At 62.1% G+C, this 54,687-nt stretch carries 57 protein-coding genes; 18 read left to right on the forward strand and 39 right to left on the reverse strand.

The genetic code is table 11. The features are described from left to right. Positions 1 to 196 precede the first annotated feature (196 nt). Both AC07VU_RS17845 and AC07VU_RS17850 read right to left on the reverse strand, forming a co-directional pair. Positions 197 to 1,333 (reverse strand): catalase family protein, encoded by a 1,137-nt coding sequence (locus AC07VU_RS17845; protein ID WP_457274607.1) that lies wholly within the window; start codon positions 1,331 to 1,333, stop codon positions 197 to 199. 28 nt (positions 1,334 to 1,361) lie between these two features. Continuing rightward, positions 1,362 to 3,170 (reverse strand): di-heme-cytochrome C peroxidase, encoded by a 1,809-nt coding sequence (locus AC07VU_RS17850; RefSeq protein WP_457274606.1) that lies wholly within the window; start codon positions 3,168 to 3,170, stop codon positions 1,362 to 1,364. 259 nt (positions 3,171 to 3,429) lie between these two features. On the opposite strand from AC07VU_RS17850, the gene bamJ reads away from it, so the two are divergent. From bamJ to AC07VU_RS17875, 5 genes are all read left to right on the forward strand, one after another. Then, positions 3,430 to 4,143, forward strand: a complete 714-nt coding sequence (gene bamJ / locus AC07VU_RS17855) for a BamJ family beta-barrel-assembly machinery protein (RefSeq protein WP_007927823.1) — start codon at positions 3,430 to 3,432, stop codon at positions 4,141 to 4,143. A 289-nt stretch (positions 4,144 to 4,432) separates the two neighbouring features. Beyond that, positions 4,433 to 4,888, forward strand: a complete 456-nt coding sequence (locus AC07VU_RS17860; RefSeq protein ID WP_007927824.1) for a YkvA family protein — start codon at positions 4,433 to 4,435, stop codon at positions 4,886 to 4,888. 106 nt (positions 4,889 to 4,994) lie between these two features. Next, positions 4,995 to 5,336, forward strand: coding sequence for a helix-turn-helix domain-containing protein (locus tag AC07VU_RS17865; protein WP_081002342.1), 342 nt, complete (start codon positions 4,995 to 4,997; stop codon positions 5,334 to 5,336). Beyond that, positions 5,333 to 5,704, forward strand: coding sequence for a hypothetical protein (locus AC07VU_RS17870; RefSeq protein WP_007927825.1), 372 nt, complete (start codon positions 5,333 to 5,335; stop codon positions 5,702 to 5,704). The genes AC07VU_RS17865 and AC07VU_RS17870 overlap by 4 nt, the downstream gene beginning before the upstream one ends. Next, a complete protein-coding gene (locus tag AC07VU_RS17875; RefSeq protein WP_495030205.1) occupies positions 5,705 to 6,136 on the forward strand; it encodes an SEL1-like repeat protein in 432 nt (143 codons plus the stop codon). Here the strand turns inward: AC07VU_RS17875 and AC07VU_RS17880 are convergent. Together AC07VU_RS17880 and AC07VU_RS17885 are read right to left on the reverse strand one after the other, a co-directional pair. Next, positions 6,072 to 7,898 (reverse strand): bifunctional diguanylate cyclase/phosphodiesterase, encoded by a 1,827-nt coding sequence (locus AC07VU_RS17880; RefSeq protein WP_277589400.1) that lies wholly within the window; start codon positions 7,896 to 7,898, stop codon positions 6,072 to 6,074. The genes AC07VU_RS17875 and AC07VU_RS17880 overlap by 65 nt on opposite strands. A gap of 133 nt (positions 7,899 to 8,031) precedes the next feature. Then, entirely contained in the window at positions 8,032 to 10,116 is a 2,085-nt protein-coding gene (locus tag AC07VU_RS17885) for a carboxy terminal-processing peptidase (RefSeq protein ID WP_274304325.1), read from the reverse strand. A gap of 138 nt (positions 10,117 to 10,254) precedes the next feature. Here AC07VU_RS17885 and AC07VU_RS17890 point away from each other — a divergent pair, with 138 nt between their 5' ends. After that, positions 10,255 to 11,217 carry a zinc-binding dehydrogenase gene (locus AC07VU_RS17890; RefSeq protein ID WP_062825001.1) on the forward strand — a complete coding sequence of 321 codons (963 nt, stop codon included), beginning with the start codon at positions 10,255 to 10,257 and terminating at the stop codon, positions 11,215 to 11,217. A 111-nt stretch (positions 11,218 to 11,328) separates the two neighbouring features. Here AC07VU_RS17890 and AC07VU_RS17895 read toward each other — a convergent pair whose 3' ends face one another. From AC07VU_RS17895 to AC07VU_RS17920, 6 genes are all read right to left on the reverse strand, one after another. Next, positions 11,329 to 11,982, reverse strand: a complete 654-nt coding sequence (locus AC07VU_RS17895; RefSeq protein WP_009045076.1) for an HAD family hydrolase — start codon at positions 11,980 to 11,982, stop codon at positions 11,329 to 11,331. 37 nt (positions 11,983 to 12,019) lie between these two features. After that, complete coding sequence (locus AC07VU_RS17900) at positions 12,020 to 13,009, reverse strand: ABC transporter ATP-binding protein (protein ID WP_007927837.1); 990 nt, start codon at positions 13,007 to 13,009, stop codon at positions 12,020 to 12,022. After that, entirely contained in the window at positions 13,006 to 13,806 is an 801-nt protein-coding gene (locus AC07VU_RS17905) for an ABC transporter permease (RefSeq protein ID WP_009045074.1), read from the reverse strand. The genes AC07VU_RS17900 and AC07VU_RS17905 overlap by 4 nt, the downstream gene beginning before the upstream one ends. Continuing rightward, the gene (locus AC07VU_RS17910; RefSeq protein ID WP_495030206.1) at positions 13,793 to 14,638 is read right to left on the reverse strand and encodes an ABC transporter permease; all 846 of its coding nucleotides are present in this window, start codon (positions 14,636 to 14,638) and stop codon (positions 13,793 to 13,795) included. The genes AC07VU_RS17905 and AC07VU_RS17910 overlap by 14 nt, the downstream gene beginning before the upstream one ends. Beyond that, entirely contained in the window at positions 14,635 to 15,441 is an 807-nt protein-coding gene (locus tag AC07VU_RS17915; protein ID WP_062825003.1) for an alkaline phosphatase family protein, read from the reverse strand. The genes AC07VU_RS17910 and AC07VU_RS17915 overlap by 4 nt, the downstream gene beginning before the upstream one ends. A gap of 126 nt (positions 15,442 to 15,567) precedes the next feature. Continuing rightward, the gene (locus AC07VU_RS17920; protein ID WP_009045072.1) at positions 15,568 to 16,635 is read right to left on the reverse strand and encodes an ABC transporter substrate-binding protein; all 1,068 of its coding nucleotides are present in this window, start codon (positions 16,633 to 16,635) and stop codon (positions 15,568 to 15,570) included. A gap of 352 nt (positions 16,636 to 16,987) precedes the next feature. Here AC07VU_RS17920 and phnR point away from each other — a divergent pair, with 352 nt between their 5' ends. After that, positions 16,988 to 17,701, forward strand: a complete 714-nt coding sequence (phnR, locus tag AC07VU_RS17925) for a phosphonate utilization transcriptional regulator PhnR (protein WP_102679077.1) — start codon at positions 16,988 to 16,990, stop codon at positions 17,699 to 17,701. 54 nt (positions 17,702 to 17,755) lie between these two features. Here the strand turns inward: phnR and AC07VU_RS17930 are convergent, their stop codons facing one another. The 9 genes from AC07VU_RS17930 to minC form a co-directional block, all read right to left on the reverse strand. After that, positions 17,756 to 19,102 carry an amidohydrolase gene (locus AC07VU_RS17930; RefSeq protein WP_277589396.1) on the reverse strand — a complete coding sequence of 449 codons (1,347 nt, stop codon included), beginning with the start codon at positions 19,100 to 19,102 and terminating at the stop codon, positions 17,756 to 17,758. A 109-nt stretch (positions 19,103 to 19,211) separates the two neighbouring features. Continuing rightward, positions 19,212 to 21,368: a mechanosensitive ion channel family protein gene (locus AC07VU_RS17935; RefSeq protein WP_123362055.1), complete on the reverse strand. Its 2,157-nt coding sequence runs from the start codon at positions 21,366 to 21,368 to the stop codon at positions 19,212 to 19,214. A gap of 78 nt (positions 21,369 to 21,446) precedes the next feature. Next, positions 21,447 to 21,623: a hypothetical protein gene (locus AC07VU_RS17940; RefSeq protein ID WP_007927853.1), complete on the reverse strand. Its 177-nt coding sequence runs from the start codon at positions 21,621 to 21,623 to the stop codon at positions 21,447 to 21,449. A gap of 198 nt (positions 21,624 to 21,821) precedes the next feature. After that, the gene (locus AC07VU_RS17945) at positions 21,822 to 23,111 is read right to left on the reverse strand and encodes a M18 family aminopeptidase (protein WP_007928670.1); all 1,290 of its coding nucleotides are present in this window, start codon (positions 23,109 to 23,111) and stop codon (positions 21,822 to 21,824) included. A 105-nt stretch (positions 23,112 to 23,216) separates the two neighbouring features. Next, positions 23,217 to 24,053: a hypothetical protein gene (locus AC07VU_RS17950; RefSeq protein ID WP_007928668.1), complete on the reverse strand. Its 837-nt coding sequence runs from the start codon at positions 24,051 to 24,053 to the stop codon at positions 23,217 to 23,219. Positions 24,054 to 24,210: 157 nt separating this feature from the next. Further along, entirely contained in the window at positions 24,211 to 24,846 is a 636-nt protein-coding gene (locus AC07VU_RS17955) for an RluA family pseudouridine synthase (RefSeq protein WP_007928667.1), read from the reverse strand. 117 nt (positions 24,847 to 24,963) lie between these two features. Next, positions 24,964 to 25,218, reverse strand: a complete 255-nt coding sequence (gene minE, locus AC07VU_RS17960; RefSeq protein ID WP_007928666.1) for a cell division topological specificity factor MinE — start codon at positions 25,216 to 25,218, stop codon at positions 24,964 to 24,966. Continuing rightward, a complete protein-coding gene (minD, locus tag AC07VU_RS17965; RefSeq protein ID WP_007928664.1) occupies positions 25,218 to 26,030 on the reverse strand; it encodes a septum site-determining protein MinD in 813 nt (270 codons plus the stop codon). The genes minE and minD overlap by 1 nt, the downstream gene beginning before the upstream one ends. A 166-nt stretch (positions 26,031 to 26,196) precedes the next feature. Next, a complete protein-coding gene (gene minC / locus AC07VU_RS17970; RefSeq protein ID WP_009045065.1) occupies positions 26,197 to 26,934 on the reverse strand; it encodes a septum site-determining protein MinC in 738 nt (245 codons plus the stop codon). Positions 26,935 to 27,055: 121 nt separating this feature from the next. Between minC and AC07VU_RS17975 the strand changes: the two genes are divergently transcribed. Beyond that, the gene (locus AC07VU_RS17975; protein WP_457274601.1) at positions 27,056 to 27,988 is read left to right on the forward strand and encodes a lipid A biosynthesis lauroyl acyltransferase; all 933 of its coding nucleotides are present in this window, start codon (positions 27,056 to 27,058) and stop codon (positions 27,986 to 27,988) included. Between the two features lie 231 nt (positions 27,989 to 28,219). After that, a complete protein-coding gene (locus AC07VU_RS17980) occupies positions 28,220 to 29,392 on the forward strand; it encodes a patatin-like phospholipase family protein (RefSeq protein WP_009045063.1) in 1,173 nt (390 codons plus the stop codon). Between the two features lie 88 nt (positions 29,393 to 29,480). On the opposite strand, the gene AC07VU_RS17985 is transcribed toward AC07VU_RS17980, so the two are convergent. From AC07VU_RS17985 to puuE, 10 genes are all read right to left on the reverse strand, one after another. Further along, positions 29,481 to 30,335 carry a pirin family protein gene (locus tag AC07VU_RS17985; RefSeq protein ID WP_495030207.1) on the reverse strand — a complete coding sequence of 285 codons (855 nt, stop codon included), beginning with the start codon at positions 30,333 to 30,335 and terminating at the stop codon, positions 29,481 to 29,483. A 142-nt stretch (positions 30,336 to 30,477) separates the two neighbouring features. After that, a complete protein-coding gene (locus AC07VU_RS17990; RefSeq protein WP_092417423.1) occupies positions 30,478 to 31,263 on the reverse strand; it encodes an outer membrane protein OmpK in 786 nt (261 codons plus the stop codon). Further along, entirely contained in the window at positions 31,260 to 31,646 is a 387-nt protein-coding gene (locus tag AC07VU_RS17995; RefSeq protein ID WP_274299999.1) for a hypothetical protein, read from the reverse strand. Before AC07VU_RS17995 ends, AC07VU_RS17990 begins: the two co-directional genes overlap by 4 nt. Before the next feature lies 1 nt (position 31,647). Continuing rightward, the gene (locus AC07VU_RS18000; RefSeq protein WP_274304317.1) at positions 31,648 to 32,433 is read right to left on the reverse strand and encodes an outer membrane protein OmpK; all 786 of its coding nucleotides are present in this window, start codon (positions 32,431 to 32,433) and stop codon (positions 31,648 to 31,650) included. Between the two features lie 145 nt (positions 32,434 to 32,578). Continuing rightward, positions 32,579 to 33,937, reverse strand: a complete 1,359-nt coding sequence (locus tag AC07VU_RS18005) for a nucleobase:cation symporter-2 family protein (RefSeq protein WP_495030208.1) — start codon at positions 33,935 to 33,937, stop codon at positions 32,579 to 32,581. Between the two features lie 179 nt (positions 33,938 to 34,116). Then, the gene (locus AC07VU_RS18010) at positions 34,117 to 35,436 is read right to left on the reverse strand and encodes a urate hydroxylase PuuD (protein WP_367602550.1); all 1,320 of its coding nucleotides are present in this window, start codon (positions 35,434 to 35,436) and stop codon (positions 34,117 to 34,119) included. Between the two features lie 51 nt (positions 35,437 to 35,487). Beyond that, a complete protein-coding gene (locus tag AC07VU_RS18015) occupies positions 35,488 to 35,991 on the reverse strand; it encodes an ureidoglycolate lyase (RefSeq protein WP_495030209.1) in 504 nt (167 codons plus the stop codon). A gap of 150 nt (positions 35,992 to 36,141) precedes the next feature. Beyond that, the gene (gene alc / locus AC07VU_RS18020; RefSeq protein WP_007921784.1) at positions 36,142 to 37,137 is read right to left on the reverse strand and encodes an allantoicase; all 996 of its coding nucleotides are present in this window, start codon (positions 37,135 to 37,137) and stop codon (positions 36,142 to 36,144) included. A 77-nt stretch (positions 37,138 to 37,214) separates the two neighbouring features. Next, positions 37,215 to 37,730, reverse strand: coding sequence for a 2-oxo-4-hydroxy-4-carboxy-5-ureidoimidazoline decarboxylase (uraD, locus tag AC07VU_RS18025; protein ID WP_007921783.1), 516 nt, complete (start codon positions 37,728 to 37,730; stop codon positions 37,215 to 37,217). Beyond that, complete coding sequence (gene puuE / locus AC07VU_RS18030; RefSeq protein WP_007921782.1) at positions 37,727 to 38,653, reverse strand: allantoinase PuuE; 927 nt, start codon at positions 38,651 to 38,653, stop codon at positions 37,727 to 37,729. Before puuE ends, uraD begins: the two co-directional genes overlap by 4 nt. A gap of 420 nt (positions 38,654 to 39,073) precedes the next feature. On the opposite strand from puuE, the gene uraH reads away from it, so the two are divergent. Beyond that, on the forward strand, positions 39,074 to 39,427 hold the full coding sequence (gene uraH / locus AC07VU_RS18035) for a hydroxyisourate hydrolase (protein ID WP_023966464.1): 354 nt from the start codon (positions 39,074 to 39,076) through the stop codon (positions 39,425 to 39,427). Between the two features lie 184 nt (positions 39,428 to 39,611). Here the strand turns inward: uraH and AC07VU_RS18040 are convergent, their stop codons facing one another. From AC07VU_RS18040 to AC07VU_RS18050, 3 genes are all read right to left on the reverse strand, one after another. Beyond that, entirely contained in the window at positions 39,612 to 40,238 is a 627-nt protein-coding gene (locus AC07VU_RS18040) for a LysE family translocator (protein WP_092417419.1), read from the reverse strand. Positions 40,239 to 40,301: 63 nt separating this feature from the next. Beyond that, positions 40,302 to 41,651, reverse strand: a complete 1,350-nt coding sequence (locus tag AC07VU_RS18045) for an NCS2 family permease (protein ID WP_495030210.1) — start codon at positions 41,649 to 41,651, stop codon at positions 40,302 to 40,304. 328 nt (positions 41,652 to 41,979) lie between these two features. Then, complete coding sequence (locus AC07VU_RS18050) at positions 41,980 to 42,414, reverse strand: MarR family transcriptional regulator (protein WP_007932281.1); 435 nt, start codon at positions 42,412 to 42,414, stop codon at positions 41,980 to 41,982. Positions 42,415 to 42,495: 81 nt separating this feature from the next. On the opposite strand from AC07VU_RS18050, the gene AC07VU_RS18055 reads away from it, so the two are divergent. Further along, a complete protein-coding gene (locus AC07VU_RS18055; RefSeq protein WP_274304315.1) occupies positions 42,496 to 43,662 on the forward strand; it encodes an aminotransferase-like domain-containing protein in 1,167 nt (388 codons plus the stop codon). A gap of 12 nt (positions 43,663 to 43,674) precedes the next feature. After that, positions 43,675 to 44,277: a glutathione S-transferase family protein gene (locus AC07VU_RS18060; protein WP_007932276.1), complete on the forward strand. Its 603-nt coding sequence runs from the start codon at positions 43,675 to 43,677 to the stop codon at positions 44,275 to 44,277. Positions 44,278 to 44,384: 107 nt separating this feature from the next. On the opposite strand, the gene AC07VU_RS18065 is transcribed toward AC07VU_RS18060, so the two are convergent. The 5 genes from AC07VU_RS18065 to AC07VU_RS18085 form a co-directional block, all read right to left on the reverse strand. Beyond that, positions 44,385 to 44,756 (reverse strand): glutathione S-transferase N-terminal domain-containing protein, encoded by a 372-nt coding sequence (locus tag AC07VU_RS18065; RefSeq protein ID WP_009050204.1) that lies wholly within the window; start codon positions 44,754 to 44,756, stop codon positions 44,385 to 44,387. A 100-nt stretch (positions 44,757 to 44,856) separates the two neighbouring features. Further along, the gene (gene folE / locus AC07VU_RS18070; protein WP_003204506.1) at positions 44,857 to 45,402 is read right to left on the reverse strand and encodes a GTP cyclohydrolase I FolE; all 546 of its coding nucleotides are present in this window, start codon (positions 45,400 to 45,402) and stop codon (positions 44,857 to 44,859) included. 77 nt (positions 45,403 to 45,479) lie between these two features. Continuing rightward, on the reverse strand, positions 45,480 to 46,037 hold the full coding sequence (locus AC07VU_RS18075; RefSeq protein ID WP_085531819.1) for a Smr/MutS family protein: 558 nt from the start codon (positions 46,035 to 46,037) through the stop codon (positions 45,480 to 45,482). Between the two features lie 75 nt (positions 46,038 to 46,112). Further along, complete coding sequence (locus AC07VU_RS18080) at positions 46,113 to 46,433, reverse strand: hypothetical protein (protein WP_007932271.1); 321 nt, start codon at positions 46,431 to 46,433, stop codon at positions 46,113 to 46,115. A 141-nt stretch (positions 46,434 to 46,574) separates the two neighbouring features. After that, positions 46,575 to 47,165 carry a cysteine hydrolase family protein gene (locus AC07VU_RS18085; protein ID WP_053262217.1) on the reverse strand — a complete coding sequence of 197 codons (591 nt, stop codon included), beginning with the start codon at positions 47,163 to 47,165 and terminating at the stop codon, positions 46,575 to 46,577. Between the two features lie 237 nt (positions 47,166 to 47,402). Here AC07VU_RS18085 and prmB point away from each other — a divergent pair, with 237 nt between their 5' ends. Then, positions 47,403 to 48,311: a 50S ribosomal protein L3 N(5)-glutamine methyltransferase gene (gene prmB, locus AC07VU_RS18090; RefSeq protein ID WP_087092396.1), complete on the forward strand. Its 909-nt coding sequence runs from the start codon at positions 47,403 to 47,405 to the stop codon at positions 48,309 to 48,311. A gap of 128 nt (positions 48,312 to 48,439) precedes the next feature. Here the strand turns inward: prmB and AC07VU_RS18095 are convergent, their stop codons facing one another. Next, positions 48,440 to 49,228, reverse strand: coding sequence for a hypothetical protein (locus AC07VU_RS18095; RefSeq protein WP_087092395.1), 789 nt, complete (start codon positions 49,226 to 49,228; stop codon positions 48,440 to 48,442). A gap of 98 nt (positions 49,229 to 49,326) precedes the next feature. Further along, positions 49,327 to 50,280 carry an alpha/beta hydrolase gene (locus AC07VU_RS18100; protein WP_274304313.1) on the reverse strand — a complete coding sequence of 318 codons (954 nt, stop codon included), beginning with the start codon at positions 50,278 to 50,280 and terminating at the stop codon, positions 49,327 to 49,329. A 141-nt stretch (positions 50,281 to 50,421) separates the two neighbouring features. On the opposite strand from AC07VU_RS18100, the gene aroC reads away from it, so the two are divergent. The 5 genes from aroC (at position 50,422) to mtnC (ending at position 54,646) form a co-directional block, all read left to right on the forward strand. Then, positions 50,422 to 51,513 (forward strand): chorismate synthase, encoded by a 1,092-nt coding sequence (gene aroC, locus AC07VU_RS18105; protein WP_007932265.1) that lies wholly within the window; start codon positions 50,422 to 50,424, stop codon positions 51,511 to 51,513. 34 nt (positions 51,514 to 51,547) lie between these two features. Continuing rightward, positions 51,548 to 52,696, forward strand: coding sequence for an MFS transporter (locus AC07VU_RS18110; protein WP_007932264.1), 1,149 nt, complete (start codon positions 51,548 to 51,550; stop codon positions 52,694 to 52,696). Then, positions 52,693 to 53,313: a methylthioribulose 1-phosphate dehydratase gene (locus tag AC07VU_RS18115; protein WP_007932262.1), complete on the forward strand. Its 621-nt coding sequence runs from the start codon at positions 52,693 to 52,695 to the stop codon at positions 53,311 to 53,313. Before AC07VU_RS18110 ends, AC07VU_RS18115 begins: the two co-directional genes overlap by 4 nt. A 99-nt stretch (positions 53,314 to 53,412) precedes the next feature. After that, positions 53,413 to 53,958 (forward strand): 1,2-dihydroxy-3-keto-5-methylthiopentene dioxygenase, encoded by a 546-nt coding sequence (locus AC07VU_RS18120; protein ID WP_495030211.1) that lies wholly within the window; start codon positions 53,413 to 53,415, stop codon positions 53,956 to 53,958. Positions 53,959 to 53,962: 4 nt separating this feature from the next. After that, positions 53,963 to 54,646: an acireductone synthase gene (mtnC, locus tag AC07VU_RS18125; protein ID WP_495030212.1), complete on the forward strand. Its 684-nt coding sequence runs from the start codon at positions 53,963 to 53,965 to the stop codon at positions 54,644 to 54,646. Positions 54,647 to 54,687 lie beyond the last annotated feature (41 nt).

Consider the following 54,687-nt stretch of genomic DNA (forward strand, 5'->3'; position numbering starts at 1 on the left):
TTCAGTCGGTTAGAATACCGGCCTGTCACGCCGGGGGTCGCGGGTTCGAGTCCCGTCCGCTGCGCCATATTCGATGAGCTGGAACACTGAACGCCAGCTCATCACAGAAAGCCCGCTAACGCGGGATTTTTGCTATCTGGAGTATGTAAATGTTCCCCAAAAAAGCGGCCCGCGGGCCGCTTTTTTCGTTTCTGGATCACTGCTCGGCGTTGCGGCTGTGCCGGTAGTCACTGACCGCTTCGTACACCGCCTTGCGCAGGCGGTTGATGCCGCCGATGGGGCGGTGCGCTTCCAGCCCGAACCAGGGGTTGAAGGACAGGTTGTCGCATTGCAGGTTCTGCCGCGGGGTGTCGAAGTCCTGGGCAGGAATTTTGATCCGCGCCACGGTTTCGAAAGGCGCATCGCTTTCCCGCCATTCGATGCTGGTGTCTTCGATGGGCATGTAGTGGCTTGGGTCCTGGCGCTGCACCTGCAATACCAAGCAGGCCGGCACGCGGTCGGTCGACAGCTGCTGGTTCAGGGCGTTGCGTAGAAAGTTGGGCAGGGCCTGGTTCTGTGGGGGCAGGTTGTACACCGGGCAGCTGTCGGGGTCCGGCGCGACGCGGAACTTGGCGTTGGCGCTGCCGAACTTGTAGGGCGAAACCGAAAAATAGCGGGTTTGCGTCGGGCTGGCCGGGGGCGGTGACAGGGTGGCCAAGGCAATGAACAGGTGGCGGACCTGCCAGGTGCGTGGGTCCCAGCCGGGGAAAAAGGCTCCGACCTTTTTTCCGTCCGCCTGCGCGGCGACATTCTGCCGGTACTCGGCGACATCGCTGACGAAGAAGTTCGGATGGTTGAACATCACGAAATCCTGCTCGCCACGGCTCTGCTGTTCCTTCAATAGCTGGGTGCCGGGCACATTCAACAACTTGATCGCCATCCCGCGCGCGTCACGAATGCTGTCGAACTGTGGATAAGCATTGCCGTTGGACAGCCGCACCATGGCTTGCCAGGTCTTGCCGGGTTCGGCGAACACGCCCTGGCGCAACGGCGGCGCCAGTTGCTCGAGCACCTGGACCTCGGCCTTTACGCAGCCATGGGCCTTGGCGTGGGCGTCGCGCAGGTAACGGGTGTTATCCCGGTGCTGATCGACGATGCGCACGGCGGTCTGGATGATGTCCTGGGTCATGGTGGCTTCGCCGGGCGGGACCTGTTCTTCGGTCGAAACCGGCCCCTGGTAGCGCCAGATCGACCAGGCGCTGCTCAGCGCCCAGCCGAGCAGGGCGATCAGCACCAGCAGCAGAAGTGTCTTGAGCAGCAGCGCCCCTATGCGCAGCCATAAGGTGATCAGCATGAAACCGTCCTTTCGATGAGGGCCAGGGTCATGGCAGTTGCGCCTCCAGCGGTCCGCCCAGCACTTTCAAGTATTCCAGCAGGGCCCAGCGTTCCTCGGGTTGCAGCAGGCGGCCGATCACCCCGTCGCCACGCTTGCCCGAACGGAATTCATGGCCGCTGTTGTGATTGCCGCTGATCCTGGTATCGAACAGGAAGCCGTTCTTGAACGGCTCGGTACGATAGCCCAGATGCTTCGGATCGTATTCGAAGGTGCCTTTATAGAAGGTGCTGGCGCGTTCGTCCTGAGGCGAAAGCAACTGATACAGGCTAGGCACCGAGCCGTTATGCAGAAAGGGCGGGGTAGCCCATACCCCGGCCAGCGGCCGGGCCTTGTAGGCGCGCAGTTCGCGGACGCCGATCGGCAAGCCGTAGCCATCGAGTCGCGGGCGTTCCGCCGGGGTCACCTGGGCGTCCCGGTAGGCGCGCTCCTCAACGAAGGCGGTGACATAGGCCAGGCCCTTGGCCGCTGACAGCTGGCGCATGTCCAGCGGCTCAGTGGGCGTGGGGTGCAGCTGGACATTTGATTGCGCCAGTTCGGCGGCGTCCCATTGCAGCGCGCTCAGGTCGTAACGCTGATCGGCAATATTGTTGGCCGTATTCGGGTCGGTACCGATCACAGCAACCGGCAGCATCTTCAGTTGTTGTACCGGGCGCCCATTGACCTCGGTGACCGGCGGGACATGGCAACCTGCGCAGTTTTCCGCGAACAGCACTCGCCCCTTGGCCGCCAGGGGCTTGTCGATGCTGCCGAACAAATCTTCGGGCCAGGTCGGCGGTTTCAGTCGTTGCAGGGTTTCTTCGATGCGGTTGAGGTCGCGCACCCGAACGCTCGACGCGTATCGGGCATCGCCCTTGAGCGGCTGGCCCTGGGCATCGAAGAAGTTCAGGGTGGCGCCTACACCCAGCGCCTCGCCGATATTGCGGGCCATGGGTTGCTGGGCCGAGCCGTTCCACTGCACCCAGTCGAAGGTCCAGATGTCCCATAGCTGCGGATAGTCCACCGGTGCGTTGGCTACCCGATAGTTGTCGGGGGAAATGGCGTCGCCGAAGCTGGCATTGGCGATCCGGCCAAAGGCATCGGTACGTCCGGGGCCTTCCTCGGTGGGATAGAGGCCGCGGTGAGTGTCGTTCCAGGCGACGTGCAGGAAGGTGTCCAGCGACGCCTTGAAGTCCTTGCGCAGTTGTTCATGCTCGGCGTCGTAGTTCTGGCCCAGCACGTTGCGGGCGAAGCGCTCGAATTTCCACGGGTTGTAATAGGTCGACGCCAGGCTGGCGACCAGCGCCTGGCCAAAGCTGCCGCCGCGCAGGGTGGGCACGCTGGAGGGCAATACATGTTGCGCCGAACCGCCGTCGACCCGCAGGGCCTGCTGGTTGTAGCGCAGCTCGCCGGTGTGGCAGGCGGCACAGGTGATGTCCAGGTACTGCTGCGGGCTGCCAGGGTTCTGATGGCGGGTGAAGCCGACCGGCAGGTTCGCCGGGTTATCGGCGCTGGCCTGTTGCGCCGGATCCACCAGGAAGCCGAAGCGGGCCAGGTACTGCGGCGCGGCGAAGCGTTGCGTGGAGAAGGGCAGTTCCAGGGCGGCGAACCACTTATAACGCAGGCCCTTCACCTGAGTGCCCTGGGGGGTGAAGTAATAGGTCTGGCGGTCGGCGGCGCTCCATTGATCCTGATAGTGCACCTGCCGGGCGGGCATATAGTCGGGCAATTTCGGATTGGCCACGTAATACAGGACCACGGCCAGGGCGACGCCGATCAGGGCGAGGATCAAGAGCAAAACACGGGATAAGAGGCGCAAGATAAACATCCTTGTCGAGTTGTGGCTCTCTTATGCCTCAAGGGCAAACTGCCGGGCAAGTGGCCATTACGTCCGCTGTCGTTACTTTGCGGTCGGGGTGTTCTTTCCCGCGCTCGTTGTAATGGCTGGCGAAATGCTTTTAAACACGTGAACTTATCGGGCTAATCCGGCTCTCATGCCGGTAGCCATTGGTCGTGGCCGCCTGATAAGCTCGCGGCTTTACTCGATTGCCCTTTAGGCGCATGAACAAGGAAATAGCATGAAACAGCATCGGTTAGCGGCGGCGGTAGCCCTGGTTAGCCTGGTACTCGCGGGTTGTGACTCGCAGACCAGCGTGGAGCTGAAAACCCCGGCGCAGAAAGCTTCCTATGGTATCGGCCTGAACATGGGCAAAAGCCTTGCCCAGGAAGGTATGGATGACCTGGATTCCAAAGCGGTAGCCCAGGGCATCGAAGATGCCATCGGCAAGAAAGAACAGAAGCTGAAAGACGACGAGCTGGTCGAAGCCTTCGCCGCGCTGCAAAAGCGTGCTGAAGAGCGCATGGCCAAGATCAGCGAAGAATCGGCAGCAGCCGGCAAGAAATTCCTCGAAGAAAACGGCAAGAAGGCTGGCGTGACCACTACCGCCTCCGGCCTGCAGTACGAAGTGCTGAAAAAAGCCGATGGCGCCCAGCCTAAGCCGACCGACGTGGTGACCGTTCACTACACCGGCACCCTGACCAACGGCACTGTGTTCGACAGCTCGGTCGAGCGCGGCAGCCCGATCGATCTGCCGGTCAGCGGCGTGATTCCGGGTTGGGTCGAAGGCCTGCAACTGATGCACGTCGGCGAGAAGTACAAACTGTACATCCCGAGCGATCTGGCCTACGGCGCACAGAGCCCGAGCCCGGCCATTCCGGCCAACTCGGTTCTGGTGTTCGAGCTGGAACTGCTGGGTATCAAGGATCCAGCGAAACAAGACGACGCCAAGTAATCTTCGTCTGGTTCAATGACAACGCCCCGTTCTTACGGGGCGTTGTCGTATCTGGTCGTTGGTCCGGGAAAAAATGCGAACCCACGGCATAAGGCATAGTCTTAACAGCACGTGTTGCGGCTAGCCGCATGAGGCTGCCAAGTCAATGAAATTATGGGTTTTTTTATGTGAGTAAAAAACGCCCGATCTGAGCCGAGCCCTTGTAAAACGGGGCTTTCAGCTGTGAAAAGCGGCTCTGTTCACAAGGTTATCCACAATTTGTGTGGATAACATTTCAGTGGGAGTGACGATGAAAGCACCCTGGAATTTTGCCCGCTTCCTGCCCCTGGCCGGCCGCTTGCTCAGCCGTGGCCGACTGCCGACCCTGTTGTTCGCCGTGGCCAGCAAAGGCGCCTTGCAAGGCGGCCGTCTTGGCAAGCTCAAGGACGATCTGCGCCTGCTGCAGGCCCTGTGCCTGGCTTACTGGCGTGGTGAGTACCGCGCCATCAGCCCCAAGGCGCTGCTGTCGGTAGTCGCGGGCCTGATGTACTTCCTCAGCCCGCTGGATGCCATCCCGGACTTCCTGCCGATGTTCGGCATGCTCGACGATATCGCCGTTCTGGCCTGGATCATGAAAACCCTGGACGGCGAACTCAGCGCCTTTCGCGCCTGGCGCAATCGCCAGCAACCGGAGAAGCTGGCGGTAGTGGAACGTTTGCCCGACACCCCGGAACAACTGCAATTGGAAGGTCCGAAGAAAAACTGAGTGAATTCGGATCCATACAACGATGCCCCCGCGACCTTAGTGACTGTTAGGATTACACTTCATAAGGAAAAGTCCGACTCGTTATGTGTCGTCCTACGGGGTAGTAATGGATATTCAGATAATTGCACGCGATGGCGAGCCCGAATATGCGGTTCTGCCATGGGCTCAGTATCAGGCTTTGCTAAAAGCCGCAGGTATCACCGAACAATCTCCGCGAGAAGCCAGGGGGCCTGTCGCGACCACAGCCGACCAGCCGCTTCCAGGTCTGGATCAACTTCGCAGTTTGCGTGAAGCCAAGGGCATCGCCATTGAGGCGCTTGCCCGTACGGTAGGTATCAGTCCGTCATATCTGGCCATGATTGAAAGCGGTGAGCGTCAACCCGACGCCGCTATACGCCGTAGCCTGGCCTGGGAATTGACGGTTCCGGGTTGGAGGGATGAATCGTGAGCGTAAGGATCAGTCGTCAACATTGGGATGGCCTGTTGGGGGAACTCGACCAGGCCCGTCGGCAACGCCATCTTTTGACCTATCGCGCTCTGCTTGAGCGCTTGCAGCTACCCAGCCCCGCCATGCAGACCCTGACGGCGGCCCTTGAGCACCTGGCCGCGCTGGACGCGCGTGCGGAGCAGCCATTGCGCAGTTCGCTGGTGATCAGCCAGGGGGCGAGTCGATTGCCGCGCACCGGTTTTTTCGAGTGTGCGGAACGCCTCGGGCGTTTTTCCGGGCCTTCCGATGGGGTCGCGGCCGCGTCGTGGCACGCCTCGGAAGTGGTTCGTGTGTTCGAGTACGAATACCCCGAGTCGGTGGAGGCCTGAGTGTTCTGGCGCCTCAAGGCGCGAGCCGGCTACTGGCTGGCTCGCCGGTTGTTTCATTGGCCCTGGTTTGTGCGTCAACCCCGGGGCTGGCACTGGCTGGAGGGGCAATTGGCGCGCATGGCGAACCTGGGGGACGTCGGCGCACAGAGTTTTTATGGCCATATCCTGACCTTTCGTGGCCAGGGGCTGGGGGCTCGTGAAGAAGGCATACGCCTGTTACGTCTTGCCGGCTTGGCCGGGGACGCCAAGGCGGCCTATCAGATGGGCGTCATCAGCCTGGCCGGTTCGCCCAGCAAGGCCGCGGATGCGGCGCAAGCCGCCCGTTGGTGGACCCTGGCGGCGAAAGCCGGGCATCCCCTGGCCGAGGTCAAGCTGGCGCAGCTGAATCAGTCGAGTACGCCGGATCCGCTAGCCGGTCCGCGTCAGCCGTAAAGCCGTCTGCCATCTGACGGCTGTCGATCACATGGATGCTGTAGCCCGGCACATTCTTGGCGTGGTGCTTGGCTTGCGAGGCCAGCTCGGCCAACTGGCTGGCATCGAGTTGTCCACAGGCCTGTGGATACAGGTGCACCACGCCAATGGACAGTGACAGCAAGGCGAACTCCTGGCGAATGCCCTGGCGGTTGGGGGCGATGAAGCAGCCGGCTTCCAGGTGTTCGCTGCGATAAAAACGCCGGCACTGGCTATGGAAGTCGTCCAGCAGCTGGTTCAGGCGTTTTTGCCAGTCCTCGGGGCCCAATACCAGGAGAAAGTCGTCGCCGCCGATATGGCCGACGAAATCGCGGCTGGGGTCCACCCGGTCATTCAGGCACTGCGCCAGGCACAACAACACTTCATCACCACGGCCGTAGCCATAGATGTCGTTGAAGGGCTTGAAGCTGTCGATGTCCACGTAACAGATCAGCGATTCCCGTCCTTGTTGCAGCAGGTGGGTCAGGCACTGCTGGATCGGCACGTTGCCAGGCAACAGGGTCAACGGGTTGGCATAACGCGCCTGCTGGATCTTCAGCTCGGTAATCAGCTTGAGCACATCGATCACCCGTCCCAGGCCCAGGTAGCTACCGTTGAGGGTGATGATGAAATCCTCTTCGATCCGTTGCCGGGCACGGCTGGTGATCAGGCGGCTGACTTGTTGCAGCGACTGGCTGAGTTCCACCGCCAGGAAGTCATCGTTCATCAGGCGGCTGATGGGCTTGCGGGCAAACAGGTCGGTGGCGAAGGGCTTGAGCAGGGCATCGGACAACGAATGGCGGTGCACGATGCCGCAGGGCTGGCCCTGTTCGTCGAGCACCGCCAGCGAGTTGAGGTTGGCCTGGCGACGGAAGGCTTCCAGCACCGTGGCCGTCGGTATGTCGCGTGCTACCGCCGGTTGTTCGTTGAGCAGGGCACTGAGGTCGCTGCCTTCGTCGTTGAGCGTCGCGGGAGTGCTTTCGCGCTTGGGTAGCAGGTTGCGGCCATCGCGGGGCGGATGTTCCTGGGGGCGGCAGAGCAGGTAACCCTGCAGCAGGTCCACGCCCATTTCCGTGAGCACCTCCAGCTCTTCCGCCACTTCGATACCCTCGGCGATCACCTGGGCGCGGGAGGCCTTGGCAATTTGCAGGATCGAACCGACGAACTCGCGCTTGAGGGCATCCTGATGAATGCCGTCGATAAAGTGCCGGTCGATCTTCACGTAGTCCGGGCGCAGCTCGGACCACAGACGCAGGCTCGAGTAACCGGCGCCGAGGTCGTCCAGGGCGATCGAGAAACCCATGTCCCGATAATGATGCAGCGCATTGTGCAGCAGTTGGAAGTCATCGATTGGCGTCTGCTCGGTGAGTTCGATCACCACCTGGCTCGGCGGAATACCGAAGTCTTGCAGCAGTTGCAGGGTTCGTCCGGGCTGGTGGGCAGCCTCCAGCAGCGATTCCGGAGAGACGTTGAGGAACAGCTTGCCGGGCAACTGCTGCTCGCTGAACCCCTTGCAGGCGCTCTGGCGGCAGGCGATTTCCAGCTCGTTGAGGCGTCCGACCTGGCGGGCCACGGCAAACAGGGCGACAGGGGAGTGCAGCGGGCTGTTGGACGGGCCACGGGTCAAGGCTTCATAGCCGAGAATGCGTCGTTCGGAGAGACAGATGATCGGCTGGAACAGACTGTGCAAACCGCTTTGAGCCAGGATTGAGCTCAAGGCACTCAGCTGTTCGGTCGTGGTCATGGCGATCTCTGTCGATAAAAAAAGGACCGGGCGCGCCCTTGATTCAAGAGCAGCGCCCGGTCCTTTATTTCACGACAGAATGATGACTGTTTGATGACGCTCCGAGGAGCGTCAGCATTAAATTGCCATCATCTCAGTGCTTGGCGACCGCGGTGTTGAGCTTCAGGTAATCGAGGAGGATTCGTCCGGTTTCGCTGAGGTAAGCGTCGTCTTCCGGCTTGGTCTTGTCCGGATCGGCGGCCGCGATGGCGTCCTCGTCTTCTTTCTTCAGCTCCTTGAGCGGCTCTTCACCCTTGGCCTTGCGGCGGAGGTTTTCCAGCGTCAGTTGCTTGGCCTCGATGTCGGCGTGTTGTGCCCGACGTTCGGCTTCGTTGAGGCTGACGGTTTTTTCCGCCATCAGCTTCTTGGCCAGGGCCAGCTTGTCGCGGATGAAGACGAACTCGGCGTCCTTGGCCGAGCGCACGTCATGCTCGGATTTCAGCTGCGCGAGGAACGGCTTGAACGGATCCACCGCCGGCTTGATGGCCGGGCGAATGGTGTCCCATGGCATGGCTTCGGGCAGGGCGCTTTCGCCGATTTCCTTGGTGTCGATGATCGACGGGTAATCGATGTCCGGCAGCACGCCCTGATGCTGGGTGCTCTGCCCGGAAACCCGGTAGAACTTGGCCAGGGTCAGTTTCAGCTCGCCGTGGTTGAGCGGCTGGATGGTCTGCACGGTGCCTTTGCCGAAGGTCTGGCCACCGATGATCAGTGCACGGTGATAGTCCTGCATCGCACCGGCGAAAATCTCCGAGGCCGAGGCCGAGAGACGGTTGACCAGCAGCGCCATTGGCCCTTTGTAGAAGGCGCCAGGGTTTTCATCTTCGAGCACGTCGACCCGGCCGTCGGCGTTACGCACCAGCACGGTAGGGCCCTTGTCGATGAACAGGCTGGTCAGCTCGGTGGCTTCCTGCAGGGAACCGCCGCCGTTGTTGCGTAGGTCGATGACCACGCCGTCGACCTTGTCTTTCTGCAACTCGGTCAGCAGTTTCTTCACGTCACGGGTGGTGCTCTTGTAGTCCGGATCGCCGGCACGGAAGGCCTTGAAGTCCAGGTAGAAAGCCGGGATCTCGATCACCCCGAGCTTGTAGTCCTTGCCGTCTTGCTTGAGGTTGAGGATCGACTTCTTCGCCGCCTGCTCTTCCAGCTTCACCGCTTCGCGGGTGATGGAGACGATCTTGCTGGTCTGGTCGTTCGGCGCGTTGCTCGCCGGGATGATTTCCAGGCGCACCACCGAGCCTTTCGGGCCGCGGATCAGCTTGACCACTTCGTCCAGGCGCCAGCCGACCACGTCGACCATTTCCTTGTCGCCCTGGGCCACGCCGATGATCTTGTCCGCCGGGGCCACCTGCTTGGTCTTGTCCGCCGGGCCGGCCGGCACCAGGCGCACGACCTTGACCTGGTCGTTGTCGCTCTGCAACACGGCGCCGATGCCTTCCAGCGACAGGCTCATGTTGATGTCGAAGTTCTCCGCGTTATCCGGCGACAGATAGTTGGTGTGCGGGTCGTAGGACATGGCGAAGGTGTTGATGTACGCCTGGAAGATATCTTCGGCGCGGGTCTGGTCCAGGCGAGCGAGCTGATTCTTGTAGCGCTTGGTCAGCGTTTCCTGGATCTGCTTGGGTTCCTTGCCAGCGATCTTCATGCGCAGGACTTCGTCCTTGACGCGCTTGCGCCACAGGTCGTCGAGTTCCGCGGTGGTCTTGAGCCACGGCGCGTCCTTGCGATCGATCAGCAAGGACTCCTTGGTGGTGAAGTCGAATTTGTCGACGCCTTTGCCCAGCTCGGCCAGGGCAAAGTCCAGGCGCGCCTTGACGCGGTCCAGGTAGCGTTTGTAAATGATGAAGCCGGCGTTCAGGTCACCGCTTTTCAGGAAGTCGTCGAACTGGGTTTTCCACTTGTCGAATTCCGCGATGTCGCTGGCCATGAAGTAGCTGCGAGACGGGTCCAGCAGCTTCAGGTAGCTGTCATAGATGATCGCCGAGCGCGCGTCGTCCAGCGGTGGCTTGCTGTAGTGATGACGCTTGAGCAGCTCGACGACATTGAGGCTGGCAATTACCTCGTCGCGATCCGGCTGAAGTTTGTCCCAGCTATTGGCTGCGAACGTATTGGTCGACATCGGCAGCAGACCGAGACCAATGAAAAGAGCGAGGGCGGTGCTGGGGAACAAATGCTTCATGCTGATTCGACGCGGGGGCAATTGATAACGCATATTAGGCCGTCTTTGAAGTCGCCGGTTCCACAAGGACCGGTCGCATAATGCAAAAAGCCCGGTGCTACAGCTCCGGGCTCAGTCCAGACTCACTATGGAGGCACTGTGAAAGCATTGCAAGGCGTTGAAGGTCATGTGGAGTGGGTTGAAGAGCCCAGTCCGACGTGCGACGTAGGACAAGTGCGAATCCGCGTGGCGGCCGCGGGACTGAACCGGGCCGACCTGTTGCAACGGGCCGGGCTCTATCCGCCGCCACCGGGCGCCAGCAAGGTGTTGGGCCTTGAGTGCTCAGGCGTGATCAGCGAGGTCGGCCCGGGCTCTGCGTGGCAGGTCGGCGATCGGGTCTGCGCGCTGCTGGCCGGGGGCGGCATGGCCGAGGAGGTGGTGGTCGATGCCCGTCATGTCCTGCCGGTGCCGGAAGGGCTGTCCCTGGCGCAAGCGGCGGCGCTGCCCGAGGTGTACAGCACCGCCTGGCTGAACCTGTTCCAGCTGGCGGCCCTCAAGCCGGGGGAGAAGGTCCTGCTGCACGCCGGCGCCAGTGGTGTCGGTTCGGCCGCGATCCAGTTGTGCAAGGCATTCGGCAACCCGTGCTGGGTCAGCGTCGGTTCCGCCGACCGCCTGGCCTACTGTGAAGCTCTGGGGGCCCAGGGCGGCGTGGTGCGCACCGACGGCCTGGAAGGCCTGCGGGATTTCGGGCCGTTCGATGTGATCCTGGATCCGGTCGGCGCCAACTATGCCGCGCATAACGTCAAGCTGCTGGCCCTGGACGGGCGCTGGGTGCTGATCGGCTTGATGGGCGGGCGCGAGGCCCAGTTGGACCTGGCGCAGATCCTCGGCAAGCGCATCCAGTTGCTGGGTTCGACCTTGCGCAGCCGCGACGAGCAGTTCAAGGCCGATCTGTTCAGCGACCTCAGCCAGCATGTCTGGCCACTGTTCGCCGAAGGGCGCCTGAGCCCGCAGCTGGCCATGACCTTCCCGATCAAGGACGCCGAAGCGGCCTTTGCCGAGCTGGCGACCAACCAGGTGTCGGGCAAGCTGGTGCTGCTGATCGACGAAACCTTGGCCTGATCCTGTAACCGCTGCCGCAGGCTGCGATAAGTCCGAAGGGCTTCGGCGATCTTCAGATCTTGCGCCCACGTTGTGGGCGATCGCAGCCTGCGGCAGCGGCTACAGAGGCGTTTATTTCCACTGATGAATCGGCCAGCCGGCCTTTTCCGCGTGTTCGCGCAGTACCGGGTCCGGGTTGACCACATGGGGGTAGTCGACCTTCAGCAGCAATGGCAGGTCGTTGCGCGAGTCGGAATAGAAGCTCGCGCCTTCGAGGTTTTCTTCTTCGGCATCCAGCCATTCCAGCAGGCGGGTGACCTTGCCTTCGCGGTAGGTCAGGGTGCCCAGGGTATTGCCGCTGTAGACCCCGTGCAGGACCTCCAGCTCGATCCCCAGGACTTCATCGATGCCCAGGCGTTCGGCGATGGGCTGGACCAGGTGAGTGCCCGAGGCCGAGATCACCAGGATCCGGTCGCCGGCCTTGCGGTGGGCGGCGATGGCTTTGCAGGCGTCGCTGAAAATGATCGGTTCGATCACGTCCTCGACCCAGGGGCCGACCAGGTGCCCGACCTCTTCCGGGGTGCGTCCGGCCATCGGCTCCAGGCTGAAGGCCATGAACTCCTCCATGGCCAGCTTGCCGTGGCTGTAGGCGTCCATCAGCTCGTTGTTGCGGCGCATGAAAGACTCGCTGTCGACCCAGCCCAGGCGCCCCATCTGTTCGCTCCAGAGGGTGGCGCAGTCGCCGTGGATCAGGGTCTCGTCCAGATCAAAAATTGCCAGGGCCATTAGTACCGCTCTCTCTTAATCGTTTGCGTCAAAGTCATCAGGCTACCTCACAGAGGGCCGTGGGATCGATGGAAAGTGCCAGGCGTTGGCCGTCGGGGTGCAGATCGTCCGGCGAGCGGTTCAGCACATCCACCACCAGTTCCACGCCACGGGCTTCGACCCGGTAGCGGATCACGTTGCCCAGCAGGCTGTGGCTGCGGATCAGCGCGTCGGGTTCGCCATCCTTGCGCAGCTCGATGGCTTCGGGACGAATCGCGATACGCCCGTTGATCGGCCGCTGCAGCAGCCTGCTGGCACTCTCGGCATCCAGCAGGTTGTAGTTGCCGATGAAGCCCGCGGCGAACACATCCACCGGTGCGGTGTAGAGCGTCTCGGCGTCGCCGCTCTGGACGATCTTGCCCTGGTTCATCAGGAAGATGCGGTCGGACATGGTCAGGGCTTCTTCCTGGTCATGAGTGACGAAAATCGTGGTCAGCCCCAGTTCGCGCTGGATCTGCCGGATCTGTTCGCGCAGGTGCTTGCGGATCCGCGCGTCCAGCGCCGACAGCGGCTCGTCCAGCAGCAACAGGCGCGGACGGGTCACCAGCGAGCGGGCCAGGGCCACGCGCTGGCACTGGCCCCCGGACAGTTGATGGGGATAACGGCTGGCGAAGTCGTGCAGTTCCACCAGGCGCAGGACTTCGAGCACGCGCTGGTGGCTCTCGTCGGCGTTGACCTTCTGCATGCGCAGGCCGAACGCTACGTTCTGCTCCACGGTCATGTTGGGGAACAGTGCATAGCTCTGGAACACCATGCCGATCCCGCGTTTCTGCGGGCTCAGGGGCACGATGTCGTGGCCGTCGAGGAGGATCTTGCCGGCGTCCACCGGGGTCAGGCCGGCGATGCAGCGCAGCAGGGTGGATTTGCCGCAGCCGGACGGGCCGAGCAGGGTGACGAATTCGCCCTTGTGGATTTCGCAGTTGATGTCGCTGAACACTGGGGTGCCACTGTAATTTTTCTGCAGGTGTTGGACGCTGACGAAACTCATTGGCTTTTGTCCTTGTTCAAGATGTTGGCGGCCCAGGTCAGAACCAGCACAAAGAAGAAGTAGGAAATCACCAGCGCGCTGGTGAAGTGGCCGCTGCTGTTGCGCATGTTGTTCAGGTAGACCTGCAGGGTTTCGTAGCGGGTGCCCACCAGGATATTGGCGAACACGAACTCGCCGAACAGGAACGAGAACGACAGCAGCAGGGCCACCATCAGGCCCTTGCGCAGGTTCGGCAGCACCACCAGGAAAGCCGCCTGCCAGGTACTGGCGCCCAGCAGCTGGGCGGCGTCCATCAGGTCGCGCAGGTTGATCGCTTGCAGGTTATTGGTGATCGCTCGGTACATGAACGGCAGGGCCACGGTGAAGTAGCAGCCGACGAGGATCCACGGCGTGCCGACCATGGCGAACGGTCCCGAACCGTAGAGTTGCAGCAGGCCCACCGAGGACACCACCGGCGGCACCGCGAACGGCAGCAGGATCAGGATGTTCATCAGCGCATCGAGCCTTGGGAAGTGGTAGTGCACCACGAACAGCAGCGGCAGGATCAGTACCACCGACAGGATCAGGGCGCCGACGCAGACCAGCAGCGACTGGCCGAAGGCGTGCAGGAAGCGCGGGTCGCTCCACAGCTGGATGTACCACTTGAAGGTAAAGCCGCTGGGCAGGATGGTCGCCGACCAGCTGCTGGCGATGGAGTAGACCAGGGTCCCGGCCAGCGGCAGCAGGAGGATGGCGAACAGCAGGTACACCACGACCCGGTGATAGAGGGCGGCGGAGCCGGGTTCAGCGCGAGACATGGTAGCTCCTCTTCAACAGCAACTGATGGACGATGGTCACCAGGGTCATCAGCGCCACTAGGACCACGGCCAGGGCGCTGGCCATGTTCGGGTCGAGGGAGATGTCGCCGGAAACCATGGCGGCGATGCGGATCGGCAGCACGTTGAAGTTGCCGGTGGTCAGTGCATAGACCGTGGCATAGGCGCCCAGGGCGTTGGCCAGCAGGATGACGAAGGTCCCCAGCAGCGCCGGGGTCAGCACCGGCAGGCCGATGTGGCGCCAGAACTGCCAGCCACTGGCGCCAAGCAGTGCCGCGGACTCGCGCCAGTCTTCACGCAGGGCGTCGAAGGCCGGGTAGAGCAGCAGCACGCCCAGGGGGATCTGGAAGTAGGTGTAGAGGATGATCAGGCCGGTCTTGGAGTACAGGTTGAAATCCTGAATGATCCCCGCCTGCTTGAGCATGATGGTGATGCTGCCATTGAAGCCCAGCAGGATGATGAAGGCGAACGCCAGGGGCACGCCGGCGAAGTTGCTGGTCATGTTGGCGAAGGCGTTGACGAAGTTGCGCAGCTTCGAGTCGACCCGGCGCAGCGAGTAGCTGCCGAGAATCGCGATGACGATGCCGAACACGCTCGACCAGAAGCTGATCTCCAGGCTGTACTGGATGGCCTGCAGATAGAACCTGGAACTGAAGATCTTGTTGAAATTGGCCAGGCCCCAGCCGAGCTCTTCCGATTGCAGACTGTTGATCAGCACCCAGAGCAGCGGGGCGATCTGGAACACGATGAAGAACAGGGCAAAGGGCAGCAGGCACAGGATCGCCAGCCATTTGCCGCGGGTGAATGCATTCACTTCAGCAACTCCCGGCATACAGGTTTGTCGTGGGGCACGCCGAGCAACTCGCAGATGGTGCCGCACAACTCGGTCTGATCCGGCGTGGCGACGGGGCTGAAGCTGAACGCATCGCCGAGAACGAACAACGGCACTTCCCGCTCCTCCGGCAGCAGGCCGTTGTGCGAGCGGTCGTTGTTCATGCCGTGGTCGGCGGTCACCAGCACCTGGTAGCCGGCGTCTAGCCAGCCTTGCAGGTAATCGGCGAGGATGATGTCGGCCGTGCGTGCGCTGTTGCGGTACTGCGGGGTGTCGAGGCCGTGCTTGTGGCCGGCGTCGTCGATGTTCATCGGGTGCACCAGGAGAAAGTTCGGGGCATGGCGCAGCCGCAGGTGTTCGGCATCGGCGAACAGGTGGGAATCGGGGTAGTGGTCGTTCCAGTAGAAATGCCCGTGCTGGATCGGCAGTTTCTTGTTGTCGGTATGCCGGTCCCGGGCCGGGTTGAACGGTGAGCGGTTGTACAGCTCGCTGATCCAGTGATAGGCCGCGGCGGCGGTACCGAGCCCGGCGGCGCTGGCGTAGTGGAAAATGCTGCGCTGGTTGGACAGGCGCGAGACGTTGTTGTGCACGATGCCGCTGTCGATCGGTGGCACCCCGGTCAGGATGCATTCGTAGAGCGGTCGGGACAGGGCCGGCAGTTCGCATTCCAGCTTGTACAGCGCCGCGCGTCCCGCGCCGACGTAGGCCTGAAGGTGCCCCATGGCGTGGCGGGCGACCTCATGGTTGAGGCCGTCGAGCACGACAAGGATGACGTTGTGTGACATGGGGGAGGACTCCGCAAGACAACCAGGTGCCTGTAGGAGCGAGCTTGCTCGCGATGGCATCTCTGCGGTTCCAGGACAGACCGCAGCGCCTGGATCGCGAGCAAGCTCGCTCCTACAGATGCAGCATTACTGCATGTTGATGATCACTTCTTCCTGCCATTTCTGTGGCAGGCCCTTGGAGGTTTTCTCCCAGGCGTCGGCGTCCTTGATCGGCGTGACTTTCTTGTACTGCTCGTTGGGCAGCAGGTTGGCCTGGACTTCGGCGGGCAGGGTCAGGTGCTCGGCGCGGATCGGACGGGCATTGCCGCGCGCCAGGTTGATCTGGCCGGCATCGCTGAAGATGTATTCACGGGTCAGCTTGGCCGCGTTCGGGTGCTTGGCGTATTTGTTGATGATGGTGGTGTAGCCGGAGATCACCGAACCGTCCGACGGGATCAGCACGATGTAGTCGTCCTTGTTGACCATCTTGTTGCGGTAGCTCAGGCCGTTGAAGTCCCAGACCACGCCGACTTCCACTTCACCCTTTTCCATGGTGGCGATGGTTGGGTTGGCCAGGGACAGGCGCCCCTGCTTGGCGATCTCGGCGAACATCAGCAGCGCCGGCTGGATGTTCTTTTCATCGCCGCCCTTGGCGATGGCCGCGGCCAGCACGCCGTTGGCGGCCTGGGCGGCGGTGCTCACGTCGCCGATGGAGACCTTGTATTTGCCTTTCTCCAGGTCGGCCCAGCTTTTGGGGGCTTCGGAGCCGTGCAGCAGCTTCTTGTTGATGATGAAAGCAATGGTGCCGGTGTAGGCCAGCGCCCAGTTACCGTCCTTGTCCTTGGCCCAGTCCGGGACCTGGTCCCAGGTGCTTGGCTTGTAAGGCTGGACCACGCCCTGCTTGACCGCGATCGGGCCGAAGGCCGCGCCCACGTCGCCGATGTCGGCGCTGGCGTTGTCTTTCTCGGCGGCGAACTTGGCGATCTCCTGGGCCGAGCTCATGTCGGTGTCGATGTGCTTGAGGCCGTAATGCTTGGCCAGGTCTTCCCAGGTCCCTTTCCAGTTGGCCCAGTCGTCGGGCATACCGACGCTGTTGACGGCGCCTTCGGCTTTCGCCGCGGCTTCCAGGGTCTTCAAGTCGGTATCGGCGGCCATGGCGGCGGTGCACAGGGCGATGGTCGAGCCTAACAGTGATGCCAGGAAAAGCTGTTTCATCCGAAGCTCCTTTGGGCGTGTTCAACGCTGGGTTTGTCTAACGTTGTTGGTCTAGGTCAGCAATACCTGAGCCAATTTAAGCCGGCTGGATGACACTTTGATGTCGGCATCAGTCCTGCAAGGCGTTTGCGAGTGTCAGGCACGGGTCTGCGAGATAAGCGTAGCCCAGGGCTAAACAGCTGATATGAAAGGACTTGGCCAGCCAATTGCAGGTGTCTGGCACAGCGATTTGGCGGCGTTGTCATCTGCCAGTCATATGCAGTGCCTAGGCTCTCGGTGAAGGCTGAGTGCCTTTTTCCCAGGCACGTTTTGCCCTGAAACAGTGCTGGTCTAGTCCAGATAGGTAACGTTGATGCGCGAAGAGGCAGTCAAGGCGGTGACAGCCATTGGGCAGGTCCTGCAGGAACAGATCGATCACGGGTTGTTGGCACCCGGTAGCAAGCTGCCGGCCGAGCGCAAGCTCAGCGAGTTGTTCGGCACTACGCGGATTACCGTGCGCGAAGCCTTGTTGCAGCTGGAGGCCCAGGGCCAGATCTACCGCGAGGAGCGGCGCGGCTGGTTCGTCTCGCCACCACGGCTGGCCTACAACCTGATGCAGCGCAGCCATTTTCACGCGATGGTCAGCGCCCAGGGGCGGGTGCCGTCGACCGAGATGATTTCGGCGCGCCTGCAACCGGCTTCAGCGGCGGTCTGTGCCTGGCTGCAACTGCCGGCGCTGTCCAGCGTGATCCAGATCCGTCGGGTACGGCGCATCGACGAGCGTCTGGTGCTGTATGTCGAGCACTACCTCAATCCGCAGTACTTTCCGGGCATTCTCGATTTCGACCTGAACCAGTCGATCACCGAGCTGTATGCCCGGCACTACGACCTGCATTACGGGCGGGTGCGCTTCGAGATCGTGCCGACCTCCTTGCCGGTGGAGGCCGCGGCGGCGTTGAAGGTTTCGGTCGGCAGTCCCGGGCTGCGGATCGCCCGGGTCAATTACGACCAGCACCAGCGCCTGATCGACTGCGACCTGGAGTTCTGGCGCCACGACGCGATCCATGTCGGCGTCGATGTGGTCTGAGCCCGCTCCCGGTGCGGGAGCGAGCCTGCTCGCGATAACGCCAGGGGCCAATCCTTAAGGTTTGGCCCCGGCAAACAGATAATCCGTGGTCAATGACGCCAGGGTACGCACGCCCACCACCAGCGCCGATTCATCGACAAAGAACCCCGGGTTGTGGTTCGGCGCGGCTTTGGCCATGTCCTGGTCCCGCGGTGTCACGCCGAGAAACACGAACAGCCCCGGCACCTCCTTGGCATAGAAGGAAAAGTCTTCCGCGCCCCCCACCAGCGGGCCCTGCACCACATCGTCCTTGGCCGCCCAGCGCAGGCTCGGCAGCATCTTTTCGGTCAGGGCCGGGTCGTTGATGGTCGGGTCGTACTTCTCGATGATGCTCACCTCGGCCTTGGCGCCACCGCTTTCGGCGATCTTTTCCACGGTCTGGCGCACATCGCTGTGCAGCTTCTGGCGAATGCCGTAGTCGTAGGAGCGGATGGTGCCGCTCATGTCCAGCGACTCGGGGATGATGTTGTAGCGTGTGCCGCCGTTGATGGTGCCGATGCTGACCACCGAGGGAAACGACGAGATGTCGGTGCGGCGGCTGACCACGGTTTGCAGCCCGACGACGGTCTGGGCGCCGACCGTGATCGGGTCGATGCCGTCCCAGGGGCGGCCGGCGTGGGTCTGCTTGCCGAGAATCCTGATGCGCAGGTCGTCGGAGCTGGCCAGGGTCGGGCCCGGGCGGTAGGCGATGCGTCCGGCCGGAATCCCGGCCCAGACATGCAGGCCGAACACCGCGTCCGGCTTGGGCGATTTCATCACGCCTTCCTGCACCATCATCTTCGCGCCCCAGGTGTTCTTACCGTCGGGGACGAAATCGCTCGGGCCTTCTTCGGCGGGCTGGAAATAGAACACCACGGTGCCGGGCAGGCGCTCGCGCATGTCGCTGAGGATTTTCGCCGTGCTCAGCAGGATGGCGGTGTGGGCGTCGTGGCCGCAGGCGTGCATGACGTCCACTTCCTTGTCCAGGTAGCGCCCCTTGGCCTTGGAGGCGAACGGCAGGTCCGCGACTTCCTTGACCGGCAGCGCGTCCATATCGGCGCGCAAGGCCACGGTGGGGCCGGGCAGGGCGCCCTTGAGCACCGCCACCACGCCGGTGCGGGCGACGCCGGTCTTGACCTCCAGGCCCAGGGCGCGCAATTGCGTGGCTAGCAGCTGTGCGGTGCGCTGTTCGGTGTTGCCGAGTTCCGGGTGGGCGTGGATATCGCGACGGGTTTCCAGCAGTGCTGGCTCCAGGGCTTTGGCCTGTTCGGCGATGTGCTGGCGGGCCTGTTCCATGGCGCTGTCGTCGATAGCGTTGGCGGCCTGGCCGGACAAGGCCAGGACGCCGATCAGGCAGGCTTGGGCGATAGCGGATAGCTGCATAGGGGACTCTCTCCATGATTAGTGTTGTGCTGCTCAGGTGCCAGAACCTGTGACCGCCCCCAACCCTGGAGAGTGCGACCGCGCCCTTGTCGAGGCGCAGCCGGACGCCTTACTCCTCTTGCTGGGGCCCGCCGCCGGCGGTGATCACTTGCACGCTCATGCGTGGCGTGGCCAGGTCCATTCCGGCTTCGTCGAGGTGACGCTTGAGGGACAGGTTGAAGGCTCGCGACACCTCCCATTGCTTGATCGGCGCGGTCTTGAAACGGGCGCGCAGAATCGCGTTGCCGGACTCGAAGCTTTCCACCCCCTGGAACTCCAGCGGCGACCAGATATTGCGCCGTTGCAGCGGGTCGGTGCGCATCTTCTGGCCGACATCGCGCATCAGTTTGATGGCTTCGTCTATGTCCATGTTGTACGGAATGGCCACCCGGAAGATTGCGTAGCCGAACTCCCGGGAGTAGTTCTTGATGCTCTTGATTTCGCTGAACGGGATGGTGTGCACGATGCCGTCGATGTCCCGCAGGCGTACGGTGCGGATGGTCAGGCCTTCGACGGTACCCAGGTGGCCGCCGACGTCCACGTAGTCGTCGATGGCCAGGGAGTCCTCGATAATGATGAACAGGCCGGTGATCAGGTCGGCCACCAGCGACTGGGCGCCAAAACCGATGGCCAGGCCGATCACACCGGCACCGGCCAGCAGCGGCGTGACGTTCATGCCCATGTTCGCCAGGGCGACGATCAGGGCAATGATGAAGATCGCCACGAACAGCACGTTGCGGATCAGCGGCATCATGGTCTGCGCCCGGGCATTGGCCAGGCCTTTGCGCGATCGGGTCAGGGCGTGGTGCACCGCGGTGTCGCTGAGGATCCAGATCAGCCAGGCGAACAGCAGGGTACCGCCGAGGCTGAACAGCTTGACGCTGATTTCGTGGCCGTCGCCTTCGGTGAAGCGGATCAGCGACATGCCCCAGACCCGCAGGCCGAGCTCGATGAACACCAGCCATACCATCAGGTGGGCGAGGGTGTAGAAGAAGCCTTTCAGGCGCTCGGAGTACAGGGCATGGCGCTTGTGCCCGCGCTGGGGCTTGAGGGAATGGCGGCGCACCAGGCCGTTGATCACCATGCACAGCACCAGCAGCACGGTGCAGATCAGCGACTGGCGCAGCGCGGTGCTGGTGTCGCCGGCGGAAATGAAGGTGGCGAACAGGGAAATGGCCACCAGCACCAGCGCTGGCAGGTACCAGAAGGTGCCGATGATCTCGATGGTGTCGCTCAGGGCGCGGCGGGTCAGGCGCCGGGACAGCGGCTGGTTGCGGATCAGGTGAGCGATCGGCCGGCGGAAACGCAGGATGAATACCCCGGTGGACAAGGCCGCCATCACATTGGCGAAGGTGGCCGCGGTGTGCGCCAGGTGGCTGCCCAGGCTGGCGATCAACCGTGGGTCGCTCAAGGCCTCGCCGAAGGCGGCGAAACTGCCGATCAGCCACAACGGCCGGAACGCCTGGCGACGCAGGATGTACAGCGCGCGGTGACGGTTCGGACCGTCCAGCACGGAAAAGGCAATCACGCAGATTGCCGAGAAGCAGGTGCCGACCACCAGCGCATAAGCCAGGACCATGGCCAGGTCCTTGCCCAGGGACGACGGCAGTTTGTAGGTCATGTACACGGTCATGATCAACGCGATCAGCCAGGGGCCCAGTTTGCGCAGGGCGAAGCGCAGCAGGTCCCAGGTCTTGGGGTGCTGCGGCAGTTCTTCGGTGAGGCCGAAACGCTCGCGCAGGCGGTGGCTGAGCCAGATCAGCGCCGCGGCGAGAAGGCTCCAGACCATCAGGATCAGGGCGAAGGCGAAGATGATCGGCAGCCATTCGCTGGCCGGCAGCATCAGGGCCGCCAGTTCATCCTGGGCCTGATCGAATTCGTTCGACCAGCGAGTGATTGGGCTGTCGGCGCCGGAGAACTGTTTTTCGAAGCTGGACAGGGTACCGCCGATCAGGCCGAGCACGCCTTCTTCGGCGGGCGTCTGGGCCTTCTTCGTGGCGTCGCGGAGTTTTTTCAGGTCGGTCAGCAACTGGGTGCGTTGCTGGTCGTTTTCCAGGGACTTGATCACTTCATCCAGCGACTGCCCCAGGGGCTGCTCGGCTTGCGGCTGGGTTTTGCCGCTGTTGAGCAGGCCCGGTAAACCCACTGCCTGAGCCGATGACAGCGGCAAAAGTGTCAGGAGACAGAGAAACAGGCAGTAGGGCAGAACGGAAAGACGAGCAAACACTGGGCGATCAACCTCAGAAAAAGCGGATCGACCGAGTGTACGAGGCAGCCAATACCAATGCGAGCCTGGACGGCGGATTTATTCGGCGAGTTTGGCGAGGATCTTGTAGATCACGGTGCCGAGGATCAGCAGCATACCGGCCCACATGCTGAAGATGCCGGCGTTCTTGTCGCGGAAGTTGTAGCCGATGGCCAACAGGATCATTCCCGAGAGAATGGGAATGAGCATGGCGTGGAACGAAGACATCGAGATCATGGCGACAGCCTTGTCGGAAGGGGATAGTCCTAAGTCTAGGTGGCTTTGGCGAGGTTCGGGTTGATGTGCATCAGAAATGCTTCGGCACCCTGTAGCCGCTGCCGCAGGCTGCGATCGCCTGTAAAAACAGGCGCAGGATCTTGAGATCGCTGAAGCCCTTCGGGCTTGTCGCAGCCTGCGGCAGCGGCTACACGGGGCTTACGGCAGATCGCGGCTGGCGTAGAACGCGCTCAAGACCTTCACCAGGTGGGCCAGGTCGTGGCTGCCGCACAGTTCGCGGATCGAGTGCATGGCGAAGGTCGGCAGGCCGATATCCACGGTGCGCACGCCCAGGTGGCTGGCGGTGATCGGGCCGATGGTCGAGCCGCAACCCATGTCGCTGCGCACCACGAAGCTTTGCACCGGCACTTCCTCGGCCATGCACAGGTGGCGGAAGAAGCCGGCGGTTTCGCTGTTGGTGGCGTAGCGCTGGTTGCTGTTGACCTTGATCACCGGGCCGGCGTTGAGTTTCGGGCCATGGTTGGCATCGTGCTTGTCGGCGTAGTTGGGGTGCACTCCGTGGGCGTTGTCGGCCGAGACCAGCAGCGACTTCTGGATGGTGCGCACGAATTCGTCGCCTTCGGGCAGCAGGCGGCGCAGGGTCTGCTCGAGCATCGGGCCGTCGGCGCCGCAGGCCGAGCAGGAGCCGACTTCTTCGTGGTCGTTGCAGACCAGCACGCAGGTTTCCTCGGTGTCGGCGTTGAGCAAGGCTTGCAGGCCGGCGTAGCAGGACAGCAGGTTGTCCAGGCGCGCACCGGCGATGAAGTCGCCATGCAGGCCGATCACCGCCGCGCTTTGGGTGTCGTAGAAGCTCAGCTCGTAATCGAGCACCACATCGGCGTTCAGGCCGTGTTCGCGGGCCAGCTGGTCGGTCAGCACCGCGCGGAAGTCGACCCGCTCGTCGCCGGCGAACTGCGCGAGGATCGGCGGCAACTCGGTCTGGGCATTGATGGCCCAGCCCTGGTTGGCCTCGCGATTGAGGTGAATCGCCAGGTTGGGGATGATCGCGATGGGCGCCTTGAAGTCGATCAGCTGGCTTTCAACCTTGCCGTCGCGGCGGAAGGTGACGCGGCCGGCCAACGACAGGTCGCGGTCGAACCAGGGCGCCAGCAGGGCGCCGCCATAGACTTCCACGCCCAGTTGCCAGAAGCCCTGGCGTTGCAGCTCAGGTTGCGGCTTGACCCGCAGGCACGGGCTGTCGGTGTGCGCGCCGACCATGCGGATCCCGCCTTGCAGAGGCGAGTGCCGCCCCAGCTTGACGGCCACGATGGAGGAGTCATTGCGGGTGACGTAGTAGCGACCGTTGGCTTCGGTGGTCCACGGCTCGCGCTCGTCGAGACGCTGGTAGCCCGCGGCCTCCAGGCGTTGTACGAGGCTGGCGGTTGCATGGAAAGGGGTAGGGGAGGCCTTGAGGAAGTCGATCAGGCCCTGGTTCAACTCTTCGCGCATAAGTAACTCCAGACAGCAGTGGCGCGAGTTTACCGTATCGGCTCGCGGCATTGCAGGCGCAATGCCGTTGAGGGAGACAACATTCATCGCGGCAGGGAAAACGGCTCAACCGGTGATCAGGTTGCCTTTGAGGAACACTTCGCGGCGTTGCTTGCGACCCACATATTCATGCTTGCTGGCCTGGTAAACCTCATTGAATTTCTCTGCGCAAATGCCCGGCAGTTGATCGAGGTATTCCTCCACCAGCGCGTCGTACTGCGCTTCGGTGATCAGTTTGTAGACTTCGCGGCGATAGAAGAACCCCAACTGAAAACCCAGGGTTTCGCTGGCATGGGGCGTGATGGTCGCGAAGCAGTTCTCGAAGTCGATGGCCTTGAGCGGAGCCTGGGGGCTGATCATGATGTTGCCGGCCCAGAAATCCATGTGGGTGATGTTCTTTTGCGCGAGGGAGTGCAGCAGGCCGAATGCATCGCGGATAAAAGGCTCGATCTTGTCTGGGTTGTTGCGCAACCACTGTACGCCGTCGACGTAATCATCCAGCAGGCGGGTAATGATGAAGTATTCCTGTACCAGTCCCAGGCGATCCCGGGTGTAGCCGAATCCTTCAAGGTCGGACATCTGTACGCCGCGTCGCTGGGCTTCGACGGTGTTGATCAGCTCTTCCAGCGGCCAGTCGAAGCGGCCGTTGCGCTGGGGCTTGCCCAGGGTGACGCGAACTTTCGCCTTGAGCGTATCCAGGGGCTGCACCTTGGCGAACAGCGGTGTCTCGCCGGTCGCCAAGGGGGTGCTGGCGCGGGTCTGTTTGTGGGCGTGACGTTGGCGGATGAGTTGTTCGAGGGCAGTACAGGCGTCTGCCGAAGGTTTTTCGCGAAGGTGCAGGGTGGTATTCAGAAAGCAGAAGGTGAAAGGGTAATCGCGTTGAAATGGCTGACTGCTGAGCACGAGGGCTTCCTGCCTTAATGTCGAATAGCCACTATTTTAATATTATTTTCACAAATTCATAACAAATTGTTCAGATTAATCTTCATTTTTGATCAGATTTTTCCGTGTCTGTATGCCCCTCAATCGAGGGGCGTTTCGCTACGGTGGCCGCTCTCGATCAGAATGGTGCCGGGCACTCGAAGCGCAGGCGTTCGCCACTCTGCGGATGGGTGAAGCTGAGCATGCTGGCGTGCAGGCACAGGCGTGGCCAGGCGGCCAGCGCTTGTGGATGCGCGTACAGGCCGTCGCCCAACAGCGGGTGGCCGATGGACAGCATATGCACCCGCAACTGGTGCGAGCGTCCGGTGATCGGGGTCAGTTCGACGCGGCACCAGTCGCCGCAGCGTTCCAGCACTCGCCAGAAGGTCAGGGCGTTCTTGCCGAACTCGTGATCCACCACGTGCCGCGGTTTGGTCGGCGGGTCGTAGCGCAGTGGCAGGTCGATGCTGCCGCTGTCCAGTTCCGGCTGGCCCCAGCACAGGGCGGTGTAGGCTTTTTCGGTCTCGCGGTCGTGAAATTGCCGGGACAGTTCGCGATGGGTATCGGGGTCGCGGGCCAGCAGGATGATGCCGGAGGTTTCCCAGTCCAGGCGATGGACGATACGGGCTTCCGGGTAGCCGTTTTCCTGCAGGCGGGTGATCAGGCAATCCTTGTTGTCATCGGCCCGGCCGGGCACGGAGAGCAGCAGGGTGGGCTTGTCCACCACCAGGACGGCGGCGTCCTGATGAATGATGCGGATATTCGACAGCGGCATTAAAACAGCCTCGTAACAAACGCCAACGGCGGCTCGATCGACCCGGCTTCTACAGGAGCACCTGTGCTCCTGTAGAAAAACCGAGGGATCGAGCCGCCGTGGCTCCAGCCGAATCGATCAGCGATCAGGCAGGGTGATATTGAGTTCCAGGATTGAGCAGCTGCCCTGGTTTTCCAGGGCGACATGCACGTCATCGGACCCGATATTGACGTACTTGCGGATGACTTCCACCAGTTCCTTCTGCAAGGCAGGCAAGTAATCAGGGGTAGTGCGCTGGCCGCGTTCATGCGCCACGATGATCTGTAGACGCTCTTTCGCTACCGACGCGGTGCTTACTTTTTTGCTGGCACGAAAGAAGTCAAAAAGATTCATTACCTACCTCCAAACAGGCGCTCGAAGAATCCCTTCTTCTCAACATCAAGGAACCGGTGTTCCACGGTTTTACCCAGCAGACGGTCGACAGCATCGCTGTACGCCTGGCCGGCGTCGCTCTGGTCATCGAGAATCACCGGAACGCCTTGGTTGGAAGCCTTGAGTACTGCCTGGGATTCTGGAATCACGCCCAGCAGCGTTACTGCGAGAATCTCTTTGACGTCTTCGACGCCAAGCATTTCGCCGTTGCTGACACGCGAAGGGTTGTAGCGGGTCAGCAGCAGGTGTTCCTTGATCGGGTCTTCGCCGTTCTCCGCGCGCTTGGACTTGCTGGCCAGCAGGCCCAGCATGCGGTCGGAGTCACGTACCGAGGAGACTTCCGGGTTGGTCACGACAATCGCTTCGTCGGCGAAGTACATGGCCAGGTGAGCCCCTTTCTCGATACCGGCCGGGGAGTCGCAGACCACGAATTCGAAGGTCTCCTTGAGCTCCATCAGCACTTTTTCCACGCCTTCCTGGGTCAGCGCGTCTTTGTCGCGGGTCTGACTGGCGGCCAGTACGTAGAGGTTTTCCAGGCGCTTGTCTTTGATCAGGGCTTGCTGCAGGTTGGCTTCGCCGTTGACCACGTTGACGAAGTCATACACCACGCGACGTTCGCAACCCATGATCAGGTCGAGGTTACGCAAGCCGACGTCGAAGTCGACGATGACTGTTTTGTGGCCGCGCAGAGCGAGGCCGGTACCGATAGCGGCGCTGGTGGTGGTCTTACCCACACCACCCTTGCCGGATGTAACCACGAGAATCTTGGCCAAGGTGTTTCACCCCTAAGGAAAAAGGACTTTTAGCCCCTGAAAAACATCTCTTGAAAACTACTGCAGTCGGACAGCCTTGGCTGGAGGTCGGTTAACACCTGCTCCTACTTCGTTTGAGCCGTATTCGCTACGTTTTAGAGATGCTTGGAAAATGCGGCAGTATCCGTTAAAGACGTGTGATGTTCAACACGTCACCCGACAGGCTGACCTGGACCCCGGCACCCCACAACGGATCGCGCCGCAGGTCCTCGGAAACCTTGTACTGGCCGGCGATGGACACCAGTTCAGCGCTCAATTGCTGACAGAAAATCCGTGCCTTGGTATCTCCCTTGACCCCGGCCAGCGCTCGACCGCGCATCGGGCCGTATACATGGATGTTGCCATCGGCCAGAAGTTCCGCACCCGGACTGACCGAGGAGGTCACGACCAGATCGCCACCCTGGGCATAGATCTGCTGCCCGCCGCGTACTGGCGAAGTGATGATTCGGGTGGGCTTGATGGTCGGCTCAGGCGGCTTTTCAGGCTTTTTCCGGGCTTCGTTTTCCTGCGGTTCCAGCGGTCGTTCCCGGGCGCCGGAAGGCGGCAGAACGGGCAGGTCGACGGCGATCGCCGCGGCGATGTCTTCGATGCGGCTGGCGCGGATCGCCAGGGTGCGCAGGCCATGGTGACGGCAGACGCGCATCAGGCCGGGCAGATCGACGGCGCCTTCGCTGGCCGGCAGCTTGTCCAGCGCCAGCACCAGCGGGGCGTTACTGAAGAAATTCGGGGCTTGCGCGACCTTCGCCGCCAGTTGGCGATCGAGGCCCTCGAGGTCGTTGCGGGCCAGTTCCAGCACGGTGATGGCCAGCATGCTGCCCTTCAACTGGAACACAGGATCCAGGTCTTGCGATTCGGTTTGGCTCATGGTCGGCATAAAGCGGCTTGTCACTAAAAGTGCCGAGACTTATAACGAGAACGCCCGCGGGCCGCAAGCCGGGTCGAACCGATGTAGAATGCGCGACCTTGTTGTCTGTCCGGAATCTGTAATGGATCGCCCGCGTTTTCGAGCTGCATTTCTTTATCCCCGTTTTTGGCCGCTGTGGCTGGGCCTGGGCCTGCTATGGCTGGTGGTCCAGCTGCCTTATCCGTTGCTGCTGTGGATCGGTCGTGCCCTGGGCGCGCTGATGTACCGGGTGGCCGGTGAGCGCCGGCGGATCGCCAAGCGCAACCTGGAACTGTGTTTCCCCGAAAAGTCCGCCGCCGAGCGCAAGCGCCTGCTCAAGGAAAACTTCGCCTCCACCGGCATCGCCTTTTTCGAAATGGCCATGAGCTGGTGGTGGTCCAAGCCGCGCCTGGCGCGCCTGGCCCATGTCGAAGGCCTGGAGCATCTCAAGCAGGCGCAGTTGGAAGGCAAGGGCGTGATCCTCATGGCCCTGCACTTCACCACCCTGGAAATCGGCGCGGCGTTGCTGGGCCAGCAGCACACCATCGATGGCATGTACCGCGAGCACAAGAACCCACTGTTCGATTTCATCCAGCGTCGTGGCCGCGAGCGGCACAATCTGGATTCCCTGGCGGTGGAGCGTGAAGACGTGCGCGGCATGCTCAAGCTGCTGCGCGCCGGGCGGGCCATCTGGTACGCACCGGACCAGGATTACGGTGCCAAGCAAAGCGTGTTCGTGCCGCTGTTCGGCATCCAGGCGGCGACGGTCACCGCCACCAGCAAGTTCGCCCGGCTGGGCAAGGCCCTGGTGGTGCCTTTCACTCAGCAGCGGCTGGCCGATGGCAGTGGTTATCGGCTGGTGATTCACCCGCCGTTGCAGGATTTCCCGGGTGAGACCGAAGAGGCCGATTGCCTGCGCATCAACCAGTGGATCGAAGGTGTGCTGCGCGAGTGGCCGGAGCAGTATCTGTGGGCGCACCGGCGCTTCAAGAGCCGTCCGCCAGGCGAGCCGAAGCTGTATAAGAAGCGCGGTTGAATTTATCGCGTTAGGCTCTAGGACGAAAAGTCGGCGAGCGAAGGTTAGGCAAGGCAAAAACAGGCGAGGAAGCGGAGTTTAGGGGCCTAAATGAGCATTCCGATCGGACTCGCGCACGAGCCTGTTTTTAACGCAGCATGGCCTGCGTAGCGCCGAAGGCGCCCAGCGCGTAGCCACTTTTCGTACAGAGCCTAGATTGAAAGCCCTTTATCAGCGCCATGGAGTGTAGCGATGAGCCCAGCGGAACCGGTCACAGGATTGATTCTTTCCGGCGGCGGGGCTCGTGCGGCATATCAGGTGGGGGTGCTGGCGGCGATTGCCGAATTGCTGCCGGCGGGGGCGAGCAATCCCTTCCCGGTGATAGTCGGGACCTCGGCCGGGGCGATCAATGCGGTCAGCCTGGCCAGCGGCGCGCTGGATTTCACCGCGGCCATCGAGCGTCTCACGGCGTTCTGGCAGGGCTTTCGCAGCCATCAGGTGATTCGCAGCGACTGGCCCGGGGTGATCCGCCAGGCCACCCGGTTCGTTGGCCACAGCCTGCTCGGCCTGGGCGCGCAAGTGCCGGTGGCGTTGCTCAACAGCTCGCCGCTGCGGCAGTTGTTGAACGATAAATTGCAGCTGTCCGGTATTCGTCATGCCATTGCGCAAAAGCATCTGCAGGCGGTGGCGGTCACGGCCTTCGGTTATGAATCGGGCCAGGCGGTGACCTTCTACCAGGGCGGCGGCACCATCGAGGCCTGGTTGCGCCATCGGCGTATCGGCCTGCCCACCGAACTCACGGTCGAACACTTGCTGGCCAGCTCGGCGATTCCACTGCTGTTCGCGCCGGTGAAAATCGACCAGGAGTTTTTCGGCGACGGCGCAGTGCGGCAATCGGCGCCCATCAGTCCGGCCTTGCACCTGGGGGCCAGCCGAGTGCTGGTGGTCGGGGTCAGCGGCAACCCCCGTGGCATCGATCCGCAGGCGCCCCAGCAACGCAGCTACACCGGGCAGCAGCCGACGCTGGCGCAGATCGGTGGCCACATGCTCAACAGTACGTTCATTGATAGCCTGGAGAGCGACATCGAGCTCTTGCAGCGACTCAACCAGTTCAGTCATCTGCTGCCTTCGGGCACGCCCGTCCGTACCCTGGGCGTGGCGCCGGTGGAGGTGCTGGTGATCGCCCCCAGCCAGCCGATCGACGAGATCGCCGCGCGTCACCGGCATGAGCTGCCGGCGGCATTGCGCCTGTTCCTGCGCGGGCCGGGGGCGACCAAGACCAGCGGTGCCGGGGTCTTGAGTTACCTGCTGTTCGAGGCGGGGTATTGCAGCGAATTGATCGAGCTGGGGCGCAGCGATGCCTTGGCCAAGCGCGACGAGCTGCGGCGGTTCCTGGGGTTGGCGGCAGAGGTCGCGACGGCCTGAAAGAACATCGCGAGCAGGCTCGCCTACAGGGAACTCATTATCTCTGTAGGAGCGAGCTTGCTCGCGATAGCGTTTCTAAGGGCAATGCTCAGGCCGTCAGCTTGTCATCGCGAAAATCCCGCAATGCCTGCTCGATCTCTTCCCGGGTGTTCATCACGAATGGTCCGTACTGCACGATCGGCTCGCCCAGCGGCTTGCCGGCAATCAACAGCACACGGGCGCCGTCGGCACTGCTCAACTGAATCTCGCCCTGGTCGGACAGGCGCACCAGCTTGCTGCTGGCGACCGGTTGCGGATGCCCGGGCAGGTCGATCTGACCTTCATAGACATACAGCAGGGCCCGATGCCCTGCAGGCAGCCGCGGGCTGATGCTGGCGCCCGCAGGCAGGCGCAGGTCGAAGTAGTGGGGCTCGGTGTCCGGCCGTTCGACGGCGCCGGTCTGCTGCGCCTGGCCGTCATCGAAGCGGCCGGCGATCACCACCACTCCCACGCCATTGGCGGTGGTCAGGCGGGGGATGTCCTGGGGTTGAATGTCCCGGTAGCCGGCCTTGTCCAGCTTGTGCTTGCCCGGCAGGTTCAGCCAGAGCTGGAAGCCGCGCATCACGCCTTCTTCCTGTTCCGGCATCTCGCTGTGGATGATGCCCTTGGCGGCGGTCATCCATTGCACGCCACCGCCTTCCAGCAGGCCGACGTTGCCCAGGTGATCCTCGTGGCGCATGCGGCCTTCGAGCATGTAGGTGACGGTTTCGAAGCCGCGATGGGGATGGGGCGGGAAGCCTGCGATGTAGTCGTCGGGGTTTTCCGAGCCGAATTCATCGAGCATCAGGAACGGGTCGAAGCGCTCGACACCCTGGCCACCGAAGACCCGGGTCAGTCTGACGCCGGCGCCGTCCGAAGCGGGCTGGCCGGTATGGACGCTGAGTACTGTGCGAAATTGAGTCATCGATGCAACTCCTGATCAGGTTGGGATGAGCGACATGCTATGCCAGCTCAACTGATCGATGGTTGCGAATATCGGCGCGTTGCTATCGATTTATTCGATGTAATCCGTTCCCGCGACCCGCACGGGAACGGCGCTCACTGCATCAGAAGTGGTACTTGAGCAGCAGGCTGGCGGTGTTCTGATCGGTGTCGAAGTAGGGGGTGTCCTTGACCCCGTACTTGTTCTTCCAGTAGTCGTATTCGATACCGACATACAACTGTTTGTCGCCCAGTTTCAGCGCCTTGCCCAGGTCGTACTTGATCTGCGGGTTGATGTGCAGGTTGGCGTGGTACTCGCCTTTGGCATTCTTGTCGTTGTCCACCACCCAGTCGATGAAACCGTCGATGAGGATGTCAGAACTGCCCACGGGAATGGTGTAGGACCAGACCGGAGTGATCTGCCAGACATTGTCGCCGGCACGGCTGCCTTCGGTCTGGCGGTTGTAGAAGTTCAACTGGAAGTAATCGAACCCGGGGATCGCCAGGTCGAAACCCGGACCGATCAGGTAGGACTCGTTATCGCCTTCGCCGAACTCGTAAGTCATGGCCAGCAATACATCCTTGATCGGACCGAACTCCAACTTCTGATCAAAGATCTTGCCGAATGAAAGACGCGGGCTGAACTCGCCGTAATAAGTGTTCGGGCCGACGTTGCCGTCCTTTTTGCCGTTGTAGAAGATCTTGTCGATAAACAGGAAGTTGTCGCCGTACTTCCAGGCATCGGCATGTTCGAAAGTCACGGTTTGCTGGATCTGCGGGTTGATCGTGAAGTCTTTGCCGTAGAGGTAGGTCAGGCTGTTGTTCTGCCATTGCAGCAGTTCGCCTGCGGTGGCCTGGGCCCCTGCCAGCAAGGATCCTGCAAGCATCAGGCCTTTACAGATGCGGTTCATTCGGTTGCTCCCAAAAAGTAAGTGGTTCCACGTTTTTCTTTAAAAGCCGGTGCTCTGGTGTGGCACCTTTTAGTGGCTGAAAAATCATCCGATCGGTCAGCTTTGTTGCTGATAGCAAGAGCTGAGCCAAGGCGAAAAAAAAGCGCAAAAACTCCCGCGCGGCTGTACGAATACAGTCGATCGAGAGTGAATTCGGTTTTAACTCGGTACGCCTTGGTACTTTCCGGAGGCCGGGATAAGTTGGCTTTCCGGTCAGGTTTTAAATCCGGGCTTTTTTTTTCACCGGATTCAGGCGGCCGCGGAGAATACTGACTCCCACGGCCTTGCTCAAGTGCTCTGCAATAGCGCACTTGAAACAACTTTGGGGCACGTTTGCCGGTCATTCTAGAAATGCACCTTCACCAGCAGGCTGGCGGTGTTCTGATTGGTGTCCAGGTTGGCGCTGTTCTGAATGCCGTATTTGTCTTTCCAGTAGCTGTATTCGAGGCCGACATACAGCTGCTTTTCGCCCAGGCGCAGGGCCTTGCCCAGGTCGTATTTGATCTGCGGGTTGATATGCAGGTTGGCGTGGTAGGTACCGCGGTCGTTCCGGTCGTTGTCCACCACCCAGTCCAGGTAGCCGTCGATCAACAGGTTCGAACGGCCCAGCGGGATGCTGTAGGACCAGGAGGGAGTGATCTGCCAGACACCGTCGCCGGGGCGCGGGCCTTCGGTCTGGCGGCGATAGAAGTTCAGGGTGAAATAGTTGAAGCCCGCAACGGCCAGGTCGAAACCGGGGCCGATCAAATAGGCCTCGCTGTCGCCTTCGCCATATTCGTAGGTCATGGCCAGCAATACATCCTTGACCGGGCCGAAGGCCAATGAGCGGTCGAGGATCTTGCCGAACGACAGCCTGGGGCTGAACTCGCCGTAAAAGGCGTGGGGACCTTTGTTACGATCTTCCTCGCCGTTGTAGAAAATCTTGTCGACGAACAGGAAGGTGTCGCCGTATTTCCAACGGTCGGCGTGTTCGAAGGTCACCGTCTGCTGGATCGACGGGTTGATCGCGAAGTTCTTGCCATACAGGTACGTCAGGCTGTTGGTCTGCCACAGCAGCAGGTCGCCGGCCATGACCTGGGTCGTGGCCAGCAGTGCGCCGCCGAGCAGCAGGCGTGCGTGTGCATGTCTCATCGTGTTGCTCCCTGTTTGTTTTTATTGTCAAGGCGCAGGCAGCCGCCGACTGCGACCGGGCGCGGTGCCGGGTCTGCCTGTCGTGCGTGTATTTCGGGTATCGACGGTCAAGCAGGGGCGGCTGTCGGGCCGCCCCGTCCAGGCTTCAATGCTGGTGGGCGTGTCGGGCGTTGCTGGCGGCCCGTTCGGTGCCGCCCAGGATGTTGAACAGCAGGTTCAGGGCCAGCGCACTGAGGGTGGCCATGGCGATTCCGCTGTGGGTGATCGGGCTCATCCACAGGGGCAGGTGGGCGAAGAACTCCGGACGGACCACCGGAATCAGGCCCATGCCGATGCTTACCGCCACCAGCAGTTGATTGCGCCGGTCGGCGATATCGGTTTCCTGGAGGATCTTGATCCCGGTCGCCGCCACCATGCCGAACATGGCGATAGCCGCGCCGCCCAGTACCGCCGGGGGAATCGAGGCCACCAGGAAAGCCGCCTTGGGCAGCAGGCTCAGAACGATCAGCAGGCCGCCGGCGACTATGGTCACCGAGCGGCAACGCACGCCGGTCATCTGCACCAGGCCGATGTTCTGGGCGAACGAAGAGTGGGTGAAGGTGTTGAGGAAACCGGCGAAAAACGAGGCGCCGGCATCACACAGCAGGCCACGACGCAGCATGCGCGGGGTGACTTCCTGGCCGGTGATTTTCCCCAGGGCGAGGAACATTCCGGTGGACTCGACGAAGATGATCACCACCACCAGGCACATCGAAAGGATCGGCGCCAGATGGAACTGCGGCATGCCGAAATGCAGCGGAGTGACCACCTGCACCCAGGGTGCCTGGGCCATGCCGCTAAGGTCGACCATGCCGATCAGGCCGCAGAGCGCGTAGCCCAGGCCCATGCCGATCAGCACGGAAATGTTCACCCAGAAACCGCGCATGAACCGATGCACCAGCAGGATTGTGCCCAGCACCAGCGCGGCGATGGCCAGGTAGATGGGGGAACCGAATTCGGCATTGTGGCTGCCGCCGCCCGCCCAGTTCACCGCGACCGGGAACAGCGACAGGCCGATGGAGGTGATGACGGTGCCGGTGACCAGGGGAGGAAAGAAGCGCACCACCTTGGACATGAAGGGCGCGATGAGCATGCCGAAGAAACCGGCGGCGATGGTCGCGCCAAAGATCCCCTGCAGGCCGATGCCCGGCATGCCGGCCATGGCGACCATGCTGCCCACCGCGGCGAAGCTGGCGCCCATCATCACCGGCATGCGGATGCCCATGGGGCCGATGCCGAGGGATTGCACGAGGGTGGCGATGCCGGCGACCAGCAGGTCGGCATTGATCAGGAAGGCGATTTCTTCACGACTCAGACCCGCGGCCTGTCCGATGATCAGCGGCACCGCGATGGCGCCTCCGTACATCAGCAGAACATGCTGCAACCCGACCAGGATCAGTTGCAAAAGGGGCAGTCGCGCAATGGCGGGTGCGTCGGGGATGCGCGGTTCGGTTAACGCGGACATGCAACACCTCGGATCTTCTTATTCTTGTGATTAGAAAGCTGTGTGGTTGCGAACAGCTTTTTTGCAGCAGGCCAACCGCGTGGCGGTCGATCGCGAGCAAGCTTCGCTCCTACAGAAGCAACACACATGCTGTAGGCGCGAGGCTTGCCCGCGATAGCGGTCGTCAAGGCACCGCGGTACTAGTTGGTGCGCGCCCCCTGGTTGATCCAGGCGCCGATCAGGTCACGTTCCTGCTGGGTCATCTGGGTGATATTGCCCAGCGGCATGATCTGGCTGGCGACTGCCTGGGCCTGGATGCGTGGGGCCTGGAGCTTGATCTGCTCGGGGGTGTCGAACATCACGCCGGCCGGCGCGGCACTGAACAGCGGGCTGGTGGGCTTGGCCGAGTGGCAGACGGTGCAACGTTCCTGGATCACGTTATGCACCTTGTCGAAGGTCGGGCCCTGGGTTGCCGTGGACGCTTGCGTCGGCGCAACTTCGGGAGCTGCCGGAGCTGCCGGAGCCGCGGCGGTTTCAGGCTTGGCGCCGCCGCCGATGGCGGTTTCCGGCAGTGGCTGGTACTCGATCTTCGCTGGGGCCTTGGCCACTTCCGGGCTGTTGGCCATTTGCGCGGGGCCGGTGACGTAGGCCAGGCAGATCATGCCCAGGGCGGCGACCGGCAGGGTCCAGGCGAACTTGTGGCTGTCGTGGCGGGTGTTGAAGTAGTGACGTACCAGCACCGCCAGCACCGCGATCCCGGCCAGGATCAACCAGTTGTACTGGCTGCCGTAGGTGCTTGGAAAGTGGTTGCTGATCATGATGAACAGCACGGGCAGGGTGAAGTAGTTGTTGTGGCGCGAACGCAGCAGGCCCTTGGCCGGCAGGGTCGGGTCCGGCGTGCGGTTTTCCGCGATGGCGGCCACCAGCGCGCGCTGGGCCGGCATGATGATGCGGAACACATTGCCGACCATGATGGTGCCGATGATGGCGCCGACGTGCAGGTAGGCGCCGCGACCGCTGAACACCTTGCTGAAGCCATAGGCCGCGGCGATCAACAGCACGAACAGGATGAAGCCGAGCAGGGCGGGTTTCTTGCCCAGGGGCGAGTCGCAGAGGAAGTCGTAGACGAACCAGCCGGCGATCAGCGAACCGATGCCGATGGCCACGCCTTCAGGGCCGGTCAGGCCGCTGCCGGGCGCTACCAGGTAGAGCATCGGGTTGTAGTAGAACACCAGGCACAGCAGGGCGATCCCCGACATCCAGGTGAAGTAGGCTTCCCATTTGAACCAGTGCAGGTTTTCCGGCATGGACGGTGGGGCCAGTTTGTATTTTTCCAGGTGATAGATGCCGCCACCGTGGATTGCCCAGAGGTCGCCCGACAGGCCGTCCTTGGGATTGACGCGATTGAGGTTGTTTTCCAGCCAGACGAAGTAGAACGACGCGCCGATCCAGGCCACGCCAGTGATCATGTGAACCCAACGCACGCTCAGGTTGAGCCATTCCAACAGATGTGCTTCCACAGTCTTTACCTCTCGCCTGTCACCCTTGTTTTCGGGTGATCAGACCTTCTCTTATTGGTGGGGGGCGAGGATCAAACACTCATCCTCTTCAAAGAAATGCTCATCGCAGTTGTTGCCTGTGCCACTGCGATCAACCACCAGGAAGTCATCCCGCTTTTCGATCGTCAGCACCGGGTGGTGCCAGACGCCGCGATGGTAATTAATGCCCTGCCTGCCATTGCTGACGAAGGCGCGGACCAAGCCCGATACAGGTGCATCGCCAAGTGGCGCGACCACGATCAGAAAGGGGTTGCCGAGCAGCGGAATGAAAGCCTGGCTGCCCAGCGGATGGCGCTCCAGCATGCAGACGGTCAAGGGCATGTCCAGCGCGTCGGCGCGGAAGATGCTGATGATCGCCTTGTCGTCCGGCGTGGCGGTTTCCACGGTAGCCAGACGATGGAAGCGCATGGTCGAACCGTTGTTGATCATGAAGTGATCGCTGCCGTCGGTTTCGATCACGTCACCGAAGGGGGCGAAGGCTTCTTTGCTCAGCGGTTCGATCATCAATGTGCGCATGCTGTTCTTCTTAATCTGTGAATTCGTTGTTGTCGTCTTGTGCTGTCCTGTAGGAGCGAGCTTGCTCGCGATGCGGTTGTCCGGTGTTCATCTATCGCCCGGTCTGACGCCATCGCGAGCAAGCTCGCTCCTACACCTACAGGCTCGGCATTACCGAGCGACCTTGCCCAGGATCCGCAGGCGGCTGACACCACCGTCCGGGAACACGTTCAGGCGGATATGGGTGATCGGGCCCAGGGCCTTGATCTGCTCGGCGAAGGTGTGTTCGGCGTGCATTTCCAGCTTCTGGCTCGGCAGCAGTTCACGCCAGAACAGCGACTGGGTTTCGATCTGGCTGTCGGTACCGCCCTTGACGAAGGCGCCCTGGATCGAGCAGCTGTCCGGGTAGTTGCCCTTGAAGTGCAGGGTGTCGACGATGATTTTCTCGATCTCGCCCGGATGGCCCAGGGCGACGATCACCCAGTCATTGCCTGGCGTGCGGCGGCGTGCGGTTTCCCAGCCATCGCCCATGTTGATGCCGCGGCCCGGGTTGAGGATGTTGCTCATGCGGCCGAAGTGTTCGTCGGAGCAGGCCAGGGCGCGGCCGCCGTTGAGGGCGGCTGCCAGGTCGATCTGCTCGTTGTCGCCGACCGCCGACCAGTCGCGGTACGGAATGCCATACACGCGCAGGCGGGCCACGCCGCCATCCGGGTAGATGTTGAAGCGCAGGTGGCTGAACGCCTGATCGTTGCTGATCTCGTGGTAGTGGTGGCTGTTGCCTTGCAGCTCGACGGCCGACAGCACTTCCACCCACTGGGTGTTTTCATTCGGTTCGCCTTCGGCCAGGAAGCAGGCTTCCAGGGAGGCCGATGGCGGGAAGTTGCCGGTGAAGAATGAGGTGTCGATGTCCACGCCTTTGATCTGGCCAGGCACGCCCAGGCGGATCACCGCGCTGTCGTAGCCTTCGAAGCGCTTGCGGCGCGACTCCCAGCCGTCCATCCACTTGCCGTTGTCATCGAAAACGCCCTCCTTCCATACGGCCGGGGTCGGCTGGAACAGACGGTTGGCGTCAGCGAACCAGTCATCGGTCACCGAAATGATCTTGGTGCCCAGGCGGGCGTCGGCCAGGTTGACGAACTTCTCGAAAGGTACGGCGTAAGCTTTCATTCTTCTTGTCTGCCTTTATAGAGTGGCTTGGGATGCTTGCAGGGCCCTGGGTACGTTTCGTACTCGGGCCAGGCTTGCTAGAGAGTCAGTAATCGGAACAGGGCGATCTTGTTGATCTCCGCCAGCGCGCACCGGAATTCGGTGTCCACCGAGTTGTGGATGCGGGCTTCGAACGCCGCGAGGATCTGATGCCGGTTGCTGCCTTTTACCGCCATGATGAAGGGAAACTTGAACTTGGCCTTGTAGGCGTCGTTCAGCTCGGTGAAGCGCTGGAACTCTTCGGCCGTGCATTGGTGAATACCCGCGCCAGACTGTTCTTCAGTGCTGGCCGCGGTCAGTTGCCCCTGGACGGCAGCTTTGCCGGCCAGGTCCGGGTGAGCGTTGATCAGGGCCAGCTGGCTCTGGTGGTCGGCGCTCAACAGGATGTCGCTCATGCGCTGGTGCAGGGTGTCGATCCGGTCGATCGAGGCATCCTGGCCCAGGTCGAAGGCCTTTTCGGCGACCCATGGCGAATGTTCATAGATATCGGCGAAGGCGTTGACGAAGGCGTCGCGGCTCAGGGTCGAGGGTTTCAGGGTTTGGAAGGTGCTCATTTCGCCGCCCCCGGGAACGGATGGGTTTGCTGCCAGTGGCGGGCGATGTCCACGCGGCGGGTGAACCAGACCTGATCGTGACCTTTGACGTACTCGATAAAACGCTTCAGGGCGGCCAGGCGCGCCGGGCGGCCGATCAGGCGGCAGTGCAGGCCGATGGACAGCATCTTCGGCGCCTCGGCGCCTTCGGCGTACAGCACGTCGAAGGCATCCTTGAGGTACTGGTAGAAGTCGTCGCCCTTGTTGAAGCCCTGGACCTGGGTGAAACGCATGTCGTTGGTGTCCAGGGTGTAGGGGATCACCAGGTGCGCCTTGCCGGTCGGGTTGTTGGCTTCCCAGTAGGGCAGGTCGTCGTCGTAGGTGTCGCAGTCGTAGAGGAAACCGCCTTCCTCCATCACCAGGCGCCGGGTGTTCGGGCCGGTGCGGCCGGTATACCAGCCCAGCGGGCGCTCACCGGTGATTTCGGTGAGGATGCGGATCGCCTCGAGCATATGCTCGCGTTCCTGGGCTTCGTCCATGTACTGATAGTCGATCCAGCGGTAGCCGTGGCTGCAGATCTCGTGGCCGGCTTCGACCATGGCGCGGATCACGTCCGGATGGCGCTGGGCGGCCATGGCGACGGCGAAGATGGTCAGCGGAATGTCGAATTCCTTGAACAGCTTGAGGATCCGCCAGACGCCGGCTCGGCTGCCATACTCGTACAGCGATTCCATGCTCATGTTGCGTTCGCCCTGCAGGGGCTGGGCGGCGACCATTTCCGAAAGGAAGGCTTCCGACTCCTTGTCGCCGTGCAGGATATTGCGCTCGCCGCCTTCTTCGTAATTGAGCACGAACGACAGGGCGATGCGGGCATTGCCCGGCCAGTGAGGGTGAGGAGGGTTGGAGCCGTAACCGATCAGGTCGCGTGGGTAGTCAGCGCTCACTGCAGTCTTCCTTCTTATCGTGATAACGGTGGCGTGGCGGGGCCTGGGGAGAAGGACAGGCTGGCGTCACAGCGATGGACTGATTGTATACAACTTTTCATTCGGTTTGTAAGCCCGATTTTTTGCATTTTTCATCGATTGTGTTCGTGCCTGGGTATTGCAAGAAACCTGCCTGGTTGGTCAGCTAATGGATGAAAAGTCTTCTGTCCTCATGGTGTAGCCGCTGATCAAGGGAATACGGGGGCTTGCTCTAAGTACCCGGAAATGGGTGATTTTTATTGTGTACAATTTTTTTGAAAAGTGTCTTAATAAATTCCTCGCCGCATCCTTTCGTGCTCCGAAACGGTGCGGTCTCCTTATCAACTGACTTCAGGAGGCGCGAGGTCTGGACGTGTGAGCGCGCACAGACACGCAGAATCAATGGGACGTTTGACTACACACGTGTTGGATGCCGCGCATGGCTGCCCAGGCAGCGCCATCAAGGTCGAGTTGTACCGGGTCGAAGGTACGCAGCTGGAACTGGTCGCCAGTGCCCTGACCAACAGCGATGGCCGTTGCGATGCGCCGCTGCTGCAAGGCGATGACTACCGCACCGGGGTTTACCAACTGCAATTCCATGCCGGTGATTACTACCGTGCCCGTGGCGTACAACTGCCCGAACCTGCGTTTCTCGATGTGGTGGTGCTGCGCTTTGGCATCTCGGCCGAGCAGGAGCATTACCACGTACCGCTGCTGATCTCGCCCTACAGCTATTCGACCTACAGAGGAAGCTAGGACTTTCCCCCCACGAAGCCTGCGCAAATAGCTTCTTTGGTCTTTCGCCCGCTCACACTGCGGGCTTTTTTTCGTTCCCAGAAAGGTGGTGCTTGTGAGGACGCTATCGCGGGCAAGTCGGATCGCCGCCCGCTCGCTCCTACAGGATTGGCTTCTGTAGGAGCGAGGCTTGCCCGCGATGCTTTCAGCGGCTCAACAGCGACGCGGCACCGGCGCCGCTGAACAGCCCGGCGCTGACCCGGTTGAACCAGCTCTGGCCCTTGCCGCTGCGCAGGTAGCGCGCCGCACCGTGGGCACCCAGGCCGTAAGCCAGCTTGCACAGCAGGTCGAGTACGGTCCAGGTGGCGATCATGATCAGCAGCTGGGGCAGGAAGGGCTGCTCGGTGCTGAGAAACTGTGGAAGAAACGCGGCGAAGAACAGAATGTCTTTCGGGTTGCTGGCACCCAGCACAAAAGCGCGCCCGAACAGTGCGCGAAAGCGTGGTTTCGGTGCGGCCTCGGGCACTTCGGCGCCATGAGACGGCTGCCGCGATTGCTGCCAGCTTTGCCAGGCGAGATAGAACAGGTACAGCGCGCCGACGATTTTCAGGGCGCTGAACAGCTGTTCCGAGGCCAGCAGCAGGGCGCCCAGGCCCAGGGCCGAGGCGCTCAGCAGGCAGATCGAGGCAAACACGCCGCCGAGAAACGCCGGGTAGGACCGGCGCAAACCGTAATTCAGGCTGTTGCTGATCATCAGCAGGGACAGTGGGCCCGGAATCAGGATCACCACCAGTGCCGCGCCGCTGAACAGCAGCCAGGTTTCCACGCTCATTGCCTTTCTCCTTATGCGCAAAAGCCTCACCCGACGGGGTGAGGCCGTTTGAAACCGATGTACCTACAAGAAAATGAACTTGACGATAAAGATCGCGCACAGCACCCACAGGCTGATGGAGATTTCCTTGTACTTGCCCGTCCCGGCCTTCAAGGCCACGTAGGTGATGAAGCCCAGGGCGATACCGTCGGCAACCGAGAAGGTCAGCGGCATCATGATGGCGGTCACGATCGCCGGGATGCTGTCGGTGGCCTCTTCCCAATCGATATGGGCCATGCCGCCCATCATCAGCATCGCCACATAAATCAGCGCGCCGGCGGTGGCATAAGCGGGGATCATGCCAGCCAGCGGTGCGAAAAACATGGCTGCGATAAATAGCACACCTACGGTCACTGCGGTAAGACCAGTCCGACCACCTGCGGCGACACCCGCGGCACTTTCCACGTAACTGGTGACGGGCGGAACGCCGACCACCGCGCCAAATACGCTGGAGGCGCTGTCCGCCTTCAGGGCGCGGGAGAGGTTCTCGATCTTGCCATCGGGGTTGACCAGGCCGGCGCGCTGGGCCACGCCCATCAGGGTGCCGGCGGTATCGAACATGTGCACGAAGAGGAAGGCCAGCACCACGCTGATCATGCTGACGTTGAACACCCCGGCGACGTCCATGGCCATCCAGGTCGGTGCCAGGCTCGGTGGGGCCGACATGATGCCCTCGTAGTGCACCAGGCCCAGGCCCCAGCCGGCCAGGGTCACGGTGATGATGCTGATGAGGATCGCGCCGAACACCCGGTGATAGCTGAGCACGGCAATCATCAGGAAGCAGACCGCCGCCAGCAGCGGGCCGGGTTCGCGCAGGGAGCCGAGCTTGATCAGGGTGGCCGGGCTATCGACCACGATGCCCGCGGTCTTCAAACCGATCAGTCCCAGGAACAAACCCACGCCGGCGCCCATGGCAAAACGCAGGCTGGCCGGAATGCTGTTGAGCAGCCATTCGCGGATCCGCGAGAAGGTCAGGAACATAAACAGCACGCCGGAAACGAACACCGCACCGAGGGCGGTTTCCCAGTTGTAACCCATGGTTCCGACCACGGTGTAGGTGAAAAAGGCGTTCAGCCCCATGCCGGGCGCCAGGCCTACCGGCCAGTTGGCGTACAGCCCCATCAACAGGCAACCCAGGGCCGCGGCGATGCAGGTGGCGACGAAGGCCGCGCCGTGGTCGATGCCGGCGTCGGCCATGATGTTGGGGTTGACGAAGATGATGTAGGCCATGGTGATGAAGGTCGTCAGACCGGCGATCAACTCGGTCTTCACCGTGGTGCCATGCAACCTGAGTTTGAAGATGCGCTCCAGCCAGCCACTGTTCAGCGGCGGCGAGAGTTCCAGCGTAGGGGCTTCGGATTTGCGGCTTTCCACAGCGAGTACTCCTCAAGAGTTTTATTATTTTTTCCAGAGCCGGGCACGTGAGGGTGGGCAGCGGCTCTTTGAGGCATGTAAGGCTTGCGGGCTTTTATTGACCTTTAGGTCAGGAACTCGCACGTGGCGAATTATGCTTTTGTATACAAAGAAAGCAAATAATGTTTTATGGGTTGTGTGCGAAAAGTCCGCCAGAAAGGCTATATGCCCTGTAGCCGCTGGCGCAGCCTGCAATCGAGCGCGCAGCGGTCGTAATGGGGCTGACGCGGTCCTGTAGAAGTATCGGGTATGCAGGTTGACGACCGTTGCGTGCTCGCGGGCTGGGGTGTCAGCGGTTTTCGCCCAGAGCCTTGTTCACCGCCAGCCAGCCATCCACTGCCGCCTCGCCGGCCTCGGCGAATACCCGTTGCAGCAGCTTGACCTGCTCGCGCCGCAGCGATTGCTCAAAGCGCGCGCCGTCTTCCGTCAGCTCCAGCAGGCGTTTGCGCTTGTCACTCTGCGAGGCAACGCTGTTGACTAGGTGCATCTCCATCAATTGGCGCAGCGGGATATTCAGCGCCTGCTTGCTCACGCCCAGTGCCGTGAGCAGTTCTTTCACGCTCAGCCCCGGATAGCGGGCGATGAAAAACACGATGCGCTGGTGCACGCGACTCAGGCCGCGACGCTCGAGCATTTCGTCGGCCTTGGCGGTGAACGCCTGGTAACCAAAGAAGAAGGCTTCCATGGCGGCTTGTTGGGTGGTCTGGTTTTTAAGGTCAAGCATATTGACGTATCTGCTAAGGTCGGCGTAATTTCGGTCAAGCAGTTTGACGTATTTTCCTCCGCCTTTGCTACGGGTGACCTCATGGCCTTCTCCGAACGTGTTTCGCGTCTTAAAAGCTCACTGATCCGTGAAATCCTTGCCGCCGCGCAGCGTCCGGAAGTGATGTCGTTCGCCGGAGGCCTGCCCGCCGAGGCGATGCTGCCGAAGGTCGATTGGCAGGCGATGCCGGTGTCCATGGGCCAATACGGCATGAGTGAAGGCGAGCCACAGCTGCGTGAGGCCCTGGCGGCACAGGCCCGGGCGCTGGGCGTGCCGTGCGAGGCCAGCCAGGTGCTGGTGGTCAGCGGCTCCCAGCAGACCCTCGATCTGGCGGCCAAGCTGTACATCGACAAGGGCACCGAGATCATGCTGGAAGCGCCGACTTATCTCGCGGCACTGCAGATCTTCCAGCTGTTCGGCGCCGATTGCCTGACCGTGCCGCTTCAGGCCGATGGGCCGGATCTGGCGCAATTGCGCGCCTGCCTGGAGCAGCATCGTCCCGCGTTCATCTACCTGATCCCGACCTTCCAGAATCCTTCGGCGGTGCGCTACAGCGAGGCCAAGCGCGATGCCGTGGCGGCGCTGCTCGACGAGTTCGGAGTGACCCTGATCGAAGACGAGCCTTACCGCGAACTGACGTTCGATGGCGGCAACGCCACGCCTATTGTCGGGCGCCTGCGCAAGGCCAGCTGGATCTACACCGGCACGGTGTCGAAGACCCTGTTGCCAGGGTTGCGGGTCGGTTACCTGATCGCCAGCCCGGACCTGTTTCCCCATCTGCTGCGGTTGAAGCAATCGGCGGACCTGCACACCAACCGCGTCGGCCAATGGCAGGCGCTGCAATGGATAGGTACCGAGCAGTACCAGCGGCACCTGGGCGAATTGCGCGATTTCTACCGGGTGCGCCGCGATGGTTTTCAGGCCGCCCTGCAACGTCATTTTGGCGATCTGGCCGATTGGCAGGTGCCCCAGGGCGGGCTGTTTTTCTGGTTGACCTTGAAACAGCCGCTGGACACCCGCACTTTGCTGAAAGCGGCGCTGGAGCAGGACGTGGCATTCATGCCGGGCGAACCCTTCTTCTCCGAGCCGGACCGCAATCCAGGTCACCTGCGGTTGAATTTCAGTCATATCGATCCGGCGCGTCTGGACGAAGGTCTCAAGCGGCTGGCCACCGTGGTACGTCAAGCACAGGTTGCACAGGCAGCCTAAGGGGAGAGGGCCATGTACAAGGTTTATGGGGATTACCGGTCCGGCAACTGCTACAAGGTCAAGCTGATGCTCAATCTGCTCGGTCAGCCTTACGAGTGGCACGCCGTGGACATCTTGAACGGGGACACGCAGACCGAGGCGTTTCTGGCAAAGAACCCCAACGGCAAGATCCCGGTGCTGGAGCTGGAAGACGGCACCTGCCTGTGGGAGTCGAATGCGATTCTCAACTTTCTCGCCGACGGCAGCGAATTCCTGCCGAGCGAGCCGCGTTTACGCACGCAGGTGCTGCAATGGCAGTTTTTCGAGCAATACAGCCATGAGCCGTACATCGCCGTGGCACGTTTCATCCAGCTCTATCTGGGGCTGCCGCAAGAACGCCAGCACGAATACGAGAAGCTGCAAAAACGCGGTTACAAGGCCCTGGATGTGATGGAACATCAGTTGGCGCGAACGCCGTATCTGGTGGGCGAGCAGTATTCGATTGCCGATATCGCGCTCTATGCCTACACCCATGTCGCCCATGAAGGTGGCTTCGACCTGGCGCGCTACCCGGGCATCCAGGCGTGGATGCAGCGGGTGGAAAGCCATCCGCGGCATATCGGGATGCTCGACTGAGCTGGTGCGGGAAACAAAAAACCGACCCTTGGGTCGGTTTTTTTATGGTCTGGATCTTGTGGGGGCTGTTCTGGTGCGATGACGTCCTTCAGAACGCCACCAACCATTCAAGCTGTTGCAAAGCGCTTGTCCAGATAATCGATGATCACCTTGGACTCGTACATCCAGGTGGTCTGGCCGTTTTCTTCGATACGCAGGCACGGCACCTTGATCTTGCCGCCTTGCTCCAGCAGGGTCTGGCGATCCTGTTCGTTGTTTTTCGCGTCACGCAGGGCCACCGGAACGTTCAGGCGGTGCAGGGTGCGGCGGGTTTTCACGCAGAACGGGCAGGCGTGGAACTGGTACAGGGTCAGGCCCTTGGCGGCCTGTTCGACCTGGGCTTGAGCGGCGGCGGGGCGCTGCTGCTTGCGTGGGCGGGTGATGAAGTCGATGAAGATGATGAGCTGGCCCAGGCCGACTCGAAGCGCTTTGACGATCACGATATTGCCTCTTGCCCATGAAAGAAGGGGCGGCAGCTTACCTGATTTTTGCCAGGCGAAAAAAAACCGGCGATGAACGCCGGTTCTTTCGGGCAGCCGTTTACTTGATCAGGCTGAGAAACTCGCTGCGGGTTGCCGCGTTTTCGCGGAACTCGCCCAGCATCACCGAAGTGATCATCGACGAGTTCTGCTTCTCCACACCGCGCATCATCATGCACATGTGCTTGGCCTCGATCACCACCGCGACGCCCAGGGCGCCGGTCACTTGCTGGACCGCGTCGGCGATCTGGCGGCTGAGGTTTTCCTGGATCTGCAGGCGGCGCGCGTACATGTCGACGATACGCGCGACTTTCGACAGGCCCAGCACCTTGCCACTCGGAATGTAGGCGACGTGAGCCTTGCCGATGAACGGCAGCAGATGGTGCTCGCACAGCGAGTAGAGCTCGATGTCCTTGACCAGCACCATCTCGCTGTTATCGGAGCTGAACAAGGCACCGTTGGTGACTTCTTCCAGCGTTTGCTCATAACCGCGGCAGAGGTACTGCATGGCTTTGGCGGCACGTTTTGGCGTGTCGAGCAGGCCCTCGCGGGAGACGTCTTCGCCCAATTGGCCGAGGATCGCCGTGTAATTCTGTTCCAGGGACATGAAACTACCTGTGGGATTTTACGCAAAGAGCAAGGGTACGGTGGCGGACCGGGCGCTGCAAGCGCGACGAAGCGGCTTTACTCGTCGCGGCCTTCCATCATGGTGCGTTTGAGCATCACGTAGACCGCCCCGGCACCGCCATGTTTGGCCTGGCACGAGGTGAAGCCGAGTACCTGGGGATGCTGGCGCAGCCAGGTGTTGACGTGGCTCTTGATCATCGGCCGCTTGCCGTCCAGGCGCACGGCTTTGCCGTGGGTGACGCGCACGCAGCGGATTTCGAATTTGGTGGCTTCGGCGAGGAATGCCCAGAGGGTTTCCCGGGCCTTTTCCACGTTCATGCCGTGCAGGTCGAGGCTGCCCTCGAAAGGAATCTGGCCGACCTTGAGCTTGCGCATCTGGCTTTCCTGAACCCCGTCGCGAGCCCACATCAGATCGTCTTCCGGGCCGACGTCGATCACGAACTGATCGGACAGCCCGTCGACGGTCGTGGTTTCGGTGCGCACGCTGGCAGCCTGGCGCAGCTTGGCGATCTGCGCCCGGTCAGCCTTGGGTTTGCCGGTTTCGGCGCGATCGTGCTTGATCGGCTTGACGCCTTGGATCGCGCTTTTGAACAGGGAAAAGTCGTCGTCTTGCATGTCAGCCTCCGCGAAGACCGAGCAGTTTACCCAACTCGACGGGAGAGGGGCGGGACAAAACGTGTTGCCGTCGATTCAGTCATGCTTCTTCATCAGGTGGGGAGCCATGTTCAGGGTCTGCGGCTGGCGCATGCGCCGCCGGCAGCGACGCCACAGCCAGACTCCGACATACAGCAGTAACAGACCGACCGCTAGAATCACCGCGGAACCCGCCGGACTTGCATTCAATTCGCCCAGCGCCGGAGGGCGCCCCAACAGGCTGGCGGCCCCGGCCATCGCCAGCAGCACACCGAAGGTCGCCAGCAACGCGGAGAATCCCGCGCCCAGGCGCAAACGCCAGTTCCGCGGGCCTTTGGGCCGCAGACGACGTGCGTCAAAACCATCGGATATCTTCATTCCGACCTTCCTCAATGGGTATCGGCCCTTCGACCGAAAGATGACCGGGTGGTTCCTGAGGCTAAGGCAATTACGGCAAATGAGAGGCTTTTACGGATGAGCGGCCTTGCCCCTGAAGGCGCGCCGCTCATTGCAGGTCGATCAGATCAGATCTTTGGTGGCGGCGAGGGTGGCGAAGTTGTCCGCCATGATGGCCATTTCGGTCTGCTGCACGTGCTCGGCGCTGAGGATGCCGCCCTTGTAGGGCAGGTCGCGGGTGGCGCAGGCGTCTTCCACCAGGGTGCAGCGAAAGCCCAGGTTCTTCGCCGCGCGCACGGTGGTGCTGACACTGGAATGGCTCATGAAACCGCAGACGATCAGGTCCAGGGAGCCCAGGTCCTGCAGGCGCTTTTCCAGTTCGGTGCCATGGAAGGCGCTCGGCAGCAGCTTGCCGATGATGGTCTCGTCGCCCTGGGGTTCGAGGCCGGGGATGAACTCACCGCGCTCGCCCTGGGGGTCGAACAGGCCGCCGACGGTGCCGAGGTGGCGCACATGCACAACCGGGCGGCCGGCGGAGCGGGCGGCAGCGACCAGTTGCTTGATGTTGGCGACCGCGGCGTCCATGCCGGACAGGGCCAGCGGACCGCTGAGGTACTCTTTCTGGGCGTCGATGATCACAAGGGTCGCGTGGCTCAAATTAGCCGCTGCATAACCACGACCGCTGAGTTGAAACATCGTCTTTGGAACGGACATTCTGGGGCTCCTGTGAGTGGGGCTTTTGCGACATTGTCCTCTGGCGGAGCGCTTCTGTGAATCGCTACTAACGTAAGGTGCGTGGTTGCTGGCCTACAGCCGTGTCAAGGGCTATGCAGAATCGGGCCGAATGTGGAGAAAACCGCCTGAACGCCCCGCAGACTCAGATTTTTCATGCGTCGTCCTCAGACGTTTTGGCTGTTAGAATCGCCAGTCGTTTTTTCAGGAGTCTGTCCCGTGATCACTTCCCGCCTGCGCACCCTGCGCGACCACATCCGTTGGGCTGTCAGCCGCTTTCATGGGGAGGATCTGTTTTTCGGCCATGGGACCGACAACGCCTGGGACGAAGCCCGCCAATTGGTACTGGGTGCCTTGCACCTGCCGTGGGAAATCGCCGACAGCTATCTGGACTGCGCCCTGGAAGACGACGAACTGGTCAACCTGCAGCGTCTGCTCAAGCGGCGCATCGAAGAGCGCGTACCGACCGCCTACCTGCTGGGCGAGGCCTGGTTCTGCGGCCTGTCGTTCATTGTCGATGAGCGGGTGCTGATCCCGCGTTCGCCGATCGGCGAGCTGATCGAAAAACGTTTCGAGCCCTGGCTGGGCGCCGAGCCCGCGCGTATTCTCGACCTGTGCACCGGTTCCGGCTGCATCGGCATTGCCTGCGCCTACGAGTTCCGCAAGGCCGAAGTGGTGCTGGCCGACCTGTCGTTCGAAGCCCTCGAGGTGGCGAACCAGAACATCGAGCGCCATGGTGTCGATGAGCGGGTGTTCACGGTACAGGGCGATGGTTTTGACGGCTTGCCGGGCCAGCGCTTCGACCTGATCGTGTCGAACCCGCCGTATGTGGATGCCGAGGACTTCGCCGACATGCCCGAGGAATACCAGCACGAACCGGAGCTGGGCCTGGCCTGTGGCGACGATGGCTTGAACCTGGTGCGGCGCATGCTGGCCGAGGCGGCGGATCATCTGACCGAGAAGGGCCTGTTGATCGTCGAGGTCGGCAACAGCCAGGTCCATGTCGAAGCGCTGTACCCGGAAGTCGATTTCGCCTGGCTGGACTTCGAACGCGGCGGTCATGGCGTGTTCATGCTCACCGCCGAGCAGTGCCGACAGCACCAGGCACTGTTCAGCTCCCGGGTCTGATCGGCGTTTCAGTAGGAGCGAGCGGGCGGCGATCCGACTTGCCCGCGATCCAGGCACCGGGGTGTGCCTGGACGGACGCTATCGCGAGCAAGCTTCGCTCCTACAGTTGCCCGCGAGGCGGCCAGGGGTCAGCGGTGGGTCGCGATCCAGATCAGCAACCCGGCCTGGAACACCGCAAACGCCACCAGGCAGGTGATGGTAAAGCGCAGCCCGGTGTCTTCGCGCTTGTACTTGGCGACCTTTTCTTCGTGCTTGCGCAGCTTCACTTCCTGTTCTTCGAGGTTCTGCTCGGCCTGCTGCAGCATTTGCGCGGCTTCGAGGATCTCGACGAATTGCAGCTTTTCGGTGTTCCAGTTGGGCAGCAGTTCACCGACCTGCACATGCTTGACGCTGCCCTTGAGGTGCTGGGCATCGGCGTAAACCACATCGAAACCCTGGACCCGCAGGAAATGATCGCGCCGCAGGCGCGTGGCCTCGTTCAGCGCATCCTTGTTCGCCAGTTCGAAACCGTCCACGCGGTAGTGCGGCCATTTCTTCTGGGCCCAGCTTGCCCCCTGCGCCAGCAGAAAGCGGCCGATGCCGCGGTTCGCCGGTTCGATCTGCAGGTTTTCCGGCTCGAAGCGCACCCGACGAGTCGCGTGGTCGACCCAGACATCCAGGTGATTCTGTTCCTTGCGCACCCGTTGGCCCGGCAGTTGGAGGGTCATGCGCAACAGGCTGTGTTCCTTGTTGCTGCGCTCGGCATAACCGAACTCGATAAAGCGCAGGGGCCGTCCGCCCGTGGCGCGATCGGTTTGCAGCGGGGCCAGGCGAAGCATCCGGTGATGCTCGGCATGGACGTCCGCCCACGGCAACGCCACGGCTTCGGGAGCGGGGTTTTCAACCTCGGTTTCGGGAGGGTTCTGGGTATCGGTCATAACGGCGAGATCCTGTCCAAGCGCTACTTGCCGACGGCAAGTGAACGGCCGGCAAAGGCTTATCGGCCGTTTTTTTCAGGACTGGAGGGGAAAACGCGTCAACGGGCGTGAAGTCCGTCAATAAAGCTGATGATGCGGGTGCCGAGTTCCGAGGCCAGGGGCAGCTGCGGATCCTTGTAGGAGGCCAGTTGCCGCTTGACGTCGTTGGGCACGATACGCAGGACATGGTTCATGCCTTCGATCAGCGCCAGTTGGGCGTCCGGCTTGGCGGCCTTGAGCATCTGCGCATCGCCGACACCGACCTGGATGTCATTACTGCCCTGGACAATCAGCGCCGGCATCTTGAGGCGGGCGAACGCGGCGGCCGGGTCTTGCCTGAACAGGGTGATCAGGTACGGCTGCACGCTGGGGCGGAAGATCACTTCCAGCTGCGGCGGCACGTCAGTGTCGACCCGGCCAGCCTTGAGGCTGTCGAGCAGTTCGTTGCTGCGCAGCATCAGCGGCGCCGGCAGGCGATAGCTCAGTTGCTGGCGCAGCACCTGGTCCACCGGGCGGGCGGTGCCGGAGATGGAAATCACCGCCGCCGCATCGACCTGGGGCGCCGCCAGGGTGGCGATCAGCGCGCCTTCGCTGTGGCCGAGCATAATCAACGGGCCCAGGCGCGGGTCGCCCTTGAGCTTCTTGCCCCAGGCCACGGCGTCGGCGACGTAGGCGTCGAGGGTCAGGTTGCGCTCGTCCGGGGTGGCGGCGAGGCTGGCGGCCACCCCGCGCTTGTCGTAGCGCACGCTGGCGATGTTGTGCTTGGCCAGCACCCAGGCCAGGCGCTTGAGGCTGTCGTTGCGCCCGCCGTCGGGGTTGTTGCCGTTGCGGTCAGTGGGGCCGGAGCCGGAGACGATCAGGACCACCGGCACCGGGGCGTCGGACTTGGGCAGCAGCAGCGAGCCGTATAACTCGCCAGTGCCGGTGTCGAGGCTGATGGGACGTTGCAGTACGGCCGCCTGGACCAGGCCGGTGAACAGGGTAAGGCTCAAGAGAAGAACTCGCAGCATCATCACGCCATCATGGAGAAGGTGCCGGTTGGACTTCCGGACACGGATAAGGTTCGAGGATGAACTAGTTGGGGAGCCTGCGTATACTTCCCGGCTCAGTAATCCAGATTGAGTTATTTCGGCTGATTTCATGGAGCGTCCTGCATGTCCGGCAATACCTACGGCAAGCTGTTCACTGTCACCACCGCGGGCGAAAGCCATGGTCCGGCGTTGGTCGCCATTGTCGACGGCTGCCCACCGGGTCTTGAGCTGTCGCTGGACGATCTGCAGCGCGACCTGGACCGGCGCAAGCCCGGCACCAGCCGCCACACGACCCAGCGCCAGGAAGCCGATGAAGTCGAAATCCTCTCCGGCGTGTTCGAGGGCAAGACCACCGGCTGCTCCATCGGCCTGCTGATCCGCAACACCGACCAGAAGTCCAAGGACTACTCGGCGATCAAGGATCTGTTCCGCCCGGCCCACGCCGATTACACCTACCACCACAAATACGGCATCCGCGACTACCGCGGCGGCGGTCGCAGCTCGGCGCGGGAAACCGCCATGCGCGTGGCGGCCGGGGCCATCGCCAAGAAATACCTGGCCAGCCAGGGCATCGTGGTGCGTGGCTACATGAGCCAGCTGGGCCCGATCGAAATTCCGTTCAAGACCTGGGACTCGGTGGAAGACAACGCCTTCTTCAGCCCCGACCCGGACAAGGTGCCGGAGCTGGAAGCCTACATGGACCAGCTGCGTCGCGACCAGGACTCGGTGGGCGCCAAGATCACCGTGGTCGCCGAGGGTGTGATGCCGGGCCTGGGCGAGCCGATCTTCGACCGCCTGGACGCCGAGCTGGCCCATGCGCTGATGAGCATCAACGCGGTCAAGGGCGTGGAAATCGGCGCCGGTTTCGCCAGCGTCGCCCAGCGTGGCACCGAGCATCGCGACGAGTTGACCCCGCAAGGTTTCCTCAGCAACAACGCGGGCGGCATCCTGGGCGGGATTTCCTCCGGCCAGCCGATCGTCGCGCACCTGGCGCTCAAGCCGACCTCCAGCATCACCACCCCGGGCCGCTCGATCGACATCGATGGCAACCCGGTGGACGTCATCACCAAGGGCCGTCACGACCCGTGCGTGGGCATCCGCGCCACGCCGATCGCCGAAGCCATGATGGCCATCGTGCTGATGGATCACCTGCTGCGTCATCGTGGCCAGAATGCCGACGTGCGCGTCAGCACGCCGGTGCTGGGCCAGTTGTAATGGCGTCTCTGCCAGTCGCCACGGTCTGACGGCCGTGGCGGCGCTCCCGTACTGGCGGCTCTCCAGTTTCTACCTGTTCTATTTCGCCTTGCTGGGGTCGACCGCGCCGTTTCTGGCGCTGTATTTCGATCACCTGGGGTTTTCCAGCGCGCGTATTGGCGAGCTGGTGGCGATTCCCATGCTGATGCGCTGCGTGGCGCCGAACCTCTGGGGCTGGCTGGGCGACTACACCGGCCGGCGCCTGGCCATCGTGCGTTTTGGCGCGATCTGCACGCTGCTGAGTTTTTCGCTGATTTTCGTCAGCAAGAGCTACGCCTGGCTGGCGATGGTCATGGCCCTGCATGCGTTCTTCTGGCACGCGGTATTGCCGCAATTCGAAGTGATCACCCTGGCGCACCTGCAAGGCCAGACCGCTCGCTACAGCCAGATCCGCCTGTGGGGGTCGATCGGTTTCATCCTCACGGTGGTGGCGCTGGGGCGATTATTCGAGTGGTTGAGCCTGGACATCTACCCGGCGGCGCTGGTGCTGATCATGGCCGGCATCGTGCTCAGCAGCGCCTGGGTGCCCAACGCCCAGCCAGCGGCCCAGGGCAGCCGCTTGGCCGCCGGGGGCTTTCTTGGCCAGCTGCGCAGCCCCGGCGTCCTGGCCTTCTATGCCTGCGTGGCGCTGATGCAAATGAGCCACGGTCCTTACTACACCTTCCTGACCCTGCACCTGGAACATCTGGGCTACAGCCGCGGCTTGATCGGTTTGTTGTGGGCGCTGGGGGTGGTCGCCGAAGTCTTGATGTTCCTGGCGATGAGCTGGATTCTCTCGCGGTTTTCGGTACGCCGGGTGCTGCTGGCGAGTTTCCTGCTGGCGGCCCTGCGCTGGTTGCTGCTGGGCGCCTTTGCCGAGCATCTGTGGCTGCTGTTGTTTGCCCAGGTGCTGCATGCCGCGACCTTCGGCAGCTTTCATGCCGCGGCCATTCATTTCGTGCAACGCAGCTTCGGCGACCGCCAGCAAGGCCAGGGCCAGGCCCTGTACGCGGCCCTGGCCGGCACCGGCGGCGCATTGGGCGCGTTGTATTCCGGCTACAGCTGGAACGCCCTGGGCGCGACATTGACCTTTAGTATTGCAAGCCTCGCAGCGCTGGCGGCAGCCGTTATCATTGCCACACGTATGCAAGAGGAGAGGCCATGAGCCTTACCCGCGAACAGCTGGCACAGGACATCATCGAGGTCGGACGCTTTCTGTATGCCCGCGGCTGGTCCCCGGCCACCAGCAGCAACTATTCCACGCGCCTGTCGCCGAGCGCGCTATTGCTCACGGTTTCGGGCAAGCACAAAGGCCAGTTGGGCCTGGATGACGTGCTGGCCACCGACTTGTCGGGCAACAGCCTGGAGCCGGGCAAAAAGCCGTCGGCCGAAACCCTGTTGCACACCCAGCTGTACAGCTGGAACCCGCAGATCGGCGCCGTGTTGCATACCCACTCGGTGAATGCCACGGTGCTGTCACGCCTGACCGCCGAGGACTTCATCGAGTTCGAGGGTTACGAGCTGCAAAAGGCTTTTACCGGCATTGCCAGCCACGAGTCGCGGGTGCGCGTGCCGATTTTCGACAACGATCAGGACATCGCCCGGCTGGCGACCAAGATCCAGCCCTGGCTCGACGCCCATGCCGATTGCGTCGGCTACCTGATTCGCGGTCATGGCCTCTACACCTGGGGCGCGCGCATGAGTGACGCGCAGCGCCAGATCGAGGCCTTCGAGTTTCTGTTCGAGTGCGAGTTGCAGACTCGCGCCCTGTTAAACCGTTAAGGCTTGCTTCGACTGAAGTAGCCAGCGCCTGATGATATGCACTGCCTGACCGGCCTGGAAAAAGCCGGAAGGCACTGCCGATAACGAGGAATTGCCAAGATGAGCAGCCTGTCCGTTTACCACGTATCCAGCCCGGACCTGCCGAACAAGGTGCTGACCCATTTCGACGATATCGCCGCGACCCTGGCCGAGCAGGGCGTGCGTTTCGATCGCTGGCAAGCCGCCACCAGGATCCAGCCGGGCGCCAGCCAGGAGGAGGTGATAGGCGCCTACCAGGAACAGATCGACCGTCTGATGACCGAGCGCGGCTATATCACTGTCGATGTGATCAGCCTCAATGGCAATCACCCGCAGAAGGCCGAGCTGCGCGCCAAGTTCCTCGACGAACACCGGCATGCCGAGGACGAAGTGCGCTTTTTCGTCGCCGGCCGCGGCCTGTTCAGCCTGCATATCGGCGACTACGTGTATGCCGTGCTCTGCGAGAAGAACGACCTGATCTCGGTGCCGGCCGGTACCGCGCACTGGTTCGACATGGGCGAGAACCCATACCTGGTGGCGATCCGCATGTTCAACAACCCGCAAGGCTGGGTCGCCAACTTCACCGGTTCCGATATCGCCAGCCAGTTCCCGCTTCTGGAGGATTGAGCGGATGCCGATCAAGGCCATTCTCACCGACATCGAAGGCACCACCAGCGCGGTGAGCTTTGTCTTCGAGGTGCTGTTCCCCTATGCGGTGCGGCACCTGCCGGACTTCGTGCGCAAGCACGCCAGCCGGGCCGACGTTGCCGAGCAGTTGCAGGCGGTGCGCGAGGCCAGCGGCGAGCCGGCGGCGGACGTCGAGTGGGTGATCGGGATTCTGTTGGGCTGGATCGCGGAAGATCGCAAGTCCACGCCACTCAAGGCGCTGCAAGGCATGGTCTGGGAGCAGGGGTACCGGGCCGGACAGCTCAAGGGCCATGTCTACCCGGATGCGGTGGCGGCGTTGCAGCGCTGGCACCAGGCCGGCTATCGGTTGTATGTCTATTCGTCGGGCTCGATCCAGGCGCAGAAGCTGATTTTCGGTTGCTCAACTGCCGGGGACCTGTCGCCGCTGTTCAGCGGTTTTTTCGACACCACCTCGGGGCCGAAACGGGAAGTGCAGTCTTACCAGCGCATTACCCAGGCCATCGGCTGTGCGCCCGGGCAGATTCTCTTTTTGTCCGATATTGTCCAGGAGCTGGATGCGGCCCGGTCCGCCGGCCTGGCCACCTGCGGCCTGGTGCGCGAAGGCGGGGTATTGGCGGGGCATGCGAATGTAGCGAGCTTCGCCGATATCGATCCGCAGGGTTTCTGAAAAGCAATCAGGCCGTGTCAGCGCAAGGCTGGCACGGCCTG

This window comes from Pseudomonas sp. GW821-FHT02B10 (genome assembly GCF_059421865.1).

Excerpts from the sequence above, each read along its gene's own strand:
- bamJ (WP_007927823.1), top strand. The coding sequence starts at position 3,430 with ATGAAACAGCATCGGTTAGCGGCGGCGGTAGCCCTGGTTAGCCTGGTA.
- AC07VU_RS18040 (WP_092417419.1), bottom strand. The coding sequence starts at position 40,238 with ATGAGCGTGGAAACCTGGCTGCTGTTCAGCGGCGCGGCACTGGTGGTG.
- uraD (WP_007921783.1), bottom strand. The coding sequence starts at position 37,730 with ATGAGCACCTTCCAAACCCTGAAACCCTCGACCCTGAGCCGCGACGCC.
- AC07VU_RS18120 (WP_495030211.1), top strand. The coding sequence starts at position 53,413 with ATGAGCAGCCTGTCCGTTTACCACGTATCCAGCCCGGACCTGCCGAAC.
- AC07VU_RS18015 (WP_495030209.1), bottom strand. The coding sequence starts at position 35,991 with ATGCGCACATTGATGATCGAACCGCTGAGCAAAGAAGCCTTCGCCCCC.
- AC07VU_RS17945 (WP_007928670.1), bottom strand. The coding sequence starts at position 23,111 with ATGCGCGAAGAGTTGAACCAGGGCCTGATCGACTTCCTCAAGGCCTCC.
- AC07VU_RS18115 (WP_007932262.1), top strand. The coding sequence starts at position 52,693 with ATGAGCCTTACCCGCGAACAGCTGGCACAGGACATCATCGAGGTCGGA.
- AC07VU_RS17990 (WP_092417423.1), bottom strand. The coding sequence starts at position 31,263 with ATGAACCGCATCTGTAAAGGCCTGATGCTTGCAGGATCCTTGCTGGCA.
- uraH (WP_023966464.1), top strand. The coding sequence starts at position 39,074 with ATGGGACGTTTGACTACACACGTGTTGGATGCCGCGCATGGCTGCCCA.
- AC07VU_RS17865 (WP_081002342.1), top strand. The coding sequence starts at position 4,995 with ATGGATATTCAGATAATTGCACGCGATGGCGAGCCCGAATATGCGGTT.
- aroC (WP_007932265.1), top strand. The coding sequence starts at position 50,422 with ATGTCCGGCAATACCTACGGCAAGCTGTTCACTGTCACCACCGCGGGC.
- AC07VU_RS18055 (WP_274304315.1), top strand. The coding sequence starts at position 42,496 with ATGGCCTTCTCCGAACGTGTTTCGCGTCTTAAAAGCTCACTGATCCGT.
- mtnC (WP_495030212.1), top strand. The coding sequence starts at position 53,963 with ATGCCGATCAAGGCCATTCTCACCGACATCGAAGGCACCACCAGCGCG.
- AC07VU_RS17985 (WP_495030207.1), bottom strand. The coding sequence starts at position 30,335 with ATGACTCAATTTCGCACAGTACTCAGCGTCCATACCGGCCAGCCCGCT.
- AC07VU_RS17845 (WP_457274607.1), bottom strand. The coding sequence starts at position 1,333 with ATGCTGATCACCTTATGGCTGCGCATAGGGGCGCTGCTGCTCAAGACA.
- AC07VU_RS17905 (WP_009045074.1), bottom strand. The coding sequence starts at position 13,806 with ATGTCTCGCGCTGAACCCGGCTCCGCCGCCCTCTATCACCGGGTCGTG.
- AC07VU_RS17880 (WP_277589400.1), bottom strand. The coding sequence starts at position 7,898 with ATGACCACGACCGAACAGCTGAGTGCCTTGAGCTCAATCCTGGCTCAA.
- minC (WP_009045065.1), bottom strand. The coding sequence starts at position 26,934 with ATGAGCCAAACCGAATCGCAAGACCTGGATCCTGTGTTCCAGTTGAAG.
- AC07VU_RS17940 (WP_007927853.1), bottom strand. The coding sequence starts at position 21,623 with ATGATCTCGATGTCTTCGTTCCACGCCATGCTCATTCCCATTCTCTCG.
- AC07VU_RS17930 (WP_277589396.1), bottom strand. The coding sequence starts at position 19,102 with ATGCAGCTATCCGCTATCGCCCAAGCCTGCCTGATCGGCGTCCTGGCC.
- phnR (WP_102679077.1), top strand. The coding sequence starts at position 16,988 with ATGCGCGAAGAGGCAGTCAAGGCGGTGACAGCCATTGGGCAGGTCCTG.
- AC07VU_RS18000 (WP_274304317.1), bottom strand. The coding sequence starts at position 32,433 with ATGAGACATGCACACGCACGCCTGCTGCTCGGCGGCGCACTGCTGGCC.
- AC07VU_RS17915 (WP_062825003.1), bottom strand. The coding sequence starts at position 15,441 with ATGTCACACAACGTCATCCTTGTCGTGCTCGACGGCCTCAACCATGAG.
- AC07VU_RS18050 (WP_007932281.1), bottom strand. The coding sequence starts at position 42,414 with ATGCTTGACCTTAAAAACCAGACCACCCAACAAGCCGCCATGGAAGCC.
- AC07VU_RS18095 (WP_087092395.1), bottom strand. The coding sequence starts at position 49,228 with ATGACCGATACCCAGAACCCTCCCGAAACCGAGGTTGAAAACCCCGCT.
- AC07VU_RS17885 (WP_274304325.1), bottom strand. The coding sequence starts at position 10,116 with ATGAAGCATTTGTTCCCCAGCACCGCCCTCGCTCTTTTCATTGGTCTC.
- AC07VU_RS17975 (WP_457274601.1), top strand. The coding sequence starts at position 27,056 with ATGGATCGCCCGCGTTTTCGAGCTGCATTTCTTTATCCCCGTTTTTGG.
- AC07VU_RS17980 (WP_009045063.1), top strand. The coding sequence starts at position 28,220 with ATGAGCCCAGCGGAACCGGTCACAGGATTGATTCTTTCCGGCGGCGGG.
- AC07VU_RS18005 (WP_495030208.1), bottom strand. The coding sequence starts at position 33,937 with ATGTCCGCGTTAACCGAACCGCGCATCCCCGACGCACCCGCCATTGCG.
- AC07VU_RS17860 (WP_007927824.1), top strand. The coding sequence starts at position 4,433 with ATGAAAGCACCCTGGAATTTTGCCCGCTTCCTGCCCCTGGCCGGCCGC.
- AC07VU_RS17920 (WP_009045072.1), bottom strand. The coding sequence starts at position 16,635 with ATGAAACAGCTTTTCCTGGCATCACTGTTAGGCTCGACCATCGCCCTG.
- AC07VU_RS18085 (WP_053262217.1), bottom strand. The coding sequence starts at position 47,165 with ATGTCCGTTCCAAAGACGATGTTTCAACTCAGCGGTCGTGGTTATGCA.
- AC07VU_RS18060 (WP_007932276.1), top strand. The coding sequence starts at position 43,675 with ATGTACAAGGTTTATGGGGATTACCGGTCCGGCAACTGCTACAAGGTC.
- AC07VU_RS17955 (WP_007928667.1), bottom strand. The coding sequence starts at position 24,846 with ATGCCGCTGTCGAATATCCGCATCATTCATCAGGACGCCGCCGTCCTG.
- alc (WP_007921784.1), bottom strand. The coding sequence starts at position 37,137 with ATGAAAGCTTACGCCGTACCTTTCGAGAAGTTCGTCAACCTGGCCGAC.
- AC07VU_RS18075 (WP_085531819.1), bottom strand. The coding sequence starts at position 46,037 with ATGCAAGACGACGACTTTTCCCTGTTCAAAAGCGCGATCCAAGGCGTC.
- AC07VU_RS18080 (WP_007932271.1), bottom strand. The coding sequence starts at position 46,433 with ATGAAGATATCCGATGGTTTTGACGCACGTCGTCTGCGGCCCAAAGGC.
- AC07VU_RS18100 (WP_274304313.1), bottom strand. The coding sequence starts at position 50,280 with ATGATGCTGCGAGTTCTTCTCTTGAGCCTTACCCTGTTCACCGGCCTG.
- folE (WP_003204506.1), bottom strand. The coding sequence starts at position 45,402 with ATGTCCCTGGAACAGAATTACACGGCGATCCTCGGCCAATTGGGCGAA.
- AC07VU_RS17895 (WP_009045076.1), bottom strand. The coding sequence starts at position 11,982 with ATGGCCCTGGCAATTTTTGATCTGGACGAGACCCTGATCCACGGCGAC.
- AC07VU_RS17995 (WP_274299999.1), bottom strand. The coding sequence starts at position 31,646 with ATGACCGGCAAACGTGCCCCAAAGTTGTTTCAAGTGCGCTATTGCAGA.
- AC07VU_RS17900 (WP_007927837.1), bottom strand. The coding sequence starts at position 13,009 with ATGAGTTTCGTCAGCGTCCAACACCTGCAGAAAAATTACAGTGGCACC.
- minE (WP_007928666.1), bottom strand. The coding sequence starts at position 25,218 with ATGAATCTTTTTGACTTCTTTCGTGCCAGCAAAAAAGTAAGCACCGCG.